Annotated in this window: 55 protein-coding genes and 2 tRNA genes (2 of these 57 running past the window's edge); 41 read left to right on the top strand and 16 right to left on the bottom strand. The window is 72.3% G+C overall.

Annotated features, from left to right (window positions below; genetic code table 11):
* The 11 genes from V2J52_RS13820 to V2J52_RS13770 form a co-directional block, all read left to right on the top strand.
* On the top strand, positions 1–671 hold the final stretch of the coding sequence (locus tag V2J52_RS13820) for a DUF7059 domain-containing protein (RefSeq protein WP_331228304.1). Its footprint begins 880 nt before the window's first position; the window shows 671 of its 1,551 coding nt (coding positions 881–1,551); its start codon lies off the left edge, out of view; its stop codon occupies positions 669–671.
* 117 nt (positions 672–788) lie between these two features.
* On the top strand, positions 789–3,536 hold the full coding sequence (gene topA, locus V2J52_RS13815; RefSeq protein WP_331228303.1) for a type I DNA topoisomerase: 2,748 nt from the start codon (positions 789–791) through the stop codon (positions 3,534–3,536).
* Positions 3,537–3,595: 59 nt separating this feature from the next.
* Positions 3,596–3,946 carry a hypothetical protein gene (locus tag V2J52_RS13810; RefSeq protein ID WP_331228302.1) on the top strand — a complete coding sequence of 117 codons (351 nt, stop codon included), beginning with the start codon at positions 3,596–3,598 and terminating at the stop codon, positions 3,944–3,946.
* Complete coding sequence (locus tag V2J52_RS13805; protein ID WP_434056430.1) at positions 3,936–4,979, top strand: Gfo/Idh/MocA family protein; 1,044 nt, start codon at positions 3,936–3,938, stop codon at positions 4,977–4,979. The genes V2J52_RS13810 and V2J52_RS13805 overlap by 11 nt, the downstream gene beginning before the upstream one ends.
* 118 nt (positions 4,980–5,097) lie before the next feature.
* Positions 5,098–5,736 carry a dTMP kinase gene (tmk, locus tag V2J52_RS13800; RefSeq protein WP_331228300.1) on the top strand — a complete coding sequence of 213 codons (639 nt, stop codon included), beginning with the start codon at positions 5,098–5,100 and terminating at the stop codon, positions 5,734–5,736.
* Entirely contained in the window at positions 5,733–6,932 is a 1,200-nt protein-coding gene (locus V2J52_RS13795) for a DNA polymerase III subunit delta' (RefSeq protein ID WP_331228299.1), read from the top strand. The genes tmk and V2J52_RS13795 overlap by 4 nt, the downstream gene beginning before the upstream one ends.
* A 36-nt stretch (positions 6,933–6,968) precedes the next feature.
* The gene (locus V2J52_RS13790; protein ID WP_331228298.1) at positions 6,969–8,501 is read left to right on the top strand and encodes an alpha/beta hydrolase; all 1,533 of its coding nucleotides are present in this window, start codon (positions 6,969–6,971) and stop codon (positions 8,499–8,501) included.
* A 68-nt stretch (positions 8,502–8,569) separates the two neighbouring features.
* A tRNA-Thr gene (locus V2J52_RS13785) sits at positions 8,570–8,642 on the top strand.
* A gap of 30 nt (positions 8,643–8,672) precedes the next feature.
* Positions 8,673–8,849: a hypothetical protein gene (locus V2J52_RS13780; RefSeq protein WP_331228297.1), complete on the top strand. Its 177-nt coding sequence runs from the start codon at positions 8,673–8,675 to the stop codon at positions 8,847–8,849.
* Between the two features lie 70 nt (positions 8,850–8,919).
* Positions 8,920–9,267 (top strand): histone-like nucleoid-structuring protein Lsr2, encoded by a 348-nt coding sequence (locus V2J52_RS13775; RefSeq protein ID WP_331228296.1) that lies wholly within the window; start codon positions 8,920–8,922, stop codon positions 9,265–9,267.
* A 100-nt stretch (positions 9,268–9,367) separates the two neighbouring features.
* On the top strand, positions 9,368–10,105 hold the full coding sequence (locus tag V2J52_RS13770; protein WP_331228295.1) for a phosphoglyceromutase: 738 nt from the start codon (positions 9,368–9,370) through the stop codon (positions 10,103–10,105).
* 76 nt (positions 10,106–10,181) lie between these two features.
* Here the strand turns inward: V2J52_RS13770 and phoU are convergent, their stop codons facing one another.
* Positions 10,182–10,853 carry a phosphate signaling complex protein PhoU gene (gene phoU / locus V2J52_RS13765; protein ID WP_331228294.1) on the bottom strand — a complete coding sequence of 224 codons (672 nt, stop codon included), beginning with the start codon at positions 10,851–10,853 and terminating at the stop codon, positions 10,182–10,184.
* Positions 10,854–11,016: 163 nt separating this feature from the next.
* On the opposite strand from phoU, the gene V2J52_RS13760 reads away from it, so the two are divergent.
* From V2J52_RS13760 to V2J52_RS13750, 3 genes are all read left to right on the top strand, one after another.
* Entirely contained in the window at positions 11,017–12,207 is a 1,191-nt protein-coding gene (locus V2J52_RS13760; RefSeq protein WP_331228293.1) for a sensor histidine kinase, read from the top strand.
* Complete coding sequence (locus V2J52_RS13755) at positions 12,204–12,905, top strand: response regulator transcription factor (RefSeq protein WP_331228292.1); 702 nt, start codon at positions 12,204–12,206, stop codon at positions 12,903–12,905. The genes V2J52_RS13760 and V2J52_RS13755 overlap by 4 nt, the downstream gene beginning before the upstream one ends.
* Positions 12,906–12,975: 70 nt before the next feature.
* Positions 12,976–14,049 (top strand): phosphate ABC transporter substrate-binding protein PstS, encoded by a 1,074-nt coding sequence (locus V2J52_RS13750; RefSeq protein ID WP_331228291.1) that lies wholly within the window; start codon positions 12,976–12,978, stop codon positions 14,047–14,049.
* Positions 14,050–14,066: 17 nt separating this feature from the next.
* Here V2J52_RS13750 and V2J52_RS13745 read toward each other — a convergent pair whose 3' ends face one another.
* Entirely contained in the window at positions 14,067–14,528 is a 462-nt protein-coding gene (locus tag V2J52_RS13745) for a hypothetical protein (protein ID WP_331228290.1), read from the bottom strand.
* Between the two features lie 178 nt (positions 14,529–14,706).
* Here V2J52_RS13745 and V2J52_RS13740 point away from each other — a divergent pair, with 178 nt between their 5' ends.
* Together V2J52_RS13740 and ispD are read left to right on the top strand one after the other, a co-directional pair.
* The gene (locus V2J52_RS13740; protein WP_331228289.1) at positions 14,707–15,189 is read left to right on the top strand and encodes a CarD family transcriptional regulator; all 483 of its coding nucleotides are present in this window, start codon (positions 14,707–14,709) and stop codon (positions 15,187–15,189) included.
* A 14-nt stretch (positions 15,190–15,203) separates the two neighbouring features.
* The gene (ispD, locus tag V2J52_RS13735; RefSeq protein ID WP_331228288.1) at positions 15,204–15,944 is read left to right on the top strand and encodes a 2-C-methyl-D-erythritol 4-phosphate cytidylyltransferase; all 741 of its coding nucleotides are present in this window, start codon (positions 15,204–15,206) and stop codon (positions 15,942–15,944) included.
* Here the strand turns inward: ispD and V2J52_RS13730 are convergent.
* The 3 genes from V2J52_RS13730 to V2J52_RS13720 all read right to left on the bottom strand — a co-directional run bounded on the left by V2J52_RS13730 (position 15,931) and on the right by V2J52_RS13720 (position 18,871).
* Positions 15,931–16,683 (bottom strand): RDD family protein, encoded by a 753-nt coding sequence (locus tag V2J52_RS13730; protein ID WP_331228287.1) that lies wholly within the window; start codon positions 16,681–16,683, stop codon positions 15,931–15,933. The genes ispD and V2J52_RS13730 overlap by 14 nt on opposite strands.
* A gap of 94 nt (positions 16,684–16,777) precedes the next feature.
* Positions 16,778–17,254: a 2-C-methyl-D-erythritol 2,4-cyclodiphosphate synthase gene (gene ispF / locus V2J52_RS13725; protein WP_331228286.1), complete on the bottom strand. Its 477-nt coding sequence runs from the start codon at positions 17,252–17,254 to the stop codon at positions 16,778–16,780.
* Positions 17,255–17,497: 243 nt separating this feature from the next.
* On the bottom strand, positions 17,498–18,871 hold the full coding sequence (locus V2J52_RS13720; protein ID WP_331228285.1) for an MFS transporter: 1,374 nt from the start codon (positions 18,869–18,871) through the stop codon (positions 17,498–17,500).
* Between the two features lie 81 nt (positions 18,872–18,952).
* On the opposite strand from V2J52_RS13720, the gene cysS reads away from it, so the two are divergent.
* Positions 18,953–20,398, top strand: a complete 1,446-nt coding sequence (cysS, locus tag V2J52_RS13715; protein ID WP_331228284.1) for a cysteine--tRNA ligase — start codon at positions 18,953–18,955, stop codon at positions 20,396–20,398.
* Positions 20,398–21,396: a 23S rRNA (guanosine(2251)-2'-O)-methyltransferase RlmB gene (gene rlmB, locus V2J52_RS13710; protein ID WP_331228283.1), complete on the top strand. Its 999-nt coding sequence runs from the start codon at positions 20,398–20,400 to the stop codon at positions 21,394–21,396. Before cysS ends, rlmB begins: the two co-directional genes overlap by 1 nt.
* A gap of 89 nt (positions 21,397–21,485) precedes the next feature.
* Here the strand turns inward: rlmB and V2J52_RS13705 are convergent, their stop codons facing one another.
* The 4 genes from V2J52_RS13705 to V2J52_RS13690 form a co-directional block, all read right to left on the bottom strand.
* Positions 21,486–22,733, bottom strand: a complete 1,248-nt coding sequence (locus V2J52_RS13705) for a DUF4032 domain-containing protein (protein ID WP_331228282.1) — start codon at positions 22,731–22,733, stop codon at positions 21,486–21,488.
* A gap of 84 nt (positions 22,734–22,817) precedes the next feature.
* The gene (locus tag V2J52_RS13700) at positions 22,818–23,945 is read right to left on the bottom strand and encodes an ABC transporter ATP-binding protein (protein ID WP_331228281.1); all 1,128 of its coding nucleotides are present in this window, start codon (positions 23,943–23,945) and stop codon (positions 22,818–22,820) included.
* A 178-nt stretch (positions 23,946–24,123) separates the two neighbouring features.
* Complete coding sequence (gene otsB, locus V2J52_RS13695) at positions 24,124–24,984, bottom strand: trehalose-phosphatase (protein ID WP_331228280.1); 861 nt, start codon at positions 24,982–24,984, stop codon at positions 24,124–24,126.
* Positions 24,981–26,411 (bottom strand): alpha,alpha-trehalose-phosphate synthase (UDP-forming), encoded by a 1,431-nt coding sequence (locus tag V2J52_RS13690; protein WP_331228279.1) that lies wholly within the window; start codon positions 26,409–26,411, stop codon positions 24,981–24,983. The genes otsB and V2J52_RS13690 overlap by 4 nt, the downstream gene beginning before the upstream one ends.
* A gap of 91 nt (positions 26,412–26,502) precedes the next feature.
* Between V2J52_RS13690 and V2J52_RS13685 the strand changes: the two genes are divergently transcribed.
* The 10 genes from V2J52_RS13685 (at position 26,503) to V2J52_RS13640 (ending at position 36,528) form a co-directional block, all read left to right on the top strand.
* On the top strand, positions 26,503–28,164 hold the full coding sequence (locus V2J52_RS13685; RefSeq protein WP_331228278.1) for a serine/threonine-protein kinase: 1,662 nt from the start codon (positions 26,503–26,505) through the stop codon (positions 28,162–28,164).
* A gap of 45 nt (positions 28,165–28,209) precedes the next feature.
* Complete coding sequence (locus tag V2J52_RS13680; RefSeq protein WP_331228277.1) at positions 28,210–28,692, top strand: hypothetical protein; 483 nt, start codon at positions 28,210–28,212, stop codon at positions 28,690–28,692.
* 106 nt (positions 28,693–28,798) lie between these two features.
* Positions 28,799–29,578: a DsbA family protein gene (locus V2J52_RS13675; protein ID WP_331228276.1), complete on the top strand. Its 780-nt coding sequence runs from the start codon at positions 28,799–28,801 to the stop codon at positions 29,576–29,578.
* A 72-nt stretch (positions 29,579–29,650) separates the two neighbouring features.
* Positions 29,651–29,723, top strand: a tRNA-Thr gene (locus V2J52_RS13670).
* Positions 29,724–29,893: 170 nt separating this feature from the next.
* Complete coding sequence (locus V2J52_RS13665; RefSeq protein ID WP_331228275.1) at positions 29,894–31,327, top strand: flotillin family protein; 1,434 nt, start codon at positions 29,894–29,896, stop codon at positions 31,325–31,327.
* A 297-nt stretch (positions 31,328–31,624) separates the two neighbouring features.
* Positions 31,625–32,551 (top strand): carbohydrate ABC transporter permease, encoded by a 927-nt coding sequence (locus tag V2J52_RS13660; protein ID WP_434056429.1) that lies wholly within the window; start codon positions 31,625–31,627, stop codon positions 32,549–32,551.
* Complete coding sequence (locus V2J52_RS13655; RefSeq protein WP_331228273.1) at positions 32,548–33,459, top strand: carbohydrate ABC transporter permease; 912 nt, start codon at positions 32,548–32,550, stop codon at positions 33,457–33,459. The genes V2J52_RS13660 and V2J52_RS13655 overlap by 4 nt, the downstream gene beginning before the upstream one ends.
* A 51-nt stretch (positions 33,460–33,510) precedes the next feature.
* Positions 33,511–34,872 carry an ABC transporter substrate-binding protein gene (locus tag V2J52_RS13650; RefSeq protein ID WP_331228272.1) on the top strand — a complete coding sequence of 454 codons (1,362 nt, stop codon included), beginning with the start codon at positions 33,511–33,513 and terminating at the stop codon, positions 34,870–34,872.
* The gene (locus V2J52_RS13645) at positions 34,869–35,615 is read left to right on the top strand and encodes a glycerophosphodiester phosphodiesterase (RefSeq protein WP_331228271.1); all 747 of its coding nucleotides are present in this window, start codon (positions 34,869–34,871) and stop codon (positions 35,613–35,615) included. Before V2J52_RS13650 ends, V2J52_RS13645 begins: the two co-directional genes overlap by 4 nt.
* Before the next feature lie 103 nt (positions 35,616–35,718).
* On the top strand, positions 35,719–36,528 hold the full coding sequence (locus V2J52_RS13640) for an MBL fold metallo-hydrolase (protein ID WP_331228270.1): 810 nt from the start codon (positions 35,719–35,721) through the stop codon (positions 36,526–36,528).
* 47 nt (positions 36,529–36,575) lie between these two features.
* Here V2J52_RS13640 and map read toward each other — a convergent pair whose 3' ends face one another.
* Genes map through V2J52_RS13625 form a run of 3 tightly spaced genes read right to left on the bottom strand, consistent with a single transcriptional unit; the run spans position 36,576 to position 38,914 of the window.
* Positions 36,576–37,349 carry a type I methionyl aminopeptidase gene (gene map / locus V2J52_RS13635; RefSeq protein WP_331228269.1) on the bottom strand — a complete coding sequence of 258 codons (774 nt, stop codon included), beginning with the start codon at positions 37,347–37,349 and terminating at the stop codon, positions 36,576–36,578.
* A gap of 22 nt (positions 37,350–37,371) precedes the next feature.
* Positions 37,372–38,199 (bottom strand): SGNH/GDSL hydrolase family protein, encoded by an 828-nt coding sequence (locus V2J52_RS13630; RefSeq protein WP_331228268.1) that lies wholly within the window; start codon positions 38,197–38,199, stop codon positions 37,372–37,374.
* A 40-nt stretch (positions 38,200–38,239) separates the two neighbouring features.
* Positions 38,240–38,914, bottom strand: a complete 675-nt coding sequence (locus V2J52_RS13625) for a uracil-DNA glycosylase (RefSeq protein ID WP_331228267.1) — start codon at positions 38,912–38,914, stop codon at positions 38,240–38,242.
* A 128-nt stretch (positions 38,915–39,042) separates the two neighbouring features.
* On the opposite strand from V2J52_RS13625, the gene V2J52_RS13620 reads away from it, so the two are divergent.
* The 5 genes from V2J52_RS13620 (at position 39,043) to V2J52_RS13600 (ending at position 43,776) form a co-directional block, all read left to right on the top strand.
* Entirely contained in the window at positions 39,043–39,321 is a 279-nt protein-coding gene (locus V2J52_RS13620) for a DUF3263 domain-containing protein (RefSeq protein WP_331228266.1), read from the top strand.
* Positions 39,322–39,409: 88 nt separating this feature from the next.
* Positions 39,410–40,024: a LytR C-terminal domain-containing protein gene (locus V2J52_RS13615; RefSeq protein ID WP_331228265.1), complete on the top strand. Its 615-nt coding sequence runs from the start codon at positions 39,410–39,412 to the stop codon at positions 40,022–40,024.
* A 384-nt stretch (positions 40,025–40,408) separates the two neighbouring features.
* The gene (groL, locus tag V2J52_RS13610; RefSeq protein WP_331228264.1) at positions 40,409–42,037 is read left to right on the top strand and encodes a chaperonin GroEL; all 1,629 of its coding nucleotides are present in this window, start codon (positions 40,409–40,411) and stop codon (positions 42,035–42,037) included.
* A 176-nt stretch (positions 42,038–42,213) separates the two neighbouring features.
* Positions 42,214–42,897 carry an MgtC/SapB family protein gene (locus V2J52_RS13605; protein WP_331228263.1) on the top strand — a complete coding sequence of 228 codons (684 nt, stop codon included), beginning with the start codon at positions 42,214–42,216 and terminating at the stop codon, positions 42,895–42,897.
* Between the two features lie 3 nt (positions 42,898–42,900).
* The gene (locus tag V2J52_RS13600; RefSeq protein ID WP_331228262.1) at positions 42,901–43,776 is read left to right on the top strand and encodes a DUF4031 domain-containing protein; all 876 of its coding nucleotides are present in this window, start codon (positions 42,901–42,903) and stop codon (positions 43,774–43,776) included.
* Positions 43,777–43,780: 4 nt separating this feature from the next.
* Here the strand turns inward: V2J52_RS13600 and V2J52_RS13595 are convergent, their stop codons facing one another.
* Both V2J52_RS13595 and V2J52_RS13590 read right to left on the bottom strand, forming a co-directional pair.
* Positions 43,781–44,071, bottom strand: a complete 291-nt coding sequence (locus V2J52_RS13595) for a WXG100 family type VII secretion target (protein WP_331228261.1) — start codon at positions 44,069–44,071, stop codon at positions 43,781–43,783.
* A 49-nt stretch (positions 44,072–44,120) separates the two neighbouring features.
* Positions 44,121–45,308 carry an HD domain-containing protein gene (locus V2J52_RS13590; protein ID WP_331228260.1) on the bottom strand — a complete coding sequence of 396 codons (1,188 nt, stop codon included), beginning with the start codon at positions 45,306–45,308 and terminating at the stop codon, positions 44,121–44,123.
* A 161-nt stretch (positions 45,309–45,469) separates the two neighbouring features.
* On the opposite strand from V2J52_RS13590, the gene V2J52_RS13585 reads away from it, so the two are divergent.
* Genes V2J52_RS13585 through moaA form a run of 3 tightly spaced genes read left to right on the top strand, consistent with a single transcriptional unit; the run spans position 45,470 to position 47,389 of the window.
* The gene (locus V2J52_RS13585; protein WP_331228259.1) at positions 45,470–45,955 is read left to right on the top strand and encodes a MogA/MoaB family molybdenum cofactor biosynthesis protein; all 486 of its coding nucleotides are present in this window, start codon (positions 45,470–45,472) and stop codon (positions 45,953–45,955) included.
* A 4-nt stretch (positions 45,956–45,959) separates the two neighbouring features.
* The gene (locus V2J52_RS13580) at positions 45,960–46,376 is read left to right on the top strand and encodes a molybdenum cofactor biosynthesis protein MoaE (protein ID WP_331228367.1); all 417 of its coding nucleotides are present in this window, start codon (positions 45,960–45,962) and stop codon (positions 46,374–46,376) included.
* On the top strand, positions 46,373–47,389 hold the full coding sequence (gene moaA, locus V2J52_RS13575) for a GTP 3',8-cyclase MoaA (RefSeq protein ID WP_331228258.1): 1,017 nt from the start codon (positions 46,373–46,375) through the stop codon (positions 47,387–47,389). The genes V2J52_RS13580 and moaA overlap by 4 nt, the downstream gene beginning before the upstream one ends.
* Before the next feature lie 238 nt (positions 47,390–47,627).
* Here moaA and V2J52_RS13570 read toward each other — a convergent pair whose 3' ends face one another.
* Together V2J52_RS13570 and moaC are read right to left on the bottom strand one after the other, a co-directional pair.
* Positions 47,628–47,864: a MoaD/ThiS family protein gene (locus V2J52_RS13570; RefSeq protein WP_331228257.1), complete on the bottom strand. Its 237-nt coding sequence runs from the start codon at positions 47,862–47,864 to the stop codon at positions 47,628–47,630.
* A 12-nt stretch (positions 47,865–47,876) separates the two neighbouring features.
* Complete coding sequence (gene moaC, locus V2J52_RS13565) at positions 47,877–48,365, bottom strand: cyclic pyranopterin monophosphate synthase MoaC (protein WP_331228256.1); 489 nt, start codon at positions 48,363–48,365, stop codon at positions 47,877–47,879.
* An 83-nt stretch (positions 48,366–48,448) separates the two neighbouring features.
* Here moaC and V2J52_RS13560 point away from each other — a divergent pair, with 83 nt between their 5' ends.
* The 5 genes from V2J52_RS13560 to V2J52_RS13540 form a co-directional block, all read left to right on the top strand.
* On the top strand, positions 48,449–49,759 hold the full coding sequence (locus tag V2J52_RS13560; RefSeq protein ID WP_331228255.1) for a ThiF family adenylyltransferase: 1,311 nt from the start codon (positions 48,449–48,451) through the stop codon (positions 49,757–49,759).
* Between the two features lie 12 nt (positions 49,760–49,771).
* A complete protein-coding gene (locus tag V2J52_RS13555; RefSeq protein ID WP_331228254.1) occupies positions 49,772–50,998 on the top strand; it encodes a molybdopterin molybdotransferase MoeA in 1,227 nt (408 codons plus the stop codon).
* Positions 50,989–51,744, top strand: a complete 756-nt coding sequence (gene mobA / locus V2J52_RS13550; RefSeq protein WP_331228253.1) for a molybdenum cofactor guanylyltransferase — start codon at positions 50,989–50,991, stop codon at positions 51,742–51,744. The genes V2J52_RS13555 and mobA overlap by 10 nt, the downstream gene beginning before the upstream one ends.
* Positions 51,745–52,018: 274 nt before the next feature.
* Positions 52,019–53,173, top strand: a complete 1,155-nt coding sequence (locus V2J52_RS13545; RefSeq protein WP_331228252.1) for an MFS transporter — start codon at positions 52,019–52,021, stop codon at positions 53,171–53,173.
* Between the two features lie 55 nt (positions 53,174–53,228).
* Positions 53,229–56,243, top strand: partial view of a nitrate reductase subunit alpha gene (locus V2J52_RS13540; protein ID WP_331228251.1) — the 5' portion only. 729 nt of this gene lie beyond the right edge of the window; the window shows 3,015 of its 3,744 coding nt (coding positions 1–3,015); the start codon lies at positions 53,229–53,231; the stop codon falls past the right edge of the window.

Raw genomic sequence — 56,243 nt, 5'->3', positions numbered from 1 at the left:
ACCACGACGGTGAGGACTGGCGTGACCGGGTGGCCGGCTGGGCGGCAGGTTCCGGGCTGGACTGCTGGGTCGTCCAGCGGGAGGTGCAGGACCCGGCCGAGTACGCCCACACCTGGCTGCGCGACGGCGGGGTGCGGCCCGACAGCTCCCGGTTCGACGACGTCTTCACCGCCTGGCTCGAGGACTTCGAGGCGCGCGGTGTCAGCGGGGTGGGTTTTGGCTACGTGCTGCTGCGGCGCCCCCGCGAGGAGGGCCGGTCGCCGTGGGTCCGGCTCGAGGAGATCACCGGGCCGGTCCGGCAACCGATCGGTGAGCACGTCGCCCAGGTGCTCGCCGCCCGCGACTGGCTTGCTGCCCGCGACAACGACGCCCTGGCGGCCGAACGGTTCGTCGTCGCGCCGGACGTCACCGAGGAGAGGCACCTGCGCCCCGGCGACCCTCATCCGCGGGTGCTGCTGCTGCGTCAGGGTGGCGCGTTCGGGCGCACCCTGGAGCCCGGCACGCTCGTCGCGGGCGCGGTCGGCGCGTGCGACGGTGACCTCACGCTCGGCCAGCTCGTCGCCGGTCTCGCCGCTGTCCTCGACCAGCCGGCCGCCGCGGTGGCCGACGAGGTGCTGCCGGCGGTGCGTGACCTCGTCCTCGACGGGCTCCTGCGTCCCGCCGACGCCTGAGGGGGGCAGGGCCGGCGTCGTGGGCGGGGACGGCTGGCCGGACGGCGGGGACGATCATGTACGGTCAGCGCGAGACCGGTCCTGTGAGGCCAGCCATGGAAGAGGAAGGTTCGTCAGGTGCCCAGCCCCCGCAAACTTGTGATCGTCGAGTCGCCCGCAAAGGCGCGCACCATCGGCGGCTACCTGGGCCCGGAGTACACCGTGGAGGCCAGCGTCGGCCATATCCGGGACCTCCCCCAGCCCTCCGAGCTGCCCGCGGACATGAAGAAGGGGCCGTACGGCAAGTTCGCCATCGACGTCGAGGGTGACTTCGACCCCTACTACGTCGTCGACGCCGACAAGAAGAAGAAGGTCGCCGAGCTCAAGCGGGCCCTGAAGGACGCCGACGAGCTCTACCTCGCCACTGATGAGGACCGCGAGGGCGAGGCCATCGCGTGGCACCTCCTCGACGTCCTCAAGCCCAAGGTGCCGGTCAAGCGGATGGTGTTCCACGAGATCACCAAGGAGGCCATCGGCCGCGCCCTGGACAACACCCGCGAGCTCGACACCGACCTCGTCGATGCGCAGGAGGCTCGCCGGATCCTCGACCGGCTCTTCGGCTACGAGGTCTCACCGCTGCTGTGGCGCAAGGTCAAGCCGAGGATCTCCGCCGGTCGCGTGCAGTCCGTGGCGACCCGGCTCGTCGTCCAGCGTGAGCGTGAACGGATGGCCTTCCGCGCCGCGTCCTACTGGGACGTCAAGGGCACCTTCACCGGCGGCACCGCCGACGCCGACGACGGTCGCCGGTCCTTCGGCGCCCGGCTCGTGGCGCTCGACGGCAAGCGGGTGGCCTCCGGCCGGGACTTCGGTGACGACGGCGAGTTCACCCCGGCCGCCGTCAAGGCCGGCGCCGTGCAGCTCGATGAGGCCCGCGCCACGGCGCTGGCGGAGGCGCTGCGGTCCGCCGAGGCCACCGTCGCCTCGATGGAGACCAAGCCCCACACCCGCCGACCGGCGGCCCCGTTCACGACGTCGACGCTCCAGCAGGAGGCCAGCCGCAAGCTGCGGCTGAGCGCCCGCGAGACGATGCGTACCGCCCAGGGACTGTACGAGAACGGCTTCATCACCTACATGCGGACCGACTCCTCGGCGCTGTCGCAGGAGGCCATCAGTGCCGCCCGCGGCCAGGCCACCGAGCTGTACGGCGCCGAGTACATCCCGGCCAAGCCCCGCTTCTACGCGCAGAAGTCCAAGGGGGCGCAGGAGGCTCACGAGGCGATCCGCCCCGCCGGAGACCGGTTCCGTACCCCGGCGCAGGTCGCCGGCCAGCTCACCGGTGCCCAGTACAAGCTGTACGAGCTCATCTGGAAGCGCACCGTGGCCTCGCAGATGGCCGACGCCAAGGGATCCACGGCGACCGTCCGGCTGCGGGCCGACGCGGTGCTGACCGACGGCACCCAGCGCGCCGAGCTCACCGCGTCCGGCACCGTCATCACCTTCCGCGGCTTCCTGGCCGCTTACGAGGAGGGGCGCGACGCCGACCGCTACGGCGAGCAGGGCAGCGACGACCGCGAGACCCGGCTGCCGACGCTCGTCGAGGGCGACCGAGTCGACACCGACGAGGTCACCGCCGACGGCCACGAGACCACCCCGCCGCCGCGTTACACCGAGGCCAGCCTGGTCAAGGCGCTCGAGGAGCGCGGGATCGGCCGGCCATCGACCTACGCCGCGACGATCTCGGTCATCACCGACCGCGGCTACGTCGACCGCCGCGGCCAGGCACTGGTCCCCACCTGGCTGGCGTTCTCGGTCACCCGGCTGCTCGAGGAGAACCTGCCGCGGCTGGTCGACTATGACTTCACCGCGTCGATGGAGGCCGACCTCGACGAGATCGCCGCTGGCGCGGAGAACCGCGTCGAGTGGCTCGGCAAGTTCTACCGCGGCGAGAGCGGCGGCATCGGGCTGCGCGACCTCGTCGCGGGACTGGGCGACATCGACGCCCGCGCCGTCAACAGCATCGACATCGGCGAGGGCATCACGCTGCGGGTGGGGCGCTACGGTCCCTACCTCGAGGCCGGCGACCAGCGGGCCAGCGTCCCCGACGACGTCGCCCCCGACGAGCTCGACGTCGCCAAGGCGCGCGAGCTGTTCGAGGCGAACGCCGAGGACGGCCGTGAGCTCGGCACCGACCCGGAGTCGAGCCACCCGATCATCGTCAAGACCGGCCGGTACGGCCCGTACGTCACCGAGGTGCTGCCCGAGCCCGAGGAGCCCGTCGTCGCCGAGGGCGCGAAGAAGCCCGCGAAGAAGAAGGCCGGCCCCAAGCCGCGCACCGCGTCGCTGTTCAAGTCGATGCTGCCCGAGACGGTGACCCTCGAGGACGCGCTGCGGTTGCTGTCGCTGCCCCGTGTGGTGGGCAAGGACCCGGAGTCCGGTGACGAGATCACCGCGCAGAACGGACGCTACGGGCCGTACCTCAAGAAGGGCACCGATTCCCGCACGCTGCCCGACGGCGAGGAGCAGCTGTTCGAGATCACCCTCGAAGAGGCGCTCGAGCTGTACAAGCAGCCCAAGCGTGGCCGGGGCGCGACCGCCAAGCCGCCGCTGCGCGAGCTCGGTGACGACCCGGTCAGCGGTAAGCCGGTCGTCGTCAAGGACGGCAGGTTCGGCCCGTACGTCACCGACGGCACCGTCAACGCCACGCTCCGCAAGGACGACGACGTCGAGACGGTCACCGCCGAGCGGGCCTTCGACCTCCTCGCCGAGAAGCGCGCCAAGGGCCCGGCGAAGAAGCCCGCGGTGCGCAAGACGACGACGAAGAAGGCGCCCGCGAAGAAGGCCCCGGCGAAGAAGGCCCCCGCGAAGAAGGCGGCGACGAAGGAGTAGCGGCTCCGTGGGGCCGGGCATCCCGCGGAACGCTGACCGGCACGTGGCACCATTGCGCCATGAGCTCACCGAGTCCCCTGACGACCACCTTCATCCGGGTCGCGATCGTCGCTGGTGCTGCGATCACGGCCCTCCTGATCCTGTGGCTGATGGAGATCGTGCCGTTCCCGGTGTTCATCGGCGGCCTGGTCGCGGTCGCGGCTGTGGAGAGCCTGGTGATCCTGAGCGCTGTCCGTCGCGTCCAGCGGGCGGCCGGACCTGCCCAGGGCGGCAGCACCGTGGCGCCGAGCAGCACGGCGCACGGGACCGAGGCGTACGGCACCACGGCGTCCACCACGGCGTACGGCGCCGTGGGGTACGACCCGATGGACGGGCTGCCCGGTACCGAGCGGCGCGATGATGGACGGTGACCGGACGGTCCTGAGCCCGCTGCTCGCCGAGCTGCCCGTCGGGCCCGACCCGATGGCCGCGCCGGAGCTGCGGTGGGGCATCCTCGGCGCCGGTGGGATCGCCGGCCGGTTCGCCGGTGAGGTGCCTGCGCGCAGCAGCGGCCGGGTGGTGGCCGTCGGTTCGCGGGACGCCGGCCGCGCCGCGGCGTTCGCCGACCGGCACGGCATCGCCGCCGCGTACGGCAGCTACGCCGAGCTCGTCGCTGCACCCGACGTCGACGCCGTCTACGTCGCCACGCCGCACTCCGAGCACCGGCACCACGCCCTGCTCGCGATCGCGGCGGGCAAGGCCGTCCTCGTCGAGAAGGCGTTCACCCGTAACGCCGCCGAAGCCAGGGAGGTGTTCGACGCCGCGCGCGCCGCAGGCGTGTTCGTCATGGAGGCGATGTGGACCCGGTTCCTGCCGCACATGGCTGCCATCCGCCAGATCGTGGCGTCCGGAGCGATCGGCGACGTCGTCACGGTGCTCGCCGACCACGGCCAGCAGCTCGACACCGAGCCGACCGGCCGGCTGCTCGCCCCGGAGCTCGCCGGCGGCGCGCTGCTCGACCTCGGCGTCTACCCCGTCTCCTTGGTGCACGATCTCCTCGGCGTGCCGGACTCCGTCGTCGCGGTCGGCGCGCTGACCGATACCGGCGTCGACGGCGAGGAGACCGTGGTGCTGCGCTACGGCGACCGCACCGTGGCGTCCTGCTCGTCGACGCTGTGGGCACGCACCCCGACGACCGCGACGATCGGTGGCACCGCAGGCTGGATCGAGGTCGCCGGTCCCTTCTACGGCCCCACCCCGGTCACCGTCCAGGTGGGCGACGAGCGGACCGTCATCGCCGCCGGTCATGAGGGCGGCTTCCAGTACCAGGCCGCCGAGGTCGCCCGCGGCGTCGCGGCCGGCCACCTGGAGTCCCCGCTGCTGCCCTGGCAGGACACCGTCGCGGTGATGACGACGCTCGACGAGGCCCGCCGCCAGCTCGGCGTCCACTACCCCGGCGAGTAACCAGTCCGCCCGCCCGCCCACGCAGGTCAGGTCGCTCTTCACCGCGGGCGGGCATGTGCCGGCGTGGGCGTGTGGACGGGTGGGGCGGGGAGGAGGCCCGGCTCGTTAGGCTGGGGCGGTGAGCAGCCAGCCCCGTCCCGGTGTCTTCCTCGTCTTCGAGGGCGGCGACGGCAGCGGCAAGTCCACCCAGGCGCGCCGGCTCGCCGACCACCTCGCTGCGGAGGGGCACGACGTCGTCCTCACCCGCGAGCCCGGCGGCACGGTGCTGGGCCAGACGCTGCGCACCGCCGTCCTCCACGGTGAGGATCTCGACCCGCGCACCGAGGCGCTGATCTACGCCGCCGACCGGGCCCACCACGTCGCGACCCTCGTCCGGCCCGCCCTCGACCGCGGCGCCGTCGTCGTCTGCGACCGGTACATCGACTCCTCCGTCGCCTACCAGGGCGCGGCCCGGGGTCTTGGCGAGGACGAGATCGTCCAGCTGTCCAGCTGGGCCACCGGCGGCCTGGTGCCCGACCTCACGCTCGTGCTCGACCTCGACACCCGCGAGGCCGCAGGGCGGCGCGGCGACGACCCCGACCGGCTCGAGCGGGAGGCGGAGCCGTTCCACGCCCGGGTCCGCGAGACCTACCTGCGCCGGGCCGCGACGGCCCCGCGGCGCTACGCCGTCATCGACTCCTCGCGCTCGCGGGACGACGTGCACGCCGACGTCGTCGCCCGGGTCGGCGAGATGCTCGCCACCGGGGGTGGACGGTGAGCGTGTGGGACGACGTCGTCGGTCAGCCGGCCGCCGTCGCGACCCTCCGCTCGGCCGCCGCGGCCGCGCGGGCGCAGGCGCTCGGGCTGCCGGTCGGTGACGACGTCGTGGCCGCGGCGATGACCCACGCCTGGCTGGTCACCGGTCCGCCGGGCTCGGGCCGGTCGGTGGCGGCCCGCGCCTTCGCCGCCGCGCTGCTGTGCGAGGATCCCGCCGAGCCGGGCTGCGGCCGCTGCCACGGCTGCCGCACGACGCTCGGCGGCACCCACCCGGACCTGCGGGTCATCACCACCGAGCGGGTGAGCTTCCTCATCGAGGAGATGCGCCCGATCGTCTCCCAGGCGCAGCAGGCGCCCTCGCAAGGCCGCTGGCGGATCATGCTCATGGAGGACGCCGACCGGATGGTCGAACGCACCTCCAACGTCCTGCTCAAAGCCATCGAGGAGCCGCCCCCGCGCACCGTCTGGCTGCTGTGCGCGCCGAGCCCCCACGACCTCATCACCACCATCCGTTCCCGCTGCCGGACCGTCGCGCTGCGGGTGCCGGCCCCGGAGGCGGTCGCCGAGCTGCTCGTCCGCCGGGACGGCATCGAGCACGACGTCGCGCTCACCGCAGCCCGGGCAGCCCAGAGCCACGTCGGCATGGCGCGCCGGCTGGCGACCGACCCCGCTGCCGCCGAGCGGCGCCGCACCATCCTCACCGTGCCGACCCGGATCCGCGGCGTCGGGGACGCCGTGCTCGCGGCCGGCGAGCTCGTCGAGCTGGCCCAGGCCGAGGGCAAGGCGGCCACCGAGGAGCGCGACGCTGTCGAGCGTGCGGCGCTGCTGCGAACCTTGGGCGCGGAGGGGGAGAGCCGCCTGCCCCCCAACGTCCGGTCGCAGGTCAAGCGGCTCGAGGACAACCAGAAGAGCCGTGCCACGCGGGCGCAGCGCGACGTCCTCGACCGGGCGATGACCGACCTGCTGTCGCTGTACCGCGACGTCCTCGTCGTCCAGCTCGACGTCGGGCTGCCGCTGGTGAACCCTGACCTCGACCGGGAGGTTGCCGCGCTGGCGGCGGGCTCCTCGCCGGAGCACACCGTGCGCCGGATGGACGCGGTGAGCACGGCGCGCACCAGGCTCGCCGGGAACGTCGCCCCGCTGCTCGCGATGGAGGCGATGATGGTGGCACTGCGTCCACAGGCCGGCTCGCGCTGACCAGGCGCCCGCCGCAGCCTCTGTAGGCTGGGCGCGATGACTCGTAGCTTGCACGCCCGGGCGGGCGCCCTCCTCGGCGCGACCCTCCTCCTTGCCTCCTGCTCGACCGCGGACCCGGCCGACGACGACGGCGAGGCGCCTGATGCCAGTGCGCACGGCGTCGAGATGCCGGCGGTGCCCGAGGGGCTCGACGCGTTCTACGAGCAGGACGTCGCCTGGGAGGCGTGCGGCAGCTTCGACTGCGCCGACGTCACCGTCCCGATGATCTACGACGAGCCCGACGGCGAGACCATCGAGATCGCCGTCAAGCGCCGTACCGCCGACGGCGACCCGATCGGCTCGCTGTTCATCAACCCCGGGGGCCCGGGCGGCTCGGGCACCGACCTCGTCGACGGCGTCGCGATGATGTTCTCCCGCGACCTCCTCGAGGGCTTCGACGTCGTCGGCTTCGACCCGCGCGGCGTCGGTGAATCAACGGCGGTCGAGTGCGTGAGCGACGCCGAGCTCGACAAGATGCGGGCCACCGACTACGAGCTGGACACCCCCGAGCAGGTCGAGACGTTCTACGACGCCGCCAGCGATCTCGCCGAGGCGTGCGCGGCGAACACCGGGCCGCTGCTCGGCCACGTCGACACGGTCAGCGCCGCGAAGGACCTCGACGTCCTGCGCCACGTCCTCGACGAGCCCCGCCTGGACTACCTCGGCTACTCCTACGGGACCCTCCTCGGCGCCACCTACGCCGACCTGTTCCCGCAGAACGTCGGCCGCCTCGCCCTCGACGGCGCGGTCGACCCGGCCGCCGGCTCGCGCGACCTCGTGCTCGGCCAGGCGGAGGGTTTCGAGAGGGCGCTGCACAGCTATGCCGAGGACTGCCTCGCCGGCTCGCAATGCCCGCTCACCGGCACCGTGGACACCGCCGTCGAGCAGGTGCAGGACCTCCTCGAGCTCGCGTCGCACACGCCGCTGCCCACCGGCACCGACCGTGAGCTGACGACCAGCCTGATGTTCTCCGGCATCATCCTGCCGCTCTACGACGACGCCCTGTGGCCCATGCTCAGCTCGGCGCTCGATGCCGCGATGTACGACAACGACGGCTCGCAGCTGCTCCTGCTCGCCGACCTCGGCGCCGAGCGGGAGTCCGACGGCAGCTACGCCAGCAACTCGACCGAGGCGTTCACCGCGATCAACTGCCTCGACTACCCCGTCGTCGCCGACCTCGACCAGATGCGCGAGGACGCCGAGACGCTCGAGGAGATCTCCCCGACGTTCGGGGCGGCGCTCGCGTTCGGGGACGTCGGCTGCGAGGTGTGGCCCGAGGAGGCGACCGGCGAGCGCGTCCCGATCGCCGCCGAGGGCGCCGCGCCGATCCTCGTCGTCGGGACGACGGGAGACCCCGCGACGCCGTACGCCTGGTCGCAGAGCCTCGCCGAGCAGCTCGCCGATGCGACTCTTGTCACATACGACGGTCAGGGGCACACCGCCTACGGGCGGTCCAACGGCTGTATCACCGACGCGGTCGACGCCTACCTGCTCCGTGGCACGGTTCCGGCCGACGGGCTCACCTGCTGAGCGACTTTGGCCGGGCGGCGTTGCCCCGGTACAGTTGTCCGCGCTGCCCGGGAATGCTCCTGTGCCGCGCCGCCTTAGCTCAGTCGGTAGAGCGTCTCACTCGTAATGAGAAGGTCGTGGGTTCGATTCCCACAGGCGGCTCTCCTTGCACCCGGGGCGTACGATGGCTCCGTGGACAACCTCGTAGCTCTCATCCCGTCGATCGGCACCGGGCTGCTTTTCGTCATCGTCATGCGCGCGATTCTGCTTGCTGACCGCCGTGAGCGTGCGGCTATTCGAGAGTTCGAGCGTAATGAAGCGAGCTCCTCGTCAACTGTCTTAGGTGACAATAGAGACGATTCGAATTAGCCTGTCTCTCAGCGGTCCTTCCGCTGCCGGCAAAGGCTGGGTGGCACCCCACTTGGTCCACGGTACGACGATGAGGGAGAACAGCCCTATGGTGCAGAAAGTTGTCATTACGCTCGTGGACGATATCGATGGCGCCGCGGCAGACGAGACCGTCCTGTTCAGCCTGGACGGTGTCAACTACGAGATCGACCTGACGGCGAAGCACGCGGCGGAGCTGCGTGAGTCGTTCGCCACCTGGGTCGGTCACGGTCGCCGTTCCGGCGGACGCAAGGTCTCCGGGCGTCGTCCGCGCAGCGGTGGCGGCTCGGGCAACGACGCGGGCAAGATCCGCGTGTGGGCGCGCGAGAACGGATACACCGTCTCCGACCGTGGCCGTATCCCGGCTGAGATCGCCGAGGCCTACGCCAAGGCGAACTGATCGCCGACGAGAGGGCCACGAACGCTGTTCGTGGCCCTCTGCCGCGCCTGCGTGGGACATGGGCCCCACGACGCAATGAGCCACGAGGAAGGATGAAGGTATGACCTACACGCTGGTACTTCTCCGTCACGGAGAGAGTGACTGGAACGCGAAGAACCTCTTCACCGGATGGGTGGACGTGCCACTCTCGGAGAAGGGTGTCGTGGAGGCAGTGCGAGGCGGGGATCTCCTCGTCGAGGCGGGAATTGCTCCCGATGTCGTCCACACGTCGCTCCTGCGCCGGGCGATCACAACGGCGAATCTTGCGCTCGACAAGGCCGACCTCCACTGGATTCCGGTGAAGCGCCATTGGCGCCTCAACGAACGCCACTACGGGGCGCTGCAGGGCAAGGACAAGAAGCAGATCCGCGACGAGTACGGGGAGGAGCAGTTCATGCAGTGGCGCCGCTCCTTCGACGTGCCGCCGCCGCCGATCGAGCCCGGCTCGGAGTTCTCGCAGGACACCGACCCGCGCTACGCCGGTGAGCCCATCCCGGACAGCGAGTGCCTCAAGGACGTGCTCGTCCGCGCCCTGCCGTACTGGGAGTCGGACGTCGTCCCGGACCTGCGGGCCGGCAAGACGGTGCTCGTCGCCGCGCACGGCAACTCGCTGCGGGCGATCATCAAGCACCTCGACGGCATCGACGACGACACCATCTCCGGGCTCAACGTGCCCACGGGCATCCCGCTGGTGTACGAGCTGGACGAGAACCTCACCCCGGTGACCCCCGGTGGCACCTACCTCGACGCCGACGCCGCGGCCGCGGCGATCCAGGCAGTCGCCAACCAGGGCAAGTAGCACCGACGACGAACGCCTCACGGTGACCCGCGCTGCGCGCCGGTCACCGTGAGGCGTTCCTGCTCCCGTGGGGAAGCTAGGCCGGGTCCTCCGCGTGGAGCACCGAGTTCGAGAGGTCACCGGTGACGAGGTAGGAGATCCGGCGCGCCACGGACACGCCGTGGTCGCCGAAGCGCTCCAGGTAGCGGCCGAGGAGAACGCCGTCGACCATCTGCTGACGGGTCATCTCGACGTCGGGGTCGAGGAGCACCGAGAAGGTCTGCTTGTGGAGGTCGTCGAGCCGGTCGTCGTCCCGCTCGACGCCGGCCGCGAGCTCCAGGTCGCGGGTCTCCAGCATGGTGCTGACCTGGTGGGCGACCTTGGTGGCCGCCTCGCCCATCTCGAGGAGGATGGGGCGCAGCGCCGGGCTGCCCGCCTCCTCGGGGTAGCGACCGCGGGCGACGTAGGCGATGTGACGAGCCAGGTCACCCATCCGCTCGATGGTGCCCGACATCCGCAGCGCGGCGATGACCACCCGCAGGTCCGTGGCGACCGGAGCCTGGAGCGCAAGCAGCGAGATGCACTGGGCGTCGATCCGTCGCTCGATCTCGTCGATCTCCTCGTCGGCCTTGATGACCTTCTCGGCGAGCTGGAGGTCGGCGACCTGCAGCGCGGTGGACGCGTTCTCGATCGCGTCGATGACGAGCTTGCTCATCCGCTGGAGGTCGTCACCGACCTGGCCCAGCTCCTGGACAAAGATCTCGCGCACATTGTCTCCTCGCGTCGTGGGAACGGCTGTCACCTTCCCGGACTACAGTATCTGCCTGCAACCTGCCAGACCTCGGTGAACACTCGGTGCCCGGCAGATGAACAGGGCGCGTCCGGCCTGCACGGGTGCCCGCCGGGCCTCGGGCGGGGCTTACCCTCGAGGCGTGGATGAGATCTGGGCGATCGTCGTGGTGGGCCTCCTCGGGCTCGTCGTCGGCTTCGTGGTTCGTGGTCTCGTCGGTCGCCGCAGCCGCGACGGGCAGCCGGTGACGGGCGGCGACACCCCGCTGACCGCGGACGCCCGCGCGCTGCTGCTCGCGCTACGGTCCAGCGTCCTCGTGCTCGACGCCTCCGACGACGTCGTCGAGGCCAGCCCAGCCGCGTACAGCTACGGCCTGGTGAAGTCCGGCCGGCTGGTCCACCCGCCGATGGTCGAGCTCGTCAACGAGGTGCGGGTGGCCGGCTCCTCCCGGCACCGGGAGATCACCCTGCCACGCGGCCCGCTCAGCGGCGCAGGCGTCCTCATCCTCCAGCTGCGGGCCGCCCCGCTCAGCGGGCACCGGGTGCTCATCGTCGCCGACGACCAGACTGCCGCGCGGCGGCTCGACCAGATGCGCCGCGACTTCGTGGCCAACGTGTCTCACGAGCTCAAGACGCCGGTGGGTGCGCTGTCGCTGCTCGCGGAGACCGTCTCGGACGCCGCCGACGACGCCGAGGCGGTGCGCCGGTTCAGTGGCCAGATGCGCCGAGAGGCCCGTCGGCTGGCCATCCTCGTCAAGGAGATCATCGACCTGTCACGGCTGCAGGAGCCCGACGCGCTCGTGGACTCGGCGCTCGTGCCGGTCGACGACGTCATCGAGGAAGCCTGCGACCGGGTACGGGTCGAGGCCGACTCGCGCAAGATCACCATGGGGGTCGGTGGCGACCGGGGCCTGTACATCTTCGGCGACGCCGACCTGCTCGCCACCGCCGTGCGTAACCTGCTGGACAACGCGCTGCGCCACTCCGCTCCGCTGAGCCGGGTGTCGGTCGCGGTCGGCCACGCGGACGGCAACGTCACCATCGCCGTCGTCGACCAGGGCGAGGGAATTCATCCCGAGGAGCAACGGCGGGTGTTCGAGCGCTTCTACCGCGGGGACCCGGCCCGCGCGCGCAAGACGGGCGGTACCGGGCTGGGACTGAGCATCGTCAAGCACATCGCCGCCGACCACGGCGGGGAGGTCGACGTCTGGTCCAAGCCGGGCGCCGGCTCCACCTTCACACTGACCATCCCGATCGCCCAGCCGCCGGTGCCCACCGACGGCGCACCGGGCGCCGGTACCGACCTAGAGCCTGAGGAGATCCCTGCGCCGTGACCGCCATCCTGCTCGTCGAGGACGAAGAGTCCTACCGCGACCCCCTCACCTACCAGCTCGAGCGCGACGGCTTCGAGGTGACGGCCGTGGACAACGGCGCCGACGCGATCGTTGCCTACGACCGTGCCACGCCGGACCTCGTCCTGCTCGACCTCATGCTGCCGGAGATGTCGGGCACCGAGGTCTGTCGCGAGCTGCGCCGGCGCGGCGCCACCCCGGTGATCATGCTCACCGCCAAGGGGGCCGAGATCGACAAGGTCGTGGGACTGGAGCTCGGTGCCGACGACTACGTCACCAAGCCGTACTCCTACCGCGAGCTGCTCGCCCGTATCCGTGCCGTCCTGCGCCGCACCGCCGACGTCGAGGAGGATGCTGGGTCGGGCGTGCTCGAGGTCGGCCGGGTGCGGATGGACGTCGACCGGCACCAGCTGTTCGTCGACGACGAGCCGACGCCGATGCCGCTGCGGGAGTTCGAGCTGCTCGAGGTCTTCCTGCGCAACGTGGACTACGTGCTGACCCGCGGGCAGCTCATCGAACGGGTCTGGGGCGCCGACTATGTGGGCGACACCAAGACCCTTGACGTGCACGTCAAGCGGATCCGGTCGCGGATCGAGCGGGAGCCGGCGGCGCCGGCGATGCTCATCACCGTCCGCGGCCTCGGCTACAAGCTCGTCGCACCGGAGTCAGTGAACCCGTAACCTGTCGGTGGTCGTCGGCCGGGCCCGTCACGGGAGCCCCCACCAGGCCGCACCGGAAGGATGGGATCGGATGAGTGCGTTCACGCGCGCCCGAGCGGCGCGTCTCGTTGTCGGTGGCGCGGTCGCCGCGCTGCTGGTCGCCGGCTGCGGCGGGGGTGGCCCGTCACTGGCGGGCGCCGGGGCCTCCTCCCAGGAGATCGCCATGCAGGCGTGGCTCGCCGGCTTCCACGAGCTCTCCCCGGACATCCTCACCTCGTACGAGCCGGTCGGTTCGGGCGCCGGCCGCGGGATGTTCATCAACGGGTCGGTGCAGTTCGCCGGCACCGACGCGTTCCTCGACGACGACGAGGCGGTCGCGGCGACCGAGCGCTGTCACGGCGGGGACGTCCTCGAGCTGCCGCTGTACATCTCGCCGATCGCGGTGGCCTACCACCTGCCCGGTCTTGACGTCGAGCACCTCCAGCTCGAGCCGGAGGTCATCGCGGCGATCTTCAACGGTGACATCACCAGCTGGGACGACGCCGCGATCGCGGCCACCAACCCCGACGTCGAGCTGCCGGACGTGGCAATCATCCCGGTCAACCGCTCCGACGACTCCGGGACCACCGAGAACTTCACCGAGTACCTGGCGGAGGCCGGCGGCGACGCCTGGCCCCACGAGCCGAGCGGTACCTGGCCGCTCACCGGCACCCACTCGGGCCAGCAGAACGTCGGTGTGGTCTCGACCATGGAGGGCGCCGACGGAACCATCGGGTACCTCGACGCGTCCCAGGTGACCCCGGAGATGGGCACCGTCGCGGTCGGCGTCGCCGGCGGCTTCGTGCCGTTCTCGCCGGAGGCGGCCGCGCTCGCCGTCGACTCGTCGTCGCCCGCGCCGGGTGCCACCGACACCAGGCTGACGATCCACCTCGACCGGGATCCCGAGCAGGAGGGCGCGTACCCCATCGTCCTGGTGTCCTACACCCTCGCGTGCACCGCCTACGAGAGCGACGAGGAGGCGGCGGCGGTCGCCGCGCTGCTCGGCTACATCATCAGCGAGGAGGGGCAGCTCAAGGCGGCTGCCCCAGACGTCGCGGGATCCGCGCCGGTGGCCGGCCAGCTGCGAGACCGGATCGAGGCCGCGATCGATCAGATCGGCGGTTGACCCGGCGTCCGGGACGCTCAGTTCGGGACGTACTCGCTGTACTGCGGCAGCGTCTCGTCGAGGACCGGCACCGAGCGGATGACCGAGCCGTGCCCGGAGGCCTCGACCCGGGCCTCCACCAGCGCTCCGGGCGCGACCGGCACCGCGGGGATGACCACGGTCTCCTCGACGCCGAGGAGTATCTGGGTCCCCGCCGGCACCGGCAGGCTGATCCCGCCGTCGGCGATGGCCAACGTCATCGTCAGGTCCTCTTCGGTGTCGTTGACGAGCGCGCCGAAGACCTGCCCCTCGCTGCCCTCGCTCTCGGCGAGCACCATGATGTTCTCCGCCCGCACCTCGGGCGTGAGCGCGATCCGGAAGCCGTCGCTCGGCGCGTACGGCTCGGCGGTCTGGATGGGGGTCATCATGGCGCAGCCGGCGAGCAGTGCCGCCGCGGCAGCACCAAGAGCGACGCGCATGAGGCGGGTGGGGCGTGCCAAGACGGTCTCCTTCATCGGGGGGCGAGGTCCTCGCGCAAGGTTACCGCTCGCCGTGACCGCGTGGCGCCCGGGCTCGCGCACCGCGCTGGCGGACTGCGTGTTGCCAGGCAGTAGCCGCGGAATCTCGCCGTTTCGCCGTGATAGACTAACGCCCTCACGAGCAAGGAGCAGCAACATCATGACCTTCAGCGTCGGCGAGACAGTCGTCTATCCGCATCACGGAGCAGCCCTGATCGAGGCGATCTCGAAGAAGGTCATCAGGGGCGAGGAGAAGCTCTACCTCAAGCTGCGAGTGGCTCAGGGTGACCTGACGATCGAGGTGCCGGCGGAGAACGTCGACCTCGTCGGGGTGCGGGACGTCGTCGACTCCGAAGGGCTGGAGAAGGTCTTCGAGGTGCTGCGGATGCCGTACACCGAGGAGCCCACGAACTGGTCGCGCCGGTACAAGGCCAACGTCGAGAAGATCGCCTCCGGTGACGTGATCAAGGTTGCCGAGGTCGTGCGCGACCTCTCGCGCCGCGACCAGGACCGCGGCCTGTCCGCCGGTGAGAAGCGGATGCTGGCCAAGGCCCGGCAGATCCTGGTGTCTGAGCTCGCGCTCGCCGAGGACACTGCCGAGGAGAAGGCCGAAGCCATCCTGGACAACGTCCTCGCCTCCTGACCGGGGCGAACCCCGTGGGATGCACCGCCGTCCTCACCGCGGCCGGCTCCGGTAGTCGGCTCGGCCGGCCCGTGCCCAAGGCGCTGGTGCCGCTGGCCGGAACCGCGCTGGTGGTGCACGCGGCTCGGGCGCTGGCAGCTGCCGGCGTCGTCGACCGGATCGTGGTGACCGCGCCCGCCGGCCACGTCGACGACGTCGCCGCACTCTTCCCCGGCGGCAGCGTCGGGCCCGCGTCCGACGGCGCCCGCCCGGTACCGGTCGTCGTCGTCGCCGGTGGCACTACCCGGCAGGCGTCGGTCGCCGCCGCGCTGGCGACCCTGCCGCTACCGGACGGCCCGGCGGTGGTCATCGTCCACGACGCCGCCCGCGCGCTCGCTCCGCCGGCGCTCGTGCGAAGGGTGGTTGACGCCGTCCTCGCGGGCGCGCCCGCCGTCGTCCCGGGGCTGGCGGTGACCGACACCGTCAAGCAGGTCGCGGCGACGCCCGACGGCGGCTGGCTGGTGATCGGTACCCCGGAGCGGTCGGCGCTGCGCGCGGTGCAGACCCCGCAGGGCTTCGACCACCGGCTGCTGGTCCGGGCGCACGCCGCGGCGGCGGACCGCAGGGACGACGAGGCCCGCGCCGTCTCGGACGACGCGGGCCTCGTGGAGCTGCTGGGTGAGCCGGTGCGGCTCGTGGCGGGTGAGGAGCGGGCGCTGAAGATCACCACCGCCGCGGACCTCATGACCGCCGAGCGGTGGCTCAGCCGATCTTGATGACGGTCGTGCCCCCGGCGAAGGTGTCGTGCCAGCCCTGGCGGGTGACGGTGTTGTTGTTGATCGTCACGGCGATGTAGATCATCGCGGCGAGGCTGAGCAGCCCACCGAGGGTGGAACCGACCACCGGGATGATCGCGAGCACCCCGACCGCGGTCCAGATGTTTCGCTTGACGGCCTCGGCCATCGTCGGGTTGCCGCCGCTGGGGCCGAAGGTCTTGATCTTCATGAGCATCTTGCCCACGGTCTGGCCACGGTTGGCTTCCATGAGAGCGAAGTAGCCGAGGCCGACCGCCGCGGAGAGCACCGAGGTGATGACCGAGAGCAGGTAGCTGCCGCCGCCGAACATGTTGACCGACTGCGCACCGGACATCGCCGTCGACACCGCGATGGCGCCGATGATCAGCCCGATGATGAACCAGACGATCCCGATGAGGACGTAGTCGATCAGGCGTGCGAGGAAGCGGGTGGTGAGGTCGGCCGGCTGGCCGACCTGCGAGCCGGCCGCCGGGGCTGGTGCGGCGTAGGGAGGCTGCTGACCGTAGGGCTGCTGGCCGTACGGCTGCTGGCCGTAGGGCTGCTGCGGGGGCTGCTGGCCGTACGGCGGCTGCTGCCCGTACGGCTGCTGCGGGGGCTGCTGGCCGGCGGGCGGAGGAGTCGCGCCGTGACCGGGCGGCGGAGGCGGCTGGTGACCGGGGGCCGGCTCAGCCGGCTGCTGGCCGGTGTGGTTCTCGCTCATGGTGGACCCTTCGGGTTGTGGGGAAACGGCCCCACCATAGTGAAGAACCCGTGCGATGTCTGTTATGCCGCGATGTCGCGTGGTTGCCGGCAGGTCACCGGGGCGCGACGATCGCCGTCGCGACGGCCGCCAGCCCCTCGCCGCGGCCGGTGAACCCCAGGCCGTCGGTCGTCGTCGCGGAGAGCGTGACGGGGGCCCCGAGCGCCTCGCTCATCGCCGTCGCGGCCGCGTCACGCCTGCTCCCCAGCCGGGGACGGACCCCGACGACCTGGACCGCGAGGTTACCGATCGTCATGCCGGCCTCACGCAGCATCGCGGCGGTCGCGGTGAGGAAACGGGCACCTGAGGCGGCCGCCCATGCCGGGTCGCTGGTGCCGAACACGCTGCCGAGGTCGCCGAGGCCGGCGGCGGACAGCAGGGCGTCGCAGGCCGCGTGCGCCGCGACGTCGCCGTCGGAGTGCCCCACGAGCCCGGTGCCGGGCCACTCGAGGCAGGCCAGCCACATCGGCCGGTCGCTGCCCGCCGGTGCGAAGGCATGGACATCGGTCCCGATCCCCACCCGCGGCAGCATGCGTTCACCCTACTTGTCACCGACAGCCGACTTGTCCGCGAGAGCGGGATTGTCCTCGACAGCGGACTTGTCACCGACAGCAGGATTGTCCGCACCGAGCCACGCCGCACGCTCGGTCACGTGTTCCTACGAGCTCGCGCGGCCCTCGTCGCCGTGGACAACCCTGCTGTCGACGATAGAGGGGCCGGGAGCTGCCGCCGTGGACAACCCTGCTGTCGACGATAGGGGGGCGAGGGCGGGAGGTCAGGCTGGGGGCGGGGTGCGCAGCGCGCTGTCCTCGCGGACGGTGGAGCGCACCGGCAGCAGGAGCAGCAGGCCGAGGAGCAGGATGAGCAGGATGCCGAGGATGCCCCAGTACTCGGCGCCGTCGTCGTCGAGGCCGGTGACCGCCATGCCGACGCCGATCGCCACCGAGAACATCGCCGGCGCAAGGAAGCTCACCGCGCGGCCGGTGGTGGCGTACAGCCCGAACAGCTCGCCCTCCTTGCCCTCGGGGATGAGCCGAGCGAGGAAGGTCCGCGAGGCCGACTGGGCCGGACCGACGAACACGCACAGCAACAGGCCGAGCGCCCAGAAGACGCTCGCCCCCTTCTCGTGGAAGAAGAAGACGCCCAGACCGGCGAGGATCATCGCGATCAACGAGCCGACGATGACCCGTTTGGGGCCGAGGAGGTCGTCTAGCGCGCCGAACGCGATAGTCGCGACGCCGGCGACGAGGTTGGCGACCACGCCGAAGATCACCACCTGCCCCGCAGAGAACCCGAACACGCTCGCCGCGATGACGCCGCCGAAGGTGAACACCCCCGCCAGGCCGTCACGGAAGATCGCGCTGGCGCCGAGGAAGAACACCGTGTTGTGGTCCTGGCGCCAGACGTCCGCGATCGAGCGGAACAGCAGCTTGTAGGAGCCGATGATCCCGAGCCGCGGCTGCTTGGTGCGGCCGGCCTTGTCGTCGGGCACCGCGCGAAGCACCGGGATGGAGAAGATCAGCGTCCACACCGCGCAGATGAGCATGGTCACCCGGACGTCCATGCCGTCCTCGCCGGTGATGCCGAAGATCCCGACGTCGGGGTTGATCAGCCCGAAGTAGACCATCAGCAGCAGCACGATGCCGCCGATGTACCCCAGGCCCCAGCCGAGCCCGGAGACGCGGCCGACGGTCGACGGCGTCGAGAGCTGGTTGAGCATCGCGTAGTAGTTGACCGACGCGAACTCGAAGAAGACGTTGCCGCCGGCGAGCAGGATGAGGCCGAGCCACAGGTAGCTCGGGTCCGGAGCGACGAAGAACAGCGCCCCCGAGAGCACGACGACAACCATCGTGTGGAAGCCCAGCCAGAAGGTCCGCCGCCCGGACCGGTCCGAGCGCAGCCCCGTCACCGGGGCGATGAGCGCGATGAGCGCGCCGGCGCCCGCCAGCGCCCAGCCGAGCTTCTGGGCGGCGCCGGGGCCGAAGGAGTCGGAGGTGATGTACACCGTGAACACGAAGGTGGTGATGACCGCGTTGAACGCCGCCGACCCCCAGTCCCACAGGCCCCACGCGTACACGGGCCAGCCGAACCGGGGGCGGCGGGGAGGCCGGGACGGCAACGACGTCGGTGTCTGCGCGGGTGTGCTCACAGCCGAACCGTAGCGCTCCCGGGTAACGGCGGGGTTCACTCAGGCGACACGCCCCACCTTCGCGCCGGTAGCCTGGTGCGCGTGACCCTGCGACTCTATGACTCCGCCACGCGCTCGGTGCGCGACTTCGTCCCTCTCGAACCGGGCAAGGTCGGCATCTACCTCTGTGGCGCCACCGTCCAGGGCGCACCGCACGTGGGGCACCTGCGCTCGGCGATCGCGTTCGACATCCTCGGCCGGTGGCTGCGGCGTCAGGGCCTCGAGGTGACGCTGGTCCGCAACGTCACCGACATCGACGACAAGATCCTCGCGAAGTCGGCCGAGGCCGGCGTGCCGTGGTGGGCGTGGGCCTACCGCTTCGAGCAGGAGTTCACCGCCGCCTACGACGCGCTCGGTGTCCGGCGGCCCACCTACGAGCCCCGGGCCACCGGCCACATGACCGAGATGGTCGCCCTCATCGAGCGGCTGGTCAAGCGGGGCCACGCCTACTGCGGCGACGGCGCCAACGTGTACTTCGACGTCCGCTCCTTCCCCGGCTACGGCGAGCTCACCCGGCAGCGGCTGGAGAACATGTCGACGGTCGAGGAGGCGGGCGACAAGCGTGGCCCGCACGACTTCGCGCTGTGGAAGTCGAGCAAGCCCGGCGAGCCGACCACCGCCGCCTGGGTGACTCCGTTCGGCAGTGGCCGGCCCGGCTGGCACCTGGAGTGCTCGGCGATGGCCCGGCGCTACCTCGGTGACACCTTCGACATCCACGGCGGCGGCATCGACCTGCGCTTCCCGCACCACGAGAACGAGCAGGCGCAGTCCCGCGCGGCCGGCTACGGCTTCGCCCAGCACTGGCTGCACAACGCGTGGGTGACCGTCGGCGGGGAGAAGATGAGCAAGTCGCTCGGCAACTCCCTCACCGTCGAGGCGGTGCTGGAACGCACTTCCGCCGTCGTGCTGCGGTACGCGCTGTCCGCGGTCCACTACCGCGCCGTCGTCGAGTTCTCCGACACCTCGGTGGCGGAGGCGACCAGCATCTGGGAGCGGCTCAGCGGCTTCGTCACCCGCGCGGTGGAGCGGGTCGGGGAGGCTGCTGCGGACGAGGTCGCCGGGGTCGGGCTCAGTGCGCTGCCGGCGACGTTCGTCGCCGCGATGGATGACGACCTCAACATCGCCGGCGCGCTCGCCGCGGTTCACGAGCAGGTCCGCACCGGCAACAACGCACTGACGGCCGGCGAGGACAGCGTGGTGTGGGAGAGTCAGCTGCAGGTCCGGGCGATGCTCGACGTCCTCGGGCTGGACCCGCTCGCTGCCCCCTGGCGGGCGGCGGCCGGGCAGGACGCCGCGGCGCACGCCGCGCTGGACGTCCTCGTGTCGGGCGCTCTCACCGAGCGTGACGAGGCCCGCAAGACCAAGGACTGGGCGCGGGCCGATGCACTGCGCGACCGGCTGAAGGACGCCGGCATCGTGATCGAAGACTCACCGGACGGCGTGCGCTGGCACGTCGGCGGGGCGAACGGCTCGGGAGGGCAGCGCTGATGGCAGGAAACTCCAAGCGACGTGGGGCGGTCCGCAAGCCGGGCAGCAAGAAGGGCCCGAGCGCGGGCACCGGCGGCAAGAACCGCCGCGCGCTCGAGGGGCGTGGTCCCACCCCCAAGGCCAGCGACCGGCCCTACCACCCGGCTGCGGCACGCAAGGTGGCCGGGGAGCGCCAAGCGGCCGCTGCTGCCAAGGGGGGCGCCCCGCGCGAGAGCCGTGGCAGGGAGCGCCGGGACGAGCGGACGTCGTCCGGGGGCTCGGAGATCGTCAGCGGCCGTAACGCGGTCGTCGAGGCGCTGCGGTCCGACACCCCGATCGAGCACGTCTACGTCGCGACCCGGATCGACGTCGACGACCGGGTCCGGGAGGTGCTGCGCACCGTGACCTCCCGGCAGATCCCGCTGCTCGAGGTCACGAAGCCCGAGCTGGACCGGCTCACCGACGGCATGCGCCACCAGGGGCTGGCCATCCAGGTCCCGCCCTACCAGTACCTGGAGCCCGCCGGCCTGCTCGCGCGGGCGCAGCAGCGGGGCGGGCCGGCGCTCATCGTCGCGCTCGACGGCGTCACCGACCCGCACAACCTCGGCGCGGTGCTCCGCTCGTCCGGAGCTTTCGGCGTCGACGGCGTGCTGCTGCCCGAGCGCCGCTCTGCCGGGGTCGGGGCGACCGCGTGGAAGGTGTCGGCCGGCGCCGCGGCTCGTGTCCCGGTGGCCCGCGCGACGAACCTCGTGCGGGCGCTCAACGAGCTGAAGGAGGCCGGCTGCTTCGTCGTCGGTCTCGACGGGGAGGCGCCCACCGCGGTCGCCGACCTCGAGCTCGCCACCGAGCCGCTCGTGCTGGTGATCGGCTCGGAGGGCAAGGGGCTGTCCCGGCTCGTGCGGGAGAACTGCGACGCGCTCGCGGGCATCCCGATCTCCTCGAGCGTGGAGTCCCTCAACGCCGCGGTCGCCGCCGGCATCAGCCTCTACGAGGTCGCTCGGGTCCGCGCCGCGGGCTGACCCTCCTTGGCCCGTGGCCGGACCTGCGGCGGGCGTCCGGCGACGGGCCGGATCCGCGGCGGCGAAGGGCCGCCCAGGAGGACTCGGGCCTACCGGTCCTCGAGCGCCGGCAGCTCGCCGGTGACGGCGTCGAGGAACGAGCGCTCGTCGGGCCGGTGCCGCAGCACCTCTTCCACGTAGCTCGCCACCGCCGCGGGCAGCCCGATGTCCCGCTGCGCCTTCTCCGCGAGGAACCAGCGGTGCTCGAGCACCTCGTGGAAGATCTCGGCGGGCTCGAGCTTCCCGCGAAGCTCGCGGGGGATGGCACGGACGGTCGGCTCGAACACCTTGGCCAGCCAGTCGTGGGCGACGAACTCCTCGTCCTCGCCCTGCCGGTCGGTGGCCGCCCGGAACGCGTCGAGGTCGTTGAGCATCCGCCGCGCCTGGTTCTCCTGGACGTCGAGCCCGGTGAGCCGCATCATCCGGCGGTGGTGGTGGCCCGCGTCGACGACCTTCGGCTGGATCTGCAGCGTGGTGCCGTCGATGTCGGTGGTGATGGACAGCTCGTCGACGTCGAAGCCGAGCTCGTTGAGCCGGTTGATGCGGGCCGCCACCCGCCAGCGCTCGCCGGTGTCGACCGCCTCGAGGCGGGTGAGCTCGGCCCACAACGACTCGTAGCGCTCGACGATCCGGTTGCCGACGGCGACGACGTCGAGGTCGTCGTCGACCACCTCGCCCGCCTGCAGGTCCATCAGCTCACCGATGATGTTCGTCCGCGCGAGGTCGAGGTCGTAGTTACGCTGCCCGGGGCTGAGGGTGGGGTGGAACTCCCCGGTCTCGGCGTCCACCAGGTAGGCAGCGAACGCGCCGGCGTCCCGGCGGAAGAGGGTGTTGGACAGCGAGACGTCCCCCCAGTAGAAGCCGAGGAGGTGGAGGCGCACGAGCAGCACCGCCAGCGCGTCGATGAGCCGGGTGGCGGTGTCGGGGCGCAGGTACTGGGAGAACAGCGCCCGGTAGGGCAGCGAGAACTGCAGGTGCTCGGTCACCAGCGCGGAGTCGAGCGGCTCGCCCAGCGGCGTCGCGCGGCCGGTGATGACCGCGAGCGGTCGCACCGTCGGGGCGTTGATCCGCACGAGGTTGCGCAGTTCCTCGTACTCGTGGAAGGCGACCCGCTCGCTGATCTCCTTGACCGCGATCACCCGCCCGGAGAGCTTGACGAAGCGCACGATGTGCCGGGAGAGGCCACGGGGCAGCGCGGCGAGCACGTCCTCCGGCCAGTCCTCCAGCGGGCGTTCCCACGGCAGGTCGAGCAGCGCCGGGTCGAGCTGTGACGCGGTGATCTGCAGTGACGGTGGCATCGGCGAGTCCTCCCGGGGGCTGACATGCCGCAGGGACGGACCCGAGAGCTCGGGCCCGCCCCTGCGGCACACGGCGGTCTCAGCCTAGTCGGCCAGGCGTGCGCCCGACGTCGCGGCGAAGGTGTGCTGCTCACCCGGGCGGATCCGGGCGTGGACCGTGGAGCCCTTGGCCGGAACCTCGCGCGGGTCGATCCGCACGATGATCTGCGCCGTGCCGGCACCGGAGCTGATGTTCTCCTTCAGCTCCTCCGAGCCCGCCAGCCGGCCGTAGACGAAGGCGTCCGAGCCGAGCTCCTCGACGAGGTCGACGGTCACCGGGATGGCGCCCTCGGTGCCGGCCTCGACGCGGTCGAGCGACTCGGGCCGGAACCCGACGACGATCTGGTTGTCGTCCTCTGCGCTGACGTCGGCGAGCGTGGAACGGCTCAGCGGTACCCGCGCCTCACCGAGCACGGCGAAGCCGTCATCGATGCGGAAGGTGCCAAGGTTCATCGCGGGGGAGCCGATGAAGCCGGCGACGAAGACGTTCGCGGGCCGGTCGTACATGTCGCGCGGGGTGCCGACCTGCTGCAGGACGCCGTCCTTGAGCACCGCGATGCGGTCTCCCATCGTCAGCGCCTCGGTCTGGTCGTGGGTGACGTAGACCGTGGTGACGCCCAGGCGGCGCTGCAGCGAGGCGATCTGGGTGCGGGTCTGCACGCGGAGCTTGGCGTCAAGGTTCGACAGCGGCTCGTCCATGAGGAACACCTGCGGCTGGCGCACGATGGCCCGGCCCATGGCCACCCGCTGGCGCTGACCGCCGGACAGCGCCTTGGGCTTGCGGTCGAGGTACTCCGACAGGTCGAGGATCTTGGCGGCCTCCTCGACGCGCTGGCGGATCTCCGCCTTGGGCTTGCCGGCGATCTTCAGCGCGAAGCCCATGTTGTCGGCCACCGACATGTGCGGGTAGAGCGCGTAGTTCTGGAAGACCATCGCGATGTCGCGGTCCTTGGGCTGGACGTCGGTGACGTCGCGGTCCCCGATGAGGATCCGGCCCGAGTTGACGTCCTCGAGGCCGGCGAGCATCCGCAGCGAGGTGGACTTCCCGCAGCCGGACGGGCCGACGAGGACGAGGAACTCGCCGTCGGCGACCTCGAGGTCGAGCGCGTCGACAGCCGGGCGTTCGGTGCCCGGGTAGACCCGCGTTGCGTTGTCGTACGTGACTGATGCCATGAGAAACAATCCCTCCACCGGCAGGTACGTGCCGGACGATCCGTAGTGAAAGGTGTCAGGTCGTGTCCGCCTTGACACTGCGCGACCGCGGTGACCAGCATCGACGCCCCGGCGTTGCAGGTGTCATCGTCGCACAGCATCGACCGCCGTGGCGGCGTGAGGGGTGATGTGGGCTGCGTCACCTCCCGGTGCGCAGCTCCACGAGCCGGAGCAGCACGGCGGCGACGGCGTCCGGGTCGGTGATCCGGTAGTCCGCCTCGGTCTCGCCGTCGCCGACCTTGATCCCGAGGTCGTCCGGGCCGAGCACCGCGAAGGCGTCCTCGTCGGTGAGGTCGTCGCCGATGAACAGCACGGCGTCGCTGACGGTGTCGGCGCGCAGGTCGGTGACGGCGTCGCCCTTGCTCACGTGCAGCACGGCCAGCTCGACGACGTCCTTGCCGCGCTGCACCCGCAGGCCCGGGATGGTCGCCGGTCCGGCGAGCACCGCCCGGTGGATCTCCTCGGCCTCCTCGGCCGGGGTGCCGCGGGTGTGGACGACGACGGCGGCCGGCTTGGTCTCCACGCGGGCGCCGGGATGGTCGGCGACCAGGGCGGTGACGGTGCGCAGCACCTCGGCATAGCTCTCGGACTGCGCCTGGGAGAGCGCGAGGGGCTCGCCGTCGAACGCGGGCTCGCCGTTCGGCGCGGTGGTGGTCCGGCCCGGCTCGGCGCCGTGGCTGCCGACGACGCGGACGCCTGCGGGGACCTCCGCCAGCCGGACGAGGGTGGTCGCGTCGCGGCCGGAGATCAGCGCCACCTCGACGCCGGGCAGCGGCGCCAGCTGGGCGACGGCGTCGACCGCCGCCGGTGTCACGCGGGAGGTGGACGGGTCGTCGACGAGCGGTGCGAGGACGCCGTCGAAGTCGAGCGCGACGAGGATCGTCGGCCGGCTCGCGAGCTCGCGCAGGGAGGCGTCCAGCCCACCCTCGAGGTGGTCGACGAACAGCGGCGCGTCGATGCCGGGGCCGGGCACCCCGCGGTCGATGGTGGGATCGGTCATGATTCCTCCTGGGTGTGTGCGGTACGGCCGAGGGCAGTGAGGAACTGGTCGGCCCAGTGCTGGACGTCGTCGCGCATGACTCGACGGCGCAGCGTGCGCATCCGGCGTCGACCTTCCGCGGGCTCCATGGTGATGGCGCGCATGATCGTCGCCTTCATGCCGTCGATGTCGTGCGGGTTGACGAGCAGCGCCTGGCCGAGCTCGTCGGCGGCGCCGGTGAACTCGCTGAGCACGAGCACCCCGCCGAGGTCGCGGCGAGCGGCGACGTACTCCTTGGCGACGAGGTTCATCCCGTCGCGCAGCGAGGTGACGAGCAGGACGTCGGCCGCGAGGTAGCAGGCGGCCATCTCCTCGGCGGGGTAGGAGTGGTGCATGTAGTGGACGGCCGCCCGTCCGAGCATGCCGTAGTCGCCGTTGATGCGGCCGACGGTGCCCTCGACCTCGTCCCGCAGCTGCCTGTACTGGTCGACGCGTTCGCGCGACGGGCTGGCGATCTGCAGCAGGCTGGTCTCCGGCGGCACCACGCGTCCGTCGGCGAGGAGCTCACCGAAGGCCTTGAGCCGGTGGCGGATGCCCTTGGTGTAGTCCAGGCGGTCGACGCCGAGCAGGAGCACGTGCGGGTCGCCGAGCTCCTCGCGGATCTCGACGGCGCGGCGCTGGACCGACTCGCGGGTGGCGAGCTCGTCGAAGGCGCGGGAGTCGATCGAGATGGGGAACACCCCGGCCCGCACCCGCCGCTCCGGGCGCGACCAGCGCGCCCCGATGAGCACCTCGCGACCCTTGGTGGTGACGTTGGCGATCCGGCGCACCGCCCGGAGGAAGTTCGACGCGTCCGAGGCGCGCTGGAAACCGACGAGGTCGGCACCGAGCAGCCCGTCGAGCACCTGTCGGCGCCACGGCAGCTGGCTGAAGATCTCCACCGGCGGGAAGGGGATGTGGTTGAAGAACCCGATCTTGACGTCGGGGCGCAGCAGCCGGAGCACCGCCGGCACCAGCTGCAGCTGGTAGTCGTGCACCCATACGGTGCCGCCCGGCGCGACGGCCTCCGCGGCGGCGGCAGCGAACCGTCGGTTGACCGCGACGTAGGAGTTCCACCAGGCGCGGTGGAACTCGGGCGGGACGATGACGTCGTGGTAGAGCGGCCACAGCGTGCCGTTGGAGAAGCCCTCGTAGTAGTTGCTGACCTCGGTGGCGCTCAGCGGGACCGGCCACAGCCGGATGCCGTCGGCGTCGAACGGCTCGTGGGCGGCGTCCGGGCTGCCGGACCAGCCGACCCAGGCGCCTCCCTGCTGCTGCATCACCGGGGCCATCGCAGTGACGAGACCGCCGGGCGAACGGGTCCAGCTGGTGGTCCCGTCGGAGTTCTCGACGAGGTCGACGGGAAGTCGGTTAGCGACGACGACGACGGCGTACTCACCTGCCGGCATGGGCTGATCAGCTCCTTCTAGGGGGTGGTCCGAGGCTACCTGGGGGCCTGCGATGGCGCCCGAGCAGCAGCTGGTCGGTAGGTTTGGCGCCATGACCGGCATCGAGGGGTACCGACTCGTGCGTCGGCTCGGCGCCGGCGGGATGGGGACCGTCCACGAGGCGATCGACGCCGACGGCCACCGGGTGGCGGTCAAGGTCATCCACGAGTCGATCAGCGCCGACCCGGCGGCGCGCCAGCGGCTGCGCCGCGAGGTGGAGCTGCTCCACCGGGTGCGCCACGACCGGGTGGCGCGCGTGCTGGACGCGGAGGTGGACGGCGTCGACGCGTTCGTCGTCACCGAGCTCGTCGAGGGGCCCACGCTCGACGAGTACGTCCGGACGGTGGCGCCGGTGGCCGACGAGGACCTCGCGGAGCTGGCCGCCGGGCTCGCCGACGGCCTCGACGCCATCCACGCGGCCGGCATCACCCACCGTGACCTCAAGCCGGGCAACGTCATGCTCGCGCCGAACGGTCCGGTGATCATCGACTTCGGGATCGCGCAGGTCGCTGACGACGTCCGCCTCACCCAGACCGGCTTGATCACCGGTACCCCCGGCTACCTCGACCCCGACGTCATCGCCGGCGCCGACCCCGGGCCCGACGGCGACTGGTGGGCCTGGGCGGCGGTGCTCGCCTTCGCGGCCACCGGCCGTCCGCCGTTCGGCCGCGGCAGCATCCCGGCGGTGCTGGCCCGGGTGAGCACCGGCGTGGTCGACACCGAAGGGCTGCCGGAGGCGCTGGCGAGGGCGCTGCGGGCGGCGCTCGACCCCGAGCCGCGCCGCCGCATCGCGCCGGCGGACCTGCTTGCCGTGCTCACCGGTGAGTGGGACCTGGACACGCTCACGCAGGTGCTCACCGCCCGTCCGCCGGCGGCGACGACGCGCGCGATGGACGCCCCCACGGCCCAGCAGCCGCGGTCGTACGCCCCGGCGGCGCTGGCGCCCGCCATGGCGGCAACTCGGAGCATGCCGGCGGTGAGGTCGCCGGTCGACGAGGCCTGGGACTCGCAGGACGCCCACACGGGGCGCGGCGTCGAGCCGTGGGACCGCGGCCCCTGGGCGGACCCGGGCGCCGAGCTGTTCGGCGCGGCGCACCAGCCGCCGGCGGGAGACCTGCACGGGTACCCGGCTGTGCCTCCGCCCTGGGCGCAAGCCCCCCGCCCTCACACGTTGACCGTGGCGATCATCGGGCTGGCGCTCGGTGGACTGGCCGCCCTGCTGCCGGGAACGTGGGCGCTGCTTCTCGGCGGGCTGCTCGTGCTCTGCGGCGCGCTGGGGCGCGGCAACCAGCGGCTGCGCCAGGTGAGGACCCGGCGCGGGCTCCGCCGCGCGGACGCCGCTCGGGCATGGCTGAGCGCGCCGTGGCACCTGCTGTGGGCGGTCGGCGCCGCGCTGCCAGGCCTGCTGATCGGCGGCATCATCGGTGTCAGCGCGGCGGTGCTGACGCACGCCCTCGCGGGCCAGCGCCCGGAGGTCTGGCCGGCGGTGCTGTGGGCGGCAGCGCTGGTGGCCACGGCGCTCGCGTGGTCGGTGCCGCCGTCGGGCGCCGCTCGGGAAGGAGCGCGGCTGCTGCTGGGTGCGGTGCCGCGGCCGCTGCGCGTCGCGCTCGCGCTGGTCGCGCTGGCCGCCGTCGGCGCACTCGTCACCGCGCTCGTGCTCGGCAACGTCGGCGCCCCCTCGTGGGACCCGTTCCCGGCGGCGCCGATCGGCTGATCGCCGGGTGTTCCCCGGCGAGGCCAGGCAACGTACTCTTGGTGCGTGCGCGTGCGGAATCGACGGACCTGGCAGGGCCTTGCCCTCGCCGGCGCCGTCATGCTCCCTGCCGCCGGCGCAATCCTCGGTGGCCTCGTCCAGGTGACCAGGTGCGTCGCCCTGCCCGACGGCGTCGCCCACCTCGGTATCCGGCTCGCGCTGCTGCGCACGACGGCCGACTGCCCGACGACCGGGCTCGCCCTCGGCGGTGAGCAGGAGCAGGTCCTCGGCGTCGCGCTCGTCCTCACGCTGCCGATGCTGCTGCTGCACGTCGTCGCCGTCAGCGGTGGCTGGGGGGCGCTGCGCGCGCTGCGGCAGTCGCTCGCCCGCGTGGCGCGGCTGACGCCGTGGCAGATGCTGCCGCACGACTCCGATGCGCCGGTCGCGGTCCGGCTGCTGCCCGCCCGCAGCGCCGTCGCGGTGCTGCACGGCAGCGTCCACCTGCGGGTGCCGCTGCTGCGTGGCCCCCCGGCGGCGACGCCGGCCTGATCCGTTCTCCCCACCGTCGCGGAGAGCCTGATCGTGGCGCCGGCCGCAGCAACGGACGCCGCACCCTGCGGCACGTCACCCCGATCACCCTTTGTCAGGAGCCGTCATGAGCAGTGCCAGCACCGCCAAGCAGCAGTCCAAGCAGGAGCGCCGCGACGCCGCGCGCGAGCAGGCCCGCAAGCTGCGTGAGGCGCAGCAGCGCCGCAACCGCCGCAACCGCATCCTCATCATCACCGGCGTCGTCGCCTTCGTGGCCGTCGTCGTCATCGCCGTCGTGTCGATCCTCACCGCCGCCAACCGCTCGCCGCTCGAGGGCATCGACGGCGAGCCCGCGGGCGCGACCGACAACGGCGGCATCGTCCTCGGCGCCGAGGGCGTCGGCAGCACCAACGAGGGGGCGCCGGAGGTGGAGGTCTACCTCGACTACCTCTGCACCCACTGCTGGACCTTCGAGACGACCAACGCCGGCGTGCTCGACGAGCTCGCCACCGCCGGTGAGGCGACCGTGACCTTCCACCCCGTCGCCTTCATGTCCGACGCCAGCAACTTCTCCCAGCGTGGCGCGCAGGCGCTCGCCGTGGTGGCCACCGCAGCACCGGAGCAGTTCTCCACCTTCAACGAGGGCCTGTTCTCCGCCCAGCCGGAGGGTGGCGCCACGGTGCTGAGCGACGAGCAGATCGCCGGCGTCGCCACGGAGGTCGGGGTGCCGCAGAACGTCATCGACAGCTTCGCCGAGGGCGAGTTCAGCGAGTGGGTCTCGGCCGCCACCCAGCAGGCCACCAAGGACGGCATCGGCGGCACGCCGACGATCCTCATCGACGGCGAGGAGTTCACCGGCTGGCAGACGCCGGGCGCCCTGGCCGAGGCCGTTCGCGCCGCCGCCTGACGATCCGCCCGGGGAGGTCGCGCCACACATCTGGCAGACTTCCCCGGGGCGGGGCCGGTGGCCCCGCCACCCGCCGCCTTAGCTCAGCTGGTAGAGCACCCGCCTTGTAAGCGGACGGTCATCGGTTCGAATCCGATAGGCGGCTCCGACGAGGGTCTGATCAGGCCCGGTCTGGACTGGCTCATCGTCACCTGCGCACCACTGCGCGTCGACGTCCTACCGCCGCACCGACACCGAGCGCCCGGCCCCGGGGAACCCGTCGCAGTGGGATGCTTCGGTGTATCGGCGGAACCCCTCAACCAGAAGGACACGTCCTTGGAACTCCTGCTCACTCTCCCGGTGCTCATCGCGGCCTTCGTGGTCGCCGTCATCCTGGCCATCGTGATCCGGCGGTCGGTCCGCACGGTCGACCTCAACGAGGCCCTCGTCATCGTCGGCCGCGGCGACGCCAAGGGCGGTGGCCCCACCGGCAGCCTCGATGCCCTCCCGGAGGACGGGCAGGTGGCCGAGACCAGAGGCCCCCGGGTCGTCATCGGTGGCCGCACGTTCGTCAAGCCGTTCTTCGAGTCGGTCACCAAGATCTCGCTCGAGCAGCGGCAGATCGCACTGACCGTCGAGGGCGTCGACAACAACTTCATCAAGGTCGCCGTCCGTGCCTCGGTGTCCTTCAAGGTCCGCGGCGACGTCGACGGCGTCCTGCGGGCCGCGCAGCGGTTCACCTCCCAACAGGCCAAGCTCGAGCAGCCGCTGCAGCAGGCGCTCGAGGGCGCGCTGCGTCCGGTGCTGGCCTCCATGCCGGTCGAGGACATCATCAAGAAGCGCGACGAGCTGCAGCGCGAGGTGTTCGCCTCGATCAAGCCCGACCTGCACCAGCAGGGCTTCCACATCGACCTGGTGAACCTGTCCGACATCTCCACGCCCGACTCCGACTACCTCGACAACCTCGGCCGCGCGCAGGCCGCCGACGCCCGCCGGGTCGCCGAGGTTCGTGAGGCCCAGGCGCGGCTGGCGTCCGAGAGCGCCCAGCTCGCGGCGCAGGAGGAGATCGCCGAGCGCCAGCGCGACCTCGCGCTGAAGCAGGCCGGCATCAAGGCACAGACCGACAAGGCGAACGCCGAGGCCGAGGCCTCGGGCCAGCGGGCACGCGCCGAGCAGGAGCGGCTCGTGGCCACCGAGGAGCGGTCCGCGCTGGAGGAGAAGGCCAAGGTCGCCGAGCAGCAGCTCGACATCGACATCCGCAAGCCCGCCGACGCCGCCGCGTACGCCGCCGCGAAGGAGGCCGAGGGGGAGCGCGACGCCCGAAAGGCCGAGGCGGAGGCCGACGCGTACAAGCGCACCACGCTGGCGCAGGCCGAGCTCGAGGCGCAGCGCAACGAGGCCGAGTCGATCACCGCGCTGGGCCAGGCGCGGGCCGAAGCGGCCAGGGCCGAGGGCCTGGCCACCGCCGAGTCGACCAAGGCGCAGGCAGAGGCGCTCGCCCAGCAGGGCACCTCCGTCATCCTCCAGCAGCTGGTGGGCCAGCTGCCCGAGGTGATGCGGGCGGCTGCCGAGCCGGTCGGCAACATCGACAACCTCACCGTCGTCGGCACCGACGGCGCCGGCGCGGTGTCGAAGATCGCCGGGAGCGTGCTCGGCGAGGGCGCTGCCACCATCAAGGCGCTCACCGGCATCGACCTGGCTGCCGCGCTCGCGGGTGTCGCGCCGGCCGCGTCGCCGGTTCCCAGCGAGGACGGCGTCACGCAGCTCTGACCCGGTCCGCCGCCGAAAGGCCGACACCCCACCGCGGGCTGTCGGCCTTTCGCGTCGCCCGGTGGAGTCGCCACCGGACGACGCCGGCGCCTGCCGAGTCACCGCGTCCGGATGAACTCCCGACGTCGTCGGCGTGGCCGCCCGGCGACGCCCCGATGACGCCCGGGTGCCCGGGATGAACTCTTGCCGAACAGTCATCGACGCCCCCGCGCCACGGGCGATTCGGCCGTGAGCACGCCGTAGCGTCCGTCCCGGTCCGCCACACCCGGCGGCCACGACGCGGCTCGGAGACAGCGGATGACGGCACCTGCCCAGGTGACATCGAGGACTCGCTCCAGACTCGGTGCGCGGCGACGGCGGAGCGCGTTGGCCTGGTTCCTCGTCCTCGCCGGCCCGAACATCGCGCTGCTGCTCGTGTTCACCTACCGGCCGCTGGTGGAGAGCGTCCGACTCTCGTTCCTGCAGTGGAACCTCGGATCGCCGGTCGCCCGGTTCATCGGGTGGGGCAACTACGAGGAGTGGATCACCAGCCCGCACGCCGGGCAGGTGCTGACCACCACACTCATCTTCACGGTGGCCACCGTGGGCGGCGCCATCCTCCTGGGGCTGCTGCTGGCGATCCTGCTCGACCAGAAGCTGGCCGGGCGCGGTTTCGTGCGCGCGACCGCCTTTGCGCCCTACGTCGTCTCGGGCTTCGCGATGGGCATCCTCTGGCTGTTCATCTTCGACCCACGCTACGGCCTCGTCTCGACCCTGCTCGGTGCGGTGGGCCTGAGCTCCCCCCAGTGGTACCAGTCGCCGGGCTGGGCGCTGGTCATGCTGATCATCGTCTACCTCTGGAAGAACCTCGGCTACGTCGCGCTCATCTACCTCGCGGGACTGCAGGCCGTGCCGCAGGACCTCAAGGATGCCGCGGCCCTCGACGGCGCCTCCCCGGCCCGCACCATGCGCTCGATCGTGCTCCCGCTCATCACCCCCACCACCTTCTTCCTGCTGGTCACGCTGATGCTCGCGTCGCTGCAGACCTTCGACGTCATCCACGCGATGACCCGCGGCGGACCGCTCGGCGGCACGACCACCCTGATGTACCAGGTCTACGAGGAGAGCTTCGTCAACGGCCGGGCCGGCTATGCGTCGGCGGTCGCCACCATCCTGTTCGTCCTGCTGCTGGCGATCACCGCGCTGCAGATGCGCTTCATCGAGCGGAAGGTCCACTACTCGTGAGTGTGCGGACGGCCACGCGGCCCGAGACGGCCGGCCACGACATCGACCCAACTGCCCCGGCAGCACCGCACCGTGCGCCCCGCCGTCGTCCCCGCGGCGGACGGGCGGCCGGCTACCTCACGCTCGCCCTCGCGGCACTCGTCCTGGGGGCACCGCTGCTGTGGATGTTCCTCGCCAGCTTCAAGAGCCCGGACGAGCTCTACTCGATCCCCATGCAGTGGCTGCCAGGGCAGCTCGACCTCGACAACTACGCCGAGGCGGCCGCGAAGATCCCGCTCGGCACGCTGTTCCTCAACAGCGTCGGGCTGACCATCGCCGGCGCGGGGCTCAAGCTGCTCCTCGGGCTGTGCTGCGCCTACGGCCTGGTGTTCCTCGACATCCCGTTCAAGCGGTTCGCGTTCTTCCTCGTCGTCGCCGCGCTGATGATCCCCAGCCAGATCACCATCATCCCCAACTACACGCTGGTCGCCGACCTCGGCTGGCTCAACACCTACCACGGCATCCTCGTGCCGGGGCTGGCGAGCGCGTTCGGCACCTTCCTGTTCCGCCAGCACTTCCTCTCGCTGCCGGTCTCCGTGGTCGAGGCCGCCGAGCTCGACGGCGCGGGGCACTGGCGGCGGCTGTGGCGGATCGTCGTCCCGATGTCCACCCCCACCATCGCCGCCGTCGCGCTGGTGAGCGTGGTCTCGGAGTGGAACGAGTACCTGTGGCCGTTCCTCGTCACCGACGACGCCGCGAAGATGACGCTGCCCGTGGGCCTCACCCTGCTGCAGAACATCGACGGCGTGAGCAACTGGGGCGTCCTGCTCGCCGCGACGACGATCGTCACGCTGCCGGTGCTCGCCGTCTTCCTTGTCCTCCAGCGCCGCCTCGTGGCGGGGCTGACCGCCGGGGCGGTCACCGGCTGATCCTCGCCGGCCCGCCCGATCCCACCCCATCAACTGCCTAGGAGATCGACCATGCGACACCACTCACCGCTGCGCCGCCGAGGCGTGGCCGCCACCAGCCTGCTCGGCGTCCTCGCCCTGGGCGCCGCTGCCTGCTCCGGCCCGAGCACCAGCGCCGCGGAGGAGGTGGACGACGGCGCGGCCGACACCGTCGACTGGTCTCAGGTCGAGCCCGCCTCGGAGATCACCTGGTGGAGCAACCACCCCGGCGCCGCCAAGGAGCTCGAGGAGCAGTTCATCGCCGAGTTCGAGGCGGCGCACCCGGACATCACCGTCAACCTGGTGACGGCCGGCGCCAGCTACGACGAGATCGCGCAGCGCTTCCAGGCCGCCGCGGGCACCGACGAGCAGCCCGACCTCGTCATCGCCAGCGACGTCTGGTGGTTCCGCTACCACCTCAACGAGCAGATCGTGCCGCTGGACGAGCTGCTCGAGGCGATCGACGCCGACGCCGAGGACTACGTGCCCGCGCTCTACGCCGACTACGAGTTCGAGGGCCAGCACTGGGCGGCCCCTTACGCCCGCTCCACGCCGCTGTTCTACTACAACCAGGACATGTGGCAGGCCGCCGGGCTGCCCGACCGTGGCCCGGAGACCTGGGAGGAGCTCGCCTCGTGGGCCGACGCCCTCGACGAGCAGGTGCCCGACGACGGCGCCCCGTTCGGGCTGCGGCTGGGGGCGTCGTGGTCGGCCTGGTGGTTCCAGAACATGCTGTGGGGCCAGGGCGGCAACTACTCCGACAGCTGGGACGTCACCCTCGACACCCCGGAGGCGCTCGCCGGTGGCCAGTTCGTCCACGACCTGTTCCACGGCTCGCAGATCGCGACCGTCTCGGAGGACACCGCCGCGGACCTCGCCGGCGGCATCATCGCCTCGACCATCATGTCCACCGGCAGTCTCGCCGGTGTGCTCGAAGCCACCCCGGACATGGAGATCGGCACCGCCTACCTGCCCGACGGGCCGAACGGCGAGGGCACCCCCACCGGCGGCACCGGCGTGGCGATCGCGTCCTCCAGCACACCCGAGGAGCAGCTCGCCGCCGCGATGTTCCTCGAGTTCCTCACCAACGCCGAGAACACCGCCGTGTACTCGGCGGCCACCGGCTACATGCCGGTGCGCACCTCGGCGGTCGACGGGCCGCAGATGGAGGCGCTGTACGGCGAGATCCCGCAGTTCCGTACCGCGGTGGACCACATGGCTGACAAGGCCCGCCCGCAGGACTGGGTGCGGGTGTTCGTCCCGACCGCCGACCAGCTGCTCACCGACGCCCTCGAGGAGATCGTGCTGCGGGGTACCGACCCCGCCGCGGCGTTCGAGCAGATCACCCCGCAGATCGAGCGGGCCTACGAGGAGAACGTGGAGCCCTACCTGTGAGTCCGCAGGTCATCGCCCACCGCGGCAACTCCTCGGTGGCGCCGGAGAACACCCTCGCGGCGATCGCGGCCGCCATCTCGTGCGGCGCGGGGAGCGTCGAGATCGATGTCCAGCTGACCCGGGACCGCGTCCCGGTCGTCATCCACGATGGCCACCTCGATCGCACGACGAGCGGCTCCGGCCCGGTTGCCGAGACTGACGCAGCGACGCTCCGGGAGCTGGACGCCGGCTCATGGTTCTCACCGGCGTTCGCCCAGCAGCGGGTGCCGCGGCTCGACGAGGTCCTTGCGCTGCTCGCCTCGAGCAGCGACGTCGAGCTGCTGCTCGAGGTCAAGGGTGCCTGGGGGAGCGACGACGTCCGACTCGTCACCGACGCGATCGCGGCGTCCGGCCTGGGGGACCGTGTCCTGCTGCAGAGCTTCGCGGTGGCGACGGTCGCCGCGCTCGCCGACGCGGCTCCCGACCTGCGCCGGGGCCTGCTCGTCGTCGAGAGCGGGGACCACGTTCTCGAGCTGTGCCGTGACCTCGGCGTGGTCAGCTGCAACCCGCACGGGCCGACCCTCGTCGAGCGGCCGGAGCTGATCGAGCAGGCGCACGCCGCCGGCATGGCGGTCATGGTGTGGACGCTCAACGACCCCGCGCAGTGGGAGGCCGCGACGGACCTCGGGGTGGACGGCATCATCACCGACCGCCCGGACCGGCTGCTGGGCTGGCAGACCGCGATCCGACGGGTGCCTGCCTGATCTGCCGTCGTCCGCCGCGGCGGCCCCGATCTCCGGGCCGCCGCTGCGGACGGCGGACCGTCGGCACTGGCAGGTGCGACCGGACTTGAGGCACGCTGACGGCATGACGAGCGACGGCGGTCCGCCAGACCCGACCACCTCGACCACACCGTTGCGGGGCGGCCCGGCCGGCCGCCACGCCAGCAGCGTGCTCGCGCCCAACCCGGGACCGATGACCCTCGAGGGCACCAACACCTGGGTGCTGCGCGGACCCGGCGCGACCGACGCTGCGGTCGTGGACCCCGGGCCGGCCGGGGTGCCGGGCCACCTCGCCGCGGCCCGAGACGTCGCCGGTGGCGAGGTAGCGCTGACGCTCCTCACCCACCACCACCTCGACCACACCGGGGCAGTGCCGGCGTGGACCGCGCTCACCGGCTCCCCCGCCCGCGGCGCCGGCCACGGTGCGCCGTGGCGCGACGGTGAGCGGATCGCCGTCGCCGGCGTCGTCGTCGAGGTTCTCGTGACACCGGGGCACACCGCCGACTCGGTCTGCTTCCTGCTCGACGACGGCGTGCTCCTCACCGGGGACACCGTGCTCGGTCGGGGCACCACGGTGGTGCCCTGGCCGGACGGCGACCTCGGCGCCTACCTGGCCTCGCTCGACCGGCTCGTCGACCTCGCGCGGGCGGGACGGGTGGTGAGCCTGGCGCCGGCGCACGGCCCCGTCGTCGACGAGCCGCTGCGCCACCTCACGACGCTGCGCGACCACCGGCAGCAGCGACTGGCGCAGGTGCGGGCCGCGGTGGCGGCCGGTGCCCGCGGGGCGGAGGAGGTGCGGGCTGCCGTCTACGGCGACCTGGCCGCCGAGCTCTCCCGCGCCGCGGACATGAGCGTCCGCGCGCAGCTCGCCTACCTCGGCGAGCCGCTCGATTGATTGGTCCCCGACGGCGTCCGCTCGACTGACCCGTTCAGCTGACCTGTTCAGGCGGGCAGCGGTGCGGTGAGCACGAGCGGGCCGTCGGGGGTGATGGCCACGGTGTGCTCGCTGTGCGCGCCGCGGGAGCCGTCGACGCTGCGCAGCGTCCAGCCGTCGGGGTCGGTGAGGAGCTCGTCGGTGCCGGCCATGAACCACGGCTCGATGGCGATCACGAGACCGGGGCGCAGCGGCAGCCCGCGGCCCGCGCGGCCATCGTTGGGCACGTGGGGATCGCCGTGCATCGTGCGGCCCACGCCGTGCCCGCCGAACTGCAGGTTGACCCGGTAGCCGTGCGCCGCGGCCACCGCGCCGATCGCCGCGGAGATGTCACCGAGCCGGTTGCCGACGACCGCCGCGTCGATCGCGGCCCGCAGCGCGGACTCGGTCGCCTCGATGAGCAGCAGGTCGGCGGGATCGGCCGCACCCACGACGACGCTCGTGGCGGCGTCGGCCACCCAGCCGTCGACGCTCGCCGCGAAGTCGACGGTGAGGAGGTCGCCGTCGGCCAGCCGGTAGTCGTGCGGAAGACCGTGGAGCACCGCGTCGTTGACCGACGTGCACAGCACATAGCCGAACGGTCGGGCGCCGAACGACGGGTGGTAGTCGAGGTAGCAGGACTCCGCGCCCGCCTCGCGGATCATCGCGTGGGCGATCGCGTCGAGCTCGAGGAGGTTGACGCCGACGGCCGCCTCCTGGCGCAACCTCGCCAGCACCTGGGCCACGAATCGGCCGGCCGGGCGCATCGCCTCGACTTCCGCGGGGGTCTTGAGCTCGATCACCTGGCCACCCTACGGCCCGCCGTCACGGCCGCTCCACGGGGGCCGGCCGCGGGCGCTTGGCCACGACAGCGTCGCCGGACGACTGCCGGGCGAGCCGGCGACGCAGCCACGGATAGGCGTACTCCCGCGCCCACCGGGCGTCCGAGCGCCACCGGTCGGCTCGCGCGACGGGCGGTAGCGGGGTGAGCGGGTCGTCCCAGGCAGGGTCGTCCGGCGTCAGTCCCAGTGCCACGAGGGCGGCCTGCGCGACCCGCTCGTGCCCGTCGGTGGTCAGGTGGATCCGGTCCGGCGCCCACATCCGCCCGTCGGCCAACGACCGCATGCCCCACAGGTCGAGCACGTGCGCACCGTGCCGGTGGGCGATCGACCACAGCCCGGTGTTGTACGTCGCCACCTTGGGCCGGATACGGCGCACGACCGGTGACTCCGCCGTGTCGAAACCGGTGCCGAGCAGCACGGCGGCGCCGGTCCGCTGCGCGGTGACCACCGCAGCCTCGAGCGAGTCGAGTAATGTCACGACGTCCGAGCCCGGCCGCAGCAGGTCGTTGCCGCCGCCGATCACCGACACCAGGTCGGGGCGAAGGTCCAGGGCCGCCGGCAGCTGCTCGGTGAGGATCGGGCGCAGCAGCCGGCCGCGGACCGCGAGGTTGGCGTACTCCAGCGGCGGCTGCCCGGCGGCGGCCCGTCGGTCGGACAGCGTGCCGGCCAGCAGGTCGGCCCAACCGCGGTACCGGTCTGGTTCGACCGGGTCCGGGTCGGCCAGGCCCTCGGTGAACGAGTCGCCGACGGCGACGTAGCGGCCCCAGCGCGGGGCGATGTCGACGGCGGGGGAGGGGCTCTCGGTGCTCACCCACCGATCCTGCCCCGACCGGGCACCGGCGGGCCAGCGCTTACGGCAGCCGCCAGCTCACCGGCCGGGCGCCCTGCTCGACGAGGAGAGCGTTGGTGCGGGAGAACGGCCGGGAGCCGAAGAAGCCGCGGGAGGCCGAGAGCGGGCTCGGGTGCGCCGAGGCGACCACCGGGGTGTCTGCGAGCAGCGGGCGCAGCGTCTGTGCCGCATTGCCCCAGAGGATCGCCACCAGGGGCTTGTCCCGCGCCACCAACGAGCGGATGGCGTGGCCGGTGACCGCCTCCCAGCCCTTGCCGCGGTGGGAGGCCGGCGCCCCGGGCTGCACCGTGAGCACCCGGTTGAGCAGCATGACGCCGCCGTCCGCCCACGCGCTGAGGTCGCCGCACGCCGGTGCCGGCGCACCAACGTCGTCCGTGAGCTCCCGGAAGATGTTGACCAGGCTGCGCGGCACCGGACGGACGTCCGGCTGCACCGAGAATGACAGCCCCATCGGGTGGCCTGGGGTGGGGTAGGGGTCCTGGCCGACGATGAGCACCCGGACGTCGTCGAGCGGCCGGTGGAAGGCGCGCAGGATGTCCGGACCGGCCGGCAGGTAGTCGCGTCCGGCTGCGGTCTCGGTCCGCAGGAAGTCACCCATCGCGCGGATCTCGGGCTCGACCGGTGCCAGCGCCGAGGCCCAGCCGGGGTCAACGGTCTGCGACAGTGGTGCGATCACGGTGAGAGCCTAACCACCCGAGCAGCACGCAGATCGCTGACGGTGGTGGAATGACACGGCTGTGGTTCGCCACTACCATGAGGTGGTCGCGGCGCACCGCCGCGGCACGCCGCCGGAGTGGAGAAGACATGGAAGCCACGCACGCGTCGAGTCCGCGGACCGAGCTCGATGGGACCGAGCGCGAGATCCTCGCCTTCGAGCGGCAGTGGTGGAAGTACGGCGGAGCCAAGGAGACGGCCATCCGTGAGCTGTTCGCGATGAGCGCGACCCGTTACTACCAGGTCCTCAACACCCTCATTGACACCGAGGCGGCGCTGGCCACCGACCCGATGCTCGTCAAGCGGCTGCGGCGGATGCGCGACGCCCGGCAGCGCGAACGCTCCGGGCGCCGCCTCGGCTCGCTGTGACGCCCGGGCGCGTGACGCCGTCGAGCGTCGTGTCTGAGGTTGTCGTGTCTGAGGTTACGGCGACTGCCCGAGAGGCTAGCCTGCTCGGGTGAGCGAGTATCCCGAGGACGAGTTCGACATCGCCGGCGACGAGCGGGCCCCGCAGGGGACCCATCGCGCCCCGCGGTCGCCGTGGCGGGCGCTGCTGCCCTACCTCCTGGTGATCGTGCTGGTGCCGCTCCTGGCGTGGGGCGCCGTCGGCCTCCTCGGCGGCGGGAACGACGGCGCCGGCGACGACACCCCGACCGCCGCAGAACCCACCGCCGAGCCCACCGACGTTCCGGACGAGACGGACGAGCCGACCGACGACCCTGACCCGGAGACGACCGAGCCGGCGGAGCCCGAAGAGCCGACCACCGACGACGACGGGCTCGGCGCCGACGTCATCACCTCGACGTCGATCTCCGTCCTCAACGGCGCCAGCATCGCCGGGGTCGCCGGCGACGCTGCCGCGGACCTCACCGACGCCGGCTTCACCGCGGTGTCGGCCTCGGACTACGGCGCGGGGTCCCCCGACGTCACGACGCTCTACTACCGCAACGCCGACCTCGCGCCCACGGCAGAGGCGGTCGGGGAGATCCTGGGCATCGACAACCTCGTCGAGCTGGCGTCGGCCACCCAGAACGTCGAGATCGCGATCGTGCTGCGAGCAGATTTCGGCTGACCGGACGGCAGCTCCGCACCCCGCCGACATTGACCGTGAGCGACCTCACACCTATGGTGGTTGGCGCATCGCTCCACAGCGCCGTGGGGTGTGTCGGGCCGGCGGCCGTTTCATCGGACGCCGGCCCGACTCGTCTCCCCCCCCGACTCGTCTCCCCGGCCAGCTGCCGGGTGGTCGGGTGCCGGCCGAGGACGGTCCGGCCGGCACCTTGCACTCTCACCGTGAGAGTGCCAAGATCGGGATTAGCACTCTCCTGGTGAGAGTGACAAGAACAACCGGTTTGGCCAGTGAGGCACAGGTCGGGGCGGGACGTGACCGTCCTCGTCTGGGTCGTCCGTCGCGGGCACTGGGCCGACCACACGCCACAAGCGAAGGATCTACCCCATGGCAAAGATGATTGCCTTTGACGAGGAGGCCCGCCGCGGTATGGAGCGTGGACTGAACGTCCTCGCCGACACCGTCAAGGTCACCCTCGGCCCCAAGGGCCGCAACGTCGTCCTCGAGAAGAGCTGGGGCGCCCCCACGATCACCAACGATGGCGTCTCCATCGCCAAGGAGATCGACCTCGAGGAGCCCTACGAGAAGATCGGCGCCGAGCTCGTCAAGGAGGTCGCCAAGAAGACCGACGACGTCGCGGGTGACGGCACCACCACCGCCACCGTGCTGGCCCAGGCGCTCGTGCGCGAGGGTCTGCGCAACGTCGCCGCCGGCGCCAACCCGATCGGGCTGCGCCGCGGCATCGACCAGGCCGTCGCGGCCGTCGTCGCCGAGCTCCACAACGCCAGCGTCCCGGTCGAGAGCCGCGCGCAGGTCGCCGCCACCGCCGCGATCTCCGCCGGTGACCCGGCCATCGGCGAGCTCATCGCCGAGGCCATCGACAAGGTCGGCGCCGAGGGCGTCATCACCGTCGAGGAGTCCCAGACCTTCGGCCTCGAGCTGGAGCTCACCGAGGGCATGCGGTTCGACAAGGGCTACACCTCGCCCTACTTCGTCACCGACGCCGAGCGCCAGGAGGCCGTCCTCGAGGACGCCTACGTGCTGCTCGTGGAGTCCAAGATCTCCAACGTCAAGGACGTCCTGCCGCTGCTGGAGAAGGTCATCCAGTCCGGCAAGCCGCTGGTCATCATCTCCGAGGACGTCGAGGGCGAGGCGCTGGCCACCCTGATCGTCAACAAGATCCGTGGCACGTTCAAGTCTGTCGCCGTCAAGGCACCGGGCTTCGGCGACCGCCGCAAGGCGATGCTGCAGGACATGGCCATCCTCACCGGTGGTCAGGTCATCTCCGAGACCGTCGGCCTCAAGCTCGAGAACGCCGAGCTGGACATGCTGGGTCAGGCCCGCAAGGTCGTCGTCACCAAGGACGAGACCACGATCGTCGAGGGTGCCGGCGACGCCGACCAGATCGCCGGTCGCGTCGCGCAGATCCGCGCCGAGATCGAGAACTCCGACTCCGACTACGACCGCGAGAAGCTCCAGGAGCGCCTGGCCAAGCTCGCGGGCGGCGTCGCCGTCATCAAGGCCGGGGCCGCCACCGAGGTGGAGCTCAAGGAGCGCAAGCACCGCATCGAGGATGCCGTGCGCAACGCCAAGGCTGCCCAGGAGGAGGGAATCATCGCCGGTGGCGGTGTCGCCCTCATCCAGGCCGCTCTCAAGGCCTTCGAGACCCTCGACCTCGTCGGGGACGAGGCGACCGGCGCGAACATCGTCAAGGTCGCCACCGACGCCCCGCTCAAGCAGATCGCCGAGAACGCCGGCCTCGAGGGCGGCGTCGTGGCGGAGAAGGTCCGCAACCTGCCTGCCGGGCACGGCCTCAACGCCGCCACCGGTGAGTACGAGGACCTGCTCGCCGCTGGCATCAACGACCCGGTCAAGGTGACCCGCTCTGCGCTGCAGAACGCCGCCTCGATCGCCGGTCTGTTCCTCACCACCGAGGCCATCGTGGCCAACAAGCCGGAGAAGGCGTCCGCGCCTGCCGGTGGTGGCGACGACATGGGTGGCATGGGCGGCTTCTGAGTCTCCCCTGACGTCTGACGACGGGCGGCACCCCTCGGGGGTGCCGCCCGTCGTGCGTCTGCGGCGACGGGCGCCGTTGCGCGCGCAGGCGGACCGCGGATGGGTAAAACTGGCGTTCTGGTCGTGGCAAGCGACCGCAGCCCCGCCCGGCAGGGGCGGGTGGGAGGAGATCGACCGTGTGGGAGCTGACCCCGACTGTCACCAGCTCGCTGCAGATGCTCGGGCTGGCTTTCGTGCTGTCGGCGGCCATCGGTGCCGAGCGGGAGTACCAGAACAAGGACGCCGGGCTGCGCACCCACCTGCTCGTCGGCCTCGGCGCCGCGCTGTTCACGGTGGTGTCGGCCTACGGGTTCGCCGACCTCATCGGTGACCGGCCCGCCGATCCCGGCCGGATCGCGGCGCAGATCGTCACTGGCGTCGGATTCCTCGGCGCCGGGGTGATCTTCACCCGGACGAACGTGGTGCACGGGCTCACCACGGCGGCCACCGTGTGGCTCGTCGCCGCGGTGGGGATGGCCTGCGGTGCCGAGCTGCCGCTCCTCGCCATCGCGGTGACCCTCGCGTACCTGTTCTTCGTCCCGCTGCTCGGCGCCGCCAGCCGGCGGCTGCCGCTCGCGCGCTGGCAACGGGTGCTGCGGCTGCGGTACCGCGCCGGCGAGGGCGTGCTGCGCACCGTCCTCGCGACCGCCACCGACATGGGCTTCGACACCGCGGTGCTCAGCTCCGAGAAATCCGCCGACGGGATGGTCGAGGTCCGCGCCCGGTTCACCGGCAAGCCCGCGCTCCACGACCTCGTCACCGCGCTCAGCGACGTCGACGGCGTCCACGGCGTGGCGTCCGCCGGCGCCGAGGACCGGTAGCCGATGGCGATCCTCATCGACGACCCGCGCTGGCCGGCGCACGGCACCGTGTGGGCGCACCTCGTCTCCGACAGCTCGCTCACCGAGCTGCACGACTTCGCCGGCGCGACCGGGCTGCCGCCGCGCAGCTTCGACCTCGACCACTACGACGTCCCCGCCGAGCGGTGGCCCGAGCTCGTGGCCGCCGGCGCCCAGCCGGTCGACCGCGCCGAGCTCGTCCGGCGGCTGCGGGCCAGCGGGCTGCGGGTGATCGGCGCGGACCGCCCGGCCCGGCGCCGCCTGCTCGCACAGTGGCGCGACCTCGTCCCGGACGCCGAGGACACCGGACACCAGCTGCTCAACCGTTGGGCAGCGCCCGGCCGTGCCTACCACGGCGTGGATCACCTGCGGGCGGTCCTTCAGAGCCTCACGGTCCTGGCCGACGGCGGGGAGAAGGTCGCCCACACCGTCACCGTGGCCGCGTGGTTCCATGACGCCGTGCACGACGGCGCATCGCCGGCCGACGAGCTCGCCTCGGCCGCGCTGGCGGTCTCGCTGCTCGACGGTGCACTGCCAGGGCCGGAGGTCGAGGAGGTCGCCCGCCTCGTGCGGCTGACCATCGATCACGACCCGTCGCCCGGCGACCCCGCCGGCCAGGCGCTGTGCGACGCCGACCTGGCCGTCCTCGGCGGTTCCCCGGCGCTGTACCGGCGCTACGCCGAGCAGGTCCGCGAGGAGTACGCCGCGGTGCCAGACGCCGCCTTCCGTGCCGGTCGTGCGGCGATCCTCGGGCGGATCCTCACCAGCGCCAGCATCTACCGCACCACCACCGGACGGCACCGCTGGGAGGCCGCCGCCCGCCGGAACGTCGCCGCCGAGCTGGCTGAGCTGACCTCCTGAGGGATCAGCGCGCGAACAGCCCGTGCGCGTCGGCCTCGGCGTCGGCGTAGGTCCGCGCGGCGAGGTCGAGCGCCTCGGTGATCTGGCTGAGCGACTGCTCGACGACCTGCTGCGTGGCCCGCCACTCCTGCACCACCGCAGTGAAGCTCGCCGCCGCGGCGCCGCTCCACGTCGACTGCAGGTCGAGCAGCTGCGTCATCATGCCGGCCACCTCGCCGTGGATCGCCGCCGCGCTGGTGCGTGCGCGGGCAGCGGCCGCCTCGACCTGCGCACTGTCGACCTCGAACCTGCTCATCATCGTCTCCCGTCGTCGCCGCCCCGCTCGTGCGGTGCTGGCGTCGACGCTAGGTGCGTGGCAGGTTCGGCGGCGGGCGGAACAGCGAGCCTGTGGAGTCGTCGTCCCCGGACGCGGGCGGGGGAGCAGGACGCTCGCGCCGGCCCAGCCGCCGGGAGCGGTGCTCACCGCGGCGGCGCGGATCCAGGTCCGGCTCCCGCTCGATCCCGTAGCGCGACCTCTCGTGGACGTCGGGCGTCTCGGGGGCGTCGGCCGGCTCCGTGGTGTCGATGTCGATGTCGATGTCGATGTCGGCGTCGGTGGTGGCGGCGTCGGCGGTGTCCTCCTCACCCGTCCCGGAGCCCGCCTCCACCCCCTGGTCGGCGGGCCGGGCCGCGCCATCCTCTGCAGCGTCGGCCGCCGGTCCAGGCTCGGCCCCCGCCGGCGAGGGCGCGGCCTCGGCCGGCCGGGCCGCCGGCGCCGTCGCCGGGTGAGGTGCCGGCTCGCCCGCCGCCGGCGCCGTCGGTGTCGCCGCAGCCTCTCCCGCCGGGTCGGGCCGGTCGGCGGCGCCGAGCGCAGCGAGGCGTGCGCGCAGGTGGCTGAGCTCGGCGGTGAGGTTCTCCCGGGCGGGCTCCTCCCAGGCGAGGGAGAACGGGCTGACGAACAGCCGCCGTCGGGCGAGCAGCTTGGTGATGATCGCGATCCGTGACTCGACGTAGTCGCGCTCGGGGATGTGGGCGTACTCCGCCCGGACCGCCTTGCGGTAGCCCGCGTACCGTTGCGGCTCGACCGCCAGGGTGCCGAGGTCGGCGTCGCACAGCGCCAGGGCGTCGACGTCCTGCTCGTCGGCGTCGTGCCGCTTGAGGTTGACGATGAGGTCGTGGACCCGGTCCGTGGTGGCCGTGGGCACGCCGAGGGTGGCGAGCTCCTGCCGGGCCAGCGCCGCGCTGGCGGCCTCGTCCTCGCCACCACGCCGGGCGTAGGCGACCAGCGCGGACGCGTTGAAGACCGCACCGTGGTACCAGGCGGCGAGCCGCACCGCCTCGGGCCGGTGGGTCTCCTCGGCGAGCTCCTCGACCCGGGCGAGGACGTCCATGAGGTGGCGCACGTTGTGGAAGCTGCGCCCCGGCTCCTGCCAGCGCTCGAGCAGCCGGCGCCCGACGCGCTGGATCTCCTCGCGGGGCGCGGTGGCACCGACCGCGGCGACGCTCCGGACGAAAGCGGAGAGCAACCACTGGGGTGCGTCGGTGACGCTCACCGCGGCCTCCTGTCGATCATGGCGTCCGCCATCGTAGCCGCGGCGCGTGCCGGGCGCGGACCGTGGCGATGCGTCCGGCGGTACCGCGGGTCGTGGGCGGCTCGCCGCCTCGGGCCGGAGGTCCCGCAGCCACCGCGGGCGGGGTCGCGTACCCTGACGACATGCTCGACGGGCTCCCGGCGACCGTGATCACGGTCTCCACCAGATGCGCTCGCGGCGAGGCGTCGGACACGTCCGGCCCAGCCGCGGCGAGGCTCCTCGCCGACCTGGGGCTCGCGGTAGGCCCGGTCCGGCTGGTGACCGACGGCGTGGTCCCGGTCGAGCAGGCACTGCGCGCCGCGCTCACCGACGGCGCCCGGGTCGTGCTCACCACCGGCGGCACCGGCGTCGGGCCGCAGGACCACACCCCGGAGGCGACCCGCGCCGTCGTCGACCGAGAGCTGCCCGGCGTCGCGGACGCCGTGCGGCGGCTCGGCGCCGCGACGACCTCGACCTCGCTCGTCAGCCGCGCGCTCGTGGGGACGGCCGGACCCGCCGTCGTCGTCAATGCGCCGGGGAGCCCCGGTGGCGTCGCGGACACCATCACCGTCGTGGGCCCGCTGCTCGACCACCTGCTCGACCAGCTCACCGGGGGCGACCATGGGTGAGGTGATGCTGACCGAGCTCGCGGCGGCGCCGCTCGACGTCGCCGCCCACCTCGCCGCGGTGAGCACGCCCGCGACCGGCGCGGTGGCGACCTTCGTCGGCCAGGTGCGCGACCACAGCCCCGACGCCACCGGCGAGGTCGTGCTGCTGGAGTACAGCGCCCACCCCGACGCCGCCGACGTGCTCGCCAGGCTGGCGGCCGAGGTCGCCGGGGAGCACGAGGACCTCCGGGTCGCGGTCAGCCACCGCGTCGGCGAGCTGCGGGTCGGTGACCTCGCGATCGTCGTCTGCGCGGCCAGCGCCCACCGCGACCTCGCCTTCACGGTCTGCCGCGAGCTCGTGGAGAACGTCAAGGCCAACCTGCCGGTGTGGAAGAAGCAGGTCGTCGCCGACGGCAGCCATACCTGGGTGGGATCGGCATGACGGTCTCCGAGGAGCTTCGCCGTCCGCTCGTCGACCGCTACGGGCGGGTCCACACCGACCTGCGGATCTCGCTGACCGACAAGTGCTCGCTGCGGTGCACCTACTGCATGCCCGCCGAGGGGGTGCCGTGGCTCAGCCGCGACTCGATCCTCACCACCGACGAGCTCGAGCGGGTCGCCCGGGTGGCGGCCGCGCTCGGCATCCGCACGGTGCGTCTCACCGGCGGGGAGCCGCTGCTGCGCCGTGACGTCCTCGAGGTGGTGCGCCGCCTCGCGCTCATCGACGGCCCGGACGGGCCGCTCGAGCTGTCGATGACCACCAACGGGCTCCTGCTGCCCAAGCTCGCCCCGGACCTCGCTGCCGTCGGGCTCCAGCGGGTCAACATCAGCCTCGACACGCTGCGCGCCGACCGCTTCCACGAGCTCACCCGGCGCAACCGGCTCGACGACGTCCTCGAGGGGATCGCCGCAGCGCAGGCCGCTGGGCTGTCGCCGATCAAGATCAACACCGTGGCGATGCGCGACGTGAACGAGGACGAGGTGGTCGACCTCGTCGAGTTCGCCGCCGAGCGCGGCCTGGAGGTGCGGTTCATCGAGCAGATGCCGCTGGACGCTGGGCACATCTGGTCCCGGGTGACGATGGTCCGCGGCGAGGAGATCCTCGACAAGCTCGCCGAGCGCTTCGTCCTCACCCCGATGCCGGGCCGGGACTCCGCGCCCGCCGAGCGGTTCCGCGTCGACGACGGTCCCACGACCGTCGGGGTGATCCGCTCGGTCACCAAACCGTTCTGCGGCACCTGCGACCGGGTGCGGATCACCGCCGACGGCCAGCTGCGCAACTGCCTGTTCGCCCGCAACGAGTCCGACCTGCTCACCCCGCTGCGCGAGGGCGGCAGCGACGACGACCTCGCCCGCGTGCTCCACGTGTGCATCGCCGGCAAGCTGCCGGGCCACGGCATCGACGACCCCGGCTTCCTCCAGCCCGACCGCCCGATGAGCGCCATCGGCGGCTGACACCGCGCCCCGCCCCGCCGCGACAGCAGACTTGTCCCCGAGGGCGGGATTGTCCGCGAGAGCGGGATTGTCCGCGACGGCGGGTTTGTCCGCGAGAGCGGGATTGTCCGCGAGAGCGGGATTGTCTGCGACAGCAGACTTGTCCGCGGGTGTGGAGAATCTTGCTGTCGCGAGAGGAGGGCTTGCGAGAGGAGGGCTTGCGAGAGGAGGGCTCGCGAGGGGAGGGCGGGTTGCCGGGTCAGCCGCCGGCGAAGGGCGGCAGGACGTCGACGACGTCCGCCTCGGTGAGCGCGGCACCGTCGTCGCTGCGTTCGCCGTTGACGAGGATCGCGCAGCGGGTCAGCACCCGCGCGAGCTCGGCCCCGTGCTGCTCGGCCAGCAGCGAGCGCAGCTCGGCCACCGTCGTCGCCGAGACGGTCTCGTCTGCCCGGCCGGCCGCCTCGGCGGCTGCCGCGAAGTATCTGATCGTGCTCATCTCTCGCTCCTCCTACGCCGTTCCCTCGCCGGCCGCGTCCCGGTGCCAGTCGCCGGAGCGGCCGCCGGACTTCGCGAGCAGCCGGATGTCGGTGATCGACACCGTGCGGTCCAGCCCCTTGACCATGTCGACGACGTTGAGCGCGGCGACACCGACCGCGGTCAGCGCCTCCATCTCCACCCCGGTGCGGTCCGCGGTACGCACCGTCGCGGTGATCGACACCCCGCCGTCGTCGATCGCCAGGTCGACCACGACGCCGTGGACCCCGATGACGTGGGCGAGCGGCAGCAGCTCGGGGGTGCGCTTGGCAGCGGCGATGCCCGCGACCCGGGCGACGGCGAGGACGTCACCCTTGGGCGCCGTGCCGTCGCGCAGTGCTGAGACGACCGACGGCGAGCAGTCGACGCGACCCGCCGCGGTGGCCGAACGGACGGTCGGCTGCTTCTCGGTGACGTCCACCATCCGGGCGTGGCCACGGTGGTCGAGATGGGTGAAGCTCATGACGACAGGATCTCATCGATCGCCGCCCGCGGGGCGGGACGCAAGGCCCGGCAGTGCGAGGGGTACCTGCCTAGAGTGGAGGCATGCCGTTGCCACCGCTGAGCGAGCCGGCGCCGCCGCTGCGGCGCGAAGAGGTGCTGCGCTACTCCCGCCACCTGCTCCTCGAGCAGCTCGGTGAGCTGGGTCAGCGCCGGCTGCGCGGCGCCTCGGTGCTCGTCATGGGCGCGGGTGGGCTCGGCTCACCGATCCTCAGCTACCTCGCCGCTGCCGGCGTCGGGCGGATCGGCATCGTCGACGACGACGTCGTCGAGGCCACCAACCTGCAGCGGCAGGTGATCCACGGGGCGGCGGACGTCGGGCGCCCCAAGGCGGTCTCGGCGGCCGAGCACGTCCGTGCCATCAACGACGACGTCGCGGTCGACGTCCACGAGGTCCGGCTCGACGCCCGCAACGCCCGCCGGATCCTCGGGGGCTACCAGCTCGTCCTCGACGGCACCGACAACTTCCCCACCCGCTACCTGGTCAACGACGTCTGCGCCGACCTCGGCATCCCTCTCATCTGGGGCTCGATCCTGCGGTTCGACGCGCAGGTCTCGGTGTTCTGGTCCGCGCCGCGGCTCCCGGCCGGTGCTGGCGCCGACCAGTACCCGGCCGTCACGCTGCGCGACCTGTTCCCCGCTCCGCCGCCACCGGGGGCGACGCCGTCGTGCGGGCAGGCCGGTGTCCTCGGTGCGATGTGCGGGCAGGTCGGCTCGCTGATGGCGGCCGAGGCGGTCAAGCTCATCACCGGTGTCGGGGAGCCGCTGCTCGGCCGGGTCGCGGTGCTCGACGTCCTCGCCGCCCGGTGGAGCGAGATCCCGCTGCGGCCGCGCCGTGACCCGGCGCTGCCGCGCGACCTCGCCGAGCTCGGCTACGACCCGTACGACGTCCCGGTGACCCCCGAGGCCGCGTACGTGCTCGCCGCCGGCCGAGAGGACCGGGCGAGCGCGCCCGGCCGCACCCGGGCGAGAGCGTCGGGGCCCGACGCCGGCGACGCCGCCCCGCCCGAGGCGGCCCGCATCTCCGCCCGTACCCTTGCCGACCGGCTCGCCGCGCGGGACCGCGGCGAGCACGACTTCGTCCTCCTCGACGTCCGGGAGGCGACCGAGCGCGCCATCGTCACCATCCCCGGCGCGGTCAACGTGCCGCTCGAGGCGCTCGTCGCCGACCCGCGCGCCGCGGTGGCCGCCGGAGTGGCGCCGGACCGCGCCGTCGTCGTCCACTGCCTCTCCGGGAGCCGGTCCGCGCAGGCACAGACGATCCTGCGGTCTGCCGGGTACCCCGACGTCACCAACGTCGACGGCGGCGTCCGGGCCTGGGTCGCCGACGTCGACTCCAGCCTGCCCACCTACTGACGGGAGCCGCACGTGATCACGGTCGAGGAACACCTGGCGGCGGCGCTGGCGGCGATCGTCGCGCTGCCGCCGCGCCGCGAGCCGCTCGCCGGCTGCCACGGGCTGCGGCTCGCCGAGGACGTCGTCGCCACGCTCGCCGTGCCGCCGTTCGACAACTCGGCCATGGACGGGTTCGCGGTGCGTGCTGCCGACGTCGCTGCCGCCGGCGGGTCATCACCGGTGCGGCTGGCCGTCGTCGGCGACATCCCGGCGGGCAGCACCGAGCTGCCGGAGATCGCCGCGGCCAGCGCTGCCCGGATCATGACCGGCAGCCCGCTGCCGTCGGGGGCGGACGCCGTCGTCCCGGTCGAGCTCACCGACCAGCCGCCCGGCGAGACCGAGCTGCCCGGCACCGTCGAGATCCGTGGGGCGGTCGTCCCGGGCGCCCACGTGCGCCGGGCCGCCGAGGACATCACGCCCGGCGCCGTCGTCCTGCGCGCGGGCACGCTGCTCGGTGCGGCGCAGCTGTCCGCCGCCGCCTCGGTCGGCCACGGCGAGCTGCTCGTGCACCCTCGGCCGCTCGTCGGGGTGATCGCGACCGGCGACGAGCTCGCCGCGCCGGGAACCGATCCCGGCCCCGGGCGCATCCCCGACTCGAACTCGATCCTGCTCGCCGGGCTGGTCCGAGAGGCCGGCGGCCGACCGCTGGTCCTCGGACCTGTCGGTGACGACCCGGAGCGGCTCGCCCAGCTGGTCGACGGTGCGCTGCCGCGCCTCGACCTCCTCGTCACCGCGGGCGGCGTGAGCGTGGGGACGCGCGACGTCGTCAAGGCGGCGTTCGGCGACCGCATCGGCTTCACGCCGGTCGCGATGCAGCCCGGCAAGCCGCAGGGCTTCGGCGTGCTCGGCGGTCGCGTGCCGTTCTTCGCGCTACCCGGCAACCCGGTGAGCGTGCTCGTCTCGTTCCACGTGTTCGTCGCGCCGGCCCTGCGCCAGCTGCTCGGCGCCGCGCCACGCCGCACGCTCGACGTCGCGGTTGCCGGCGCGGCGTGGCGCTGCCCGCCCGGGCGGCGGCAGTACATCCCGGTGGTCGTGGAGGACGACGACGCCGGCCCGCCGAGGGTCCGGCCGGCCGCTGCCGGTGGGTCCGGCTCGCACCTCGTCGGCTCGCTGGCGGGGGCGCAGGCGCTTGCGGTGGTGGCCGCCGACGTCGACGCCGTCGCGCCGGGGGACCGGGTGGACCTCCTGCGGTGGGGGTGAGCCACGACGCGATCGTCCTCGCCGGCGGCACCGGACGCCGCCTCGGCGGGGCGTCCAAGCCGGCCCTCATGCTGCACGGCCGCCGCCTGCTCGACCACGCGCTGACGGCGACGGCCGGGGCCCGGAGCGTCGCCGTCGTCGCCCCGGACACGATCGCGGTGCCCGACGGCGTGCTGCGCACCCTCGAGGACCCGCCGCACGGCGGCCCGGTCGCCGGGATCGCCGCCGGGCTGGCCGCCCTCGACAGGGCGGCGCAAGCAGCGGCGCGTGGCTCTGCACCGCTGACGCTGGTGCTCGCCTGCGACATCCCCGGCGCCGCGAGCGCGGTGCCACGGCTGCTCGCGAGGGCGGTCAGCCACCCCGACGCCGCTGAAGCCATCAGCACGCTGGTTGGCAGCCGCGGCCGCGTGGACAATCCTGCTCTCGGCGACAAGTCTGCTGTGGGGGGCAAGTCTGCTGTGGGGGACAAGTCTGCTGTGGGTGAGGCGGCTGGGGGTGGGGGCTGGGACGGGGTGGTTGTCCAGGATGTGAGCGGGCGTGACCAGTGGCTGGTCGGTCTCTACCGGACCGACCAGCTCCGCGAGCGGCTGTCGGAGATCGTCGCCGGCGGTGGTCTCACCGGGTGCCCGGTGCGTGAGCTCGTGCGGTCGATGCGCCTGGTGACCGTGGTTGCCAAGGGTCGTGAGGCGGCGGACATCGATACCTGGGAGGATCTGCGCAAGGCTGCCGTCGACCCGTGGCAATAGGTGAATATGGCCTTCGGGCTAACCCGTGCATGAACGTTAAAGTTACATGTCCGCGCGGAAATAAGAATCACCCTAACGCGTGCCAATGTGACGCGAACACGTGCATACTCGGAATCGATGATCGGGTTCTTCCCCGAACCCGGTACGCCGTTCTTGGGGAGGGAACGTGGCTCGCACCGAGCGACCTGCAGGTCGGGAGGCAGGCCGCCCCGCCGCCGACCGAGCAGCTGGCGGCCGAGCGTCAGCCCCGCAGGACGGCGGCTCGCCGACGTTGATGCTGACGCTGGCCACCATCGGCTTCCTGGTGAACTTTTGGGCGTGGTCCCTCATCGGGCCGCTCGGTGCGCACTACCGGGAGTCCCTCTCGCTCACCGACTTCCAGGTCTCGGTCGTCGTCGCGGTGCCGGTGATCGTCGGTTCGCTCGGACGCATTCCGGTCGGCGCGCTCACTGACAGGTTCGGTGCTCGGGTGATGTTCCCCGTGGTGAGCATCTTGACCATCATTCCTACCCTGTTTGTCGGATTTGTCGCGGACAGCTTTGCGATGCTCGTCCTCGGTGGCTTCTTCCTCGGCCTCGGCGGCACCGCGTTCGCCGTCGGAGTCCCGTTCGTCAATGCCTGGTACCCGCCGCAGCGCCGCGGTACCGCACTGGGGATCTTCGGGGTGGGGACCGCCGGCACTGCGGTCGCCGCCTTCACCACCGTGGCGATCAGCGACGCCTACGGCAGGGCCGCGCCGTTCGTGCTCGTCGCGGCCGTCCTTCTCGCGTACGCCGTCGTCGCCCGGGTCATGCTGCGGGACCGCTCGGGACGCACAGCGCCCACCGGCTCGATGCTCGCCCGCACCTGGAGCACGCTCAAGATCCGCTCGACCCTCCAGCTCGCGCTCATCTATGCGCTCGGCTTCGGCGGGTTCGTCGCGTTCAGCGTCTACCTGCCGACCTACCTCGTCAACGACTACGCGCTCACCGCCAGCGACGCCGCCTTCCGTACCGCCGGGTTCATCGTGCTCGCCGTCATCGCCCGGCCGGTCGGCGGCTGGCTGTCCGACCGGTACCACCCCGTCCCCGTCCTCGTCTGGTGCTTCGGCATCGCCGCGGCGATGGCCGCGCTCGCTGCTCTGCGGCTGGAGCTGCTGCCCGCCGGGACGATCGCCTTCCTGCTGCTGGGCATCACGCTCGGCGGCGCGTCGGGAGCGTGCTTCGCGCTCGTCGCCAAGGTGGCGCCGCCGGACAAGGTCGGCTCCGTCACCGGCATCGTCGGTGCCGCCGGCGGCCTCGGCGGGTTCTTCCCACCGTTGGTGATGGGCGCCGTCTACGGCGCGACCGGCGCCTACACCCTGGGCTTCGTGCTGCTCGCGCTCAGCGCCGTGGGTGTGGCTGCCTTCGTCCGGTGGCCGGTGGGCCGCTCGGCGAGGACCGCCCCGTGAGCCCCGTGAGCCCCGTGACCGCACCCGACCTACCCCACCGGAAGGACATCGCCCGATGACCACCACCCGCCCTGAGGGGACCGGCTCTGCCGCGACCGACGCCCTCCTCAAGCTCGGCACCTTCCTGCGGCGAGGTGAGTCCTCGTCGGACCTGCGCCAGATCTTCCTCACCGGCGGGCGCGACGGCGACGCCTTCTACCGCGACCGGTGGAGCCACGACAAGGTGGTCCGCTCCACCCATGGCGTCAACTGCACCGGCTCGTGCTCGTGGAAGGTCTACGTCAAGGACGGGATCATCACCTGGGAGTCGCAGCAGACCGACTACCCCACCACCGGCCCGGACTCCCCGGAGTACGAGCCCCGCGGCTGCCCCCGTGGCGCCGCGTTCAGCTGGTACACCTACTCACCCACCCGGGTGCGTTACCCGTACGTGCGCAGCACGCTGCTCGGGTTCTACCGGGAGGCCAAGCAGCGGCTCGGCGACCCGGTGCTCGCCTGGGCGGATGTCGTCGAGGACCCGGTGCGGTCCCGCGAGTACAAGGCGTCCCGCGGCAAGGGCGGCCTCGTGCGCGCGGAGTGGGAGGAGGTCCTGGAGATCATGGCCGCCGCCCACGTGTACACGACCAAGCAGTACGGCCCCGACCGGCTGGCCGGCTTCACCGTCATCCCCGCGATGTCCCAGGTCTCCTACGGCGCCGGCACCCGGTTCCTCTCCCTCATGGGCGGCACCGTGCTGTCCTTCTACGACTGGTACGCCGACCTGCCGATGGCCTCCCCGCAGGTCTTCGGCGACCAGACCGACGTCCCGGAGTCGGCCGACTGGTTCAACGCCGGCTACCTCATCATGTGGGGCTCGAACATCCCGGTGACCCGCACCCCGGACGCCCACTTCATGGTCGAGGCCCGCTACAAGGGCCAGAAGGTCGTCGGCATCTCCCCGGACTACGCGGACAGCACCAAGTTCGCCGACGAGTGGCTCGCCGTCCACCCCGGCACCGACGGTGCGCTGGCGATGGCCATGGGGCACGTCATCCTCACGGAGTTCCACGTCGAGGCGCCCGAGCCGTACTTCGTGGACTACATGAAGAAGTTCACCGACTCGCCCTTCCTCGTCTCCCTCGACGAGCGCGACGGCGCCTACGTCCCGGGCAAGTTCCTCACCGCCGCGGACCTCACCGAGCACGCGGGCGTCGAGAACGCCGCCTTCAAGACCGTGATGATGGCCGACGACGGCGCCCCCTTCGTCCCGAACGGCAGCCTCGGCGACCGCTGGGGCGAGGCCGGCAAGGGCAAGTGGAACCTCGACCTCGGCGACCGCGACCCGCTGCTGAGCGTCGCCGGCGACTCCGCCGACGCCGTCGAGGTGCTGCTGCCGCGGTTCGACGTGGCACCGGGCACCGAGAGCGGGGAGATCGGCAAGCACATCGGCGGCAGCGGCGTGCTGCGGCGCGGCGTCCCGGCCCGCCGGGTGGCCGGCCGGCTCGTCACCACCGTCTACGACCTGCTGCTGGCCCAGTACGGCGTCGCCCGCCCGGGCCTGCCCGGCAGCTGGCCGACCGGTTACGACGACGCGACCGAACCCGGCACACCCGCGTGGCAGGAGGAGATCACCAGCGTCCCGGCCGCGGCCGCGATCCGGATCGGCCGCGAGTTCGCCGACAACTCCCGCCGCTCCGGCGGCCGGTCGATGATCGTCATGGGCGCCGGGGTCAACCACTACTTCCACGCCGAGACCATCTACCGGGCGATGATCGCGCTGACCACGATGACCGGTACCCAGGGCGTCAACGGCGGCGGCTGGGCGCACTACGTGGGCCAGGAGAAGGTCCGGCCGATCACCGGCTTCCAGCAGTACGCCTTCGCCCTCGACTGGCAGCGGCCCACGCGCCACATGATCTCGACGGCGTTCTGGTACCTCGCCACCGACCAGTGGCGCTACGACGGGCTACCCGCCGAGTCCCTCGCCTCCCCGCTGGCGAGCGACCGGTTCGCGGGCCAGACCACCGCCGACACCCTCGTGGAGTCCTCCAAGCGCGGCTGGATGCCGAGCTACCCGACCTTCAACCGCAACCCGCTCGACATCACCGACGAGGCGCAGGCCGCCGGCAAGGAGGTCCCGGCCCACATCGTCGACGAGCTGACGGCGGGCAACCTGCGGTTCGCCGTCGAGGACCCCGATGCCCCGGAGAACTTCCCCCGGGTGCTCACCGTGTGGCGCTCGAACATCCTCGGCTCCTCGGCCAAGGGCAACGAGTACTTCCTCGAGCACCTGCTCGGCACCGAGTCCGCGCTGCGTGCCGAGGACGCCGCCGCCGAACGGCGCCCCCGCGACATGGTCTGGCACGACGAGGCTGCGCGCGGCAAGCTCGACCTGCTCACCACGATCGACTTCCGCAACACCTCGACCACGCTGTTCTCCGACATCGTGCTGCCGGCGGCGACCTGGTACGAGAAGCACGACATCTCCACGACGGACATGCACCCGTTCGTCAACTCCTTCAACCCGGCGATCTCCCCGCCGTGGCAGACCCGCACCGACTTCACCATCTTCCAGAACCTCGCCGCGAAGGTCTCCGAGCTTTCCGTGGAGCACCTCGGGGTGCGCCGCGACGTCATCGCCGCCCCCCTCAACCACGACACTCCCGACGCGATGGCCACCCCGCACGGCGCCGTGACCCCGATGGCGCAGACGCCCATGGTGCCGGGGGTGACGATGCCCAAGCTCATCACCGTCGAGCGCGACTACCCGCGCACGCTCGCCAAGTTCAACGCGCTGGGGCCGCTGACCGACGGCATCGGGATGGTCACCAAGGGGACCGCCTACGACCCGACGCCGGAGGTCGCCGAGCTCGCCGCCCGCAACGGGCGCGTGGTGTCCGGGATCGCCAAGGGCCGGCCGAGCCTCGACCGGGACACCAAGGCGATCGAGGCGATCCTCGCGCTGTCCGGCACCACCAACGGTCGGCTCGCGACGACCGGCTTCGAGCACATGGAGGAGCGCACCGGCAGGAAGATCGCCGACCTCGCGGCGGAGTCGGAGTCGGTGCGGGTGACCTTCGCCGACGTCCAG

Origin of the sequence: Georgenia sunbinii (genome assembly GCF_036421875.1) — a bacterium.
Lineage (GTDB): Bacteria > Actinomycetota > Actinomycetes > Actinomycetales > Actinomycetaceae > Georgenia_B > Georgenia_B sunbinii.
This window is presented reverse-complemented; position numbering and strand designations above follow the sequence as displayed.

What these genes read in the sequence shown, in the direction of transcription:
- V2J52_RS13685 (WP_331228278.1), top strand. Translation starts at nt 26,503, where the DNA reads ATGACCGGCATCGAGGGGTACCGACTCGTGCGTCGGCTCGGCGCCGGC.
- V2J52_RS13675 (WP_331228276.1), top strand. Translation starts at nt 28,799, where the DNA reads ATGAGCAGTGCCAGCACCGCCAAGCAGCAGTCCAAGCAGGAGCGCCGC.
- V2J52_RS13770 (WP_331228295.1), top strand. Translation starts at nt 9,368, where the DNA reads ATGACCTACACGCTGGTACTTCTCCGTCACGGAGAGAGTGACTGGAAC.
- V2J52_RS13775 (WP_331228296.1), top strand. Translation starts at nt 8,920, where the DNA reads ATGAGGGAGAACAGCCCTATGGTGCAGAAAGTTGTCATTACGCTCGTG.
- V2J52_RS13650 (WP_331228272.1), top strand. Translation starts at nt 33,511, where the DNA reads ATGCGACACCACTCACCGCTGCGCCGCCGAGGCGTGGCCGCCACCAGC.
- V2J52_RS13810 (WP_331228302.1), top strand. Translation starts at nt 3,596, where the DNA reads ATGAGCTCACCGAGTCCCCTGACGACCACCTTCATCCGGGTCGCGATC.
- V2J52_RS13640 (WP_331228270.1), top strand. Translation starts at nt 35,719, where the DNA reads ATGACGAGCGACGGCGGTCCGCCAGACCCGACCACCTCGACCACACCG.
- moaC (WP_331228256.1), bottom strand. Translation starts at nt 48,365, where the DNA reads ATGAGCTTCACCCATCTCGACCACCGTGGCCACGCCCGGATGGTGGAC.
- V2J52_RS13585 (WP_331228259.1), top strand. Translation starts at nt 45,470, where the DNA reads ATGCTCGACGGGCTCCCGGCGACCGTGATCACGGTCTCCACCAGATGC.
- moaA (WP_331228258.1), top strand. Translation starts at nt 46,373, where the DNA reads ATGACGGTCTCCGAGGAGCTTCGCCGTCCGCTCGTCGACCGCTACGGG.
- ispF (WP_331228286.1), bottom strand. Translation starts at nt 17,254, where the DNA reads ATGCTGCCGCGGGTGGGGATCGGGACCGATGTCCATGCCTTCGCACCG.
- V2J52_RS13545 (WP_331228252.1), top strand. Translation starts at nt 52,019, where the DNA reads ATGCTGACGCTGGCCACCATCGGCTTCCTGGTGAACTTTTGGGCGTGG.
- V2J52_RS13620 (WP_331228266.1), top strand. Translation starts at nt 39,043, where the DNA reads ATGGAAGCCACGCACGCGTCGAGTCCGCGGACCGAGCTCGATGGGACC.
- V2J52_RS13705 (WP_331228282.1), bottom strand. Translation starts at nt 22,733, where the DNA reads ATGCCACCGTCACTGCAGATCACCGCGTCACAGCTCGACCCGGCGCTG.
- V2J52_RS13790 (WP_331228298.1), top strand. Translation starts at nt 6,969, where the DNA reads ATGACTCGTAGCTTGCACGCCCGGGCGGGCGCCCTCCTCGGCGCGACC.
- V2J52_RS13740 (WP_331228289.1), top strand. Translation starts at nt 14,707, where the DNA reads ATGACCTTCAGCGTCGGCGAGACAGTCGTCTATCCGCATCACGGAGCA.
- groL (WP_331228264.1), top strand. Translation starts at nt 40,409, where the DNA reads ATGGCAAAGATGATTGCCTTTGACGAGGAGGCCCGCCGCGGTATGGAG.
- V2J52_RS13600 (WP_331228262.1), top strand. Translation starts at nt 42,901, where the DNA reads ATGGCGATCCTCATCGACGACCCGCGCTGGCCGGCGCACGGCACCGTG.
- V2J52_RS13560 (WP_331228255.1), top strand. Translation starts at nt 48,449, where the DNA reads ATGCCGTTGCCACCGCTGAGCGAGCCGGCGCCGCCGCTGCGGCGCGAA.
- otsB (WP_331228280.1), bottom strand. Translation starts at nt 24,984, where the DNA reads ATGACCGATCCCACCATCGACCGCGGGGTGCCCGGCCCCGGCATCGAC.
- V2J52_RS13805 (WP_434056430.1), top strand. Translation starts at nt 3,936, where the DNA reads ATGGACGGTGACCGGACGGTCCTGAGCCCGCTGCTCGCCGAGCTGCCC.
- V2J52_RS13690 (WP_331228279.1), bottom strand. Translation starts at nt 26,411, where the DNA reads ATGCCGGCAGGTGAGTACGCCGTCGTCGTCGTCGCTAACCGACTTCCC.
- V2J52_RS13570 (WP_331228257.1), bottom strand. Translation starts at nt 47,864, where the DNA reads ATGAGCACGATCAGATACTTCGCGGCAGCCGCCGAGGCGGCCGGCCGG.
- V2J52_RS13580 (WP_331228367.1), top strand. Translation starts at nt 45,960, where the DNA reads ATGCTGACCGAGCTCGCGGCGGCGCCGCTCGACGTCGCCGCCCACCTC.
- V2J52_RS13730 (WP_331228287.1), bottom strand. Translation starts at nt 16,683, where the DNA reads ATGAGCGAGAACCACACCGGCCAGCAGCCGGCTGAGCCGGCCCCCGGT.
- V2J52_RS13700 (WP_331228281.1), bottom strand. Translation starts at nt 23,945, where the DNA reads ATGGCATCAGTCACGTACGACAACGCAACGCGGGTCTACCCGGGCACC.
- rlmB (WP_331228283.1), top strand. Translation starts at nt 20,398, where the DNA reads ATGGCAGGAAACTCCAAGCGACGTGGGGCGGTCCGCAAGCCGGGCAGC.
- V2J52_RS13750 (WP_331228291.1), top strand. Translation starts at nt 12,976, where the DNA reads ATGAGTGCGTTCACGCGCGCCCGAGCGGCGCGTCTCGTTGTCGGTGGC.
- V2J52_RS13595 (WP_331228261.1), bottom strand. Translation starts at nt 44,071, where the DNA reads ATGAGCAGGTTCGAGGTCGACAGTGCGCAGGTCGAGGCGGCCGCTGCC.
- V2J52_RS13660 (WP_434056429.1), top strand. Translation starts at nt 31,625, where the DNA reads ATGACGGCACCTGCCCAGGTGACATCGAGGACTCGCTCCAGACTCGGT.